Raw genomic sequence first — 57671 nt, forward strand, 5'->3', positions numbered from 1 at the left:
AACAAGGCTCCGCCAAAAAGTATTATGAGAGCAATGATGGGAATAATGATTTTTTTTCTATCCATATTTATTATTTATTTATAAATTAATTGGTAAATCAAGGCGTTACCTCTTTCCATTCACCTGCATCACATGGGGCGCATTGAATCGTTGGGCAAGGGTCTGATATGCAAAGAGCAGGCGCCGGCTCATTACAACTATCTAAGCAATGATAGGGTATGTCTTTGCCACAACGCAATTTAAGTGTGGCTGGATTGGTGCAGTAGGTCGAATCATTAGGCACGCAAGTCCGCGTACCATCTGGTTGGCATTGTCTTTCGGCTGTACAAGACTCATTATCCGCAGCATTCCACGGATTCTCGCACAGCCAAGTGGTTTTTGTATTAGGAGGAACGTGGGTAAGCACGGGAAAGCTGGGATTAGTCGGGTTGGGTACACCTGGAGCACAGAAGGTGGCTCCCCCTGGCCAATCAGACAAGCCCGGTGGGTAAGGGTAGAACGTGGCAGCTGTACCGCAAGCGTGACAGGCGCTGATGGAGAAAGGTGCGTTAGAAACGACGGAGGGATAGTCGATGGAATTATAGCAAGTTGCAGATGCGATGTGCGACGCTGAAATAAAATATGACTGCATAAGGGGGCCAAAAGAAGTCGGACCACTCGAAATCGCACTGAGATCTAATTGAGCATCGCATCTGACTGAATTAGTGGACGTAAGGGTGATACCGACACTGCCACCGCAAGCAACAGAATTAGGTACTGCGGTGATTGTTGCGACAGGACGAGGTTCAACAATAAAAGATGTCATAGCGGAAACCGATGCTCCAATAGCATTAAGGCAAGTGGCATCGACAAGGTGCATACCTGCTACGGTATAGGGACCGTAAATGAACGTGCGGTTGACCGGTCCGTTGGAAATCATGATTCCATCGACGCTGACCGTGCAGGACGATGCGTTGGTCGAGGAGAGGCTAAAAGTAGGACTACCGCCAAAGGGAATTGGACTAGTGGCAGTGATGTTCACAGTAGCCGCCGGGTAGGTTGTGACCGTGGCGCTGCAGGCTCCGCCCGCTAATGAGCGATTATAGGTCTGAACAGTGCAAGTTTCTGTTCCAATCTGTCCCGCATTGAAAGAAAATGTAGTAGCATAATTAACAGGGATCCAACCACCAGTCGAAATCAAGCCGGTACAATTCACATAAGCAATAGTTGCCGTGCCAGAAGAATTCACACTAAATGTAGAAGATCCAGCTAGTGTCAATTGAGTTGGACTGAAGGAAGCTGAGCAAGTTGGCAAAGTACAATCCCACGTGCCCGTACAAGACCCACATCCATTAGTACTAGGATATCTGTACGTTGTACAATAAAGATTGGCGTCCGAACAAAGCGGTGGCTTTGTGCCAGTGCAAGTTCCGCAAGTAACTGGGTAATCAACGCCGACGCAAACACCGCCACGACCAGAACAATCAGGTAACCTCGTGCCAGTACAGCTTCCGCATCTATTACTAGCATACACGATACCCGAGCAAACACCACTCGCCCCTGAGCAATCAGGAGGGGCTAATGTGCCAGAACACCAGCCACCACAGCCATTGGGAAATGATTCCCAAGTGCAGTAATTTTCTTGACCGGCGCAGCTTGGAACACAACATTCAGCATCCGAACTACAAGAATCAGCAAGACCCATCGTACTGCAAAGATCAGCCGTCCCAAGATATACCGGAAAACCCATAACGAGAACATAATCATGAGACACGGCATCATGATCACAAACCGGTCCAATTGCCAAGCATTGTCCACCAGCACACTGCTTTATTGCTGAAGAATTACAAGCCGAAGCAAATTTTGGCGTACCCATTGCGAGGACACTTTTTGAAGAAAAAATACTTTCTTGTATATCATTTTTAAATATCGCCAAATTCACATCTGCACTGGCCGGATCATTTCCAGGATATGCCAGTTTCCAATCATCGACCGTCAGCTCATCTGCCTTGTCCGAAGCTTTTTCTAAGATTTCCCGTGCCTTATCTTTTTCTCCTAGGCCGAGATAGGATACGCCAAGACCATTTAGAAGCCAAGCATTTTCTGGAAATAGCTCTACACCCTTTTCCGCCACCTCTCGCGCTTCGGCATATTGCTTGTTTTGATAATAGGCCCAAGCCAAATCATTATAGCCGGCCCATTCTTTAGGATAACTATCAACGAAGGCCTGAAAATCAGCTTGAGATCCAGCGTAGTCCTCCAAATAGCCTTTGGCTAGACCGCGCATATAATGAGTACGCTTTTGATCTGGATTTATGCGCAAGGCATTATCAAATTCCTGGATTGCATTGTCTAATTCACCCTCAACAAAATAAACCCGCCCAAGCTGGTAACGCGCAGTATCGAAGTTTGGCGCCAATCGCACGGCAATCCTATACCACTTCTCAGCCTTATCTAAATCGTAGACGTTTTGATTAAAATTTTGACTACCTCTTTGCATGGCAATATCAAATCCGTAAAATCTTACAACCCCTACTCCGCCGACCAATACCAAAATGAAAACCAAAGCAACTGCTATTATTATTTTTTTTTGCTTAATCCTTCTGGCAATTTTTTTTGTCATTTTTATGAATGTTTACTTATTTGACAAGTAACTTTGAGTTAACAAGATCAAGATGGGCTGAGGCATCCTTGTCCAGTGGCTTTATGCTCAAAGCTTTTTTATAACTCTGTTTAGCTAACTCAGGTTCGTTATTCTGAAAATAAGCATCGCCCAAGAGTCTATAAGCAGCACTGTCTTCTCCAATAACACCAACAGCATTACCATTCATCTCTATTCCTGGCCAATTTTTATATGGTTTATCTAAATCATGATCAAATTCGACAGCACTCAAGGCAAATTGCTTAGCCAAATCAATATCACCCCTCCTAAGATTGATACTAGTTAAAATCAGATATGTCCCCATCTTGTAAAATGGATGCAATTCATCCTGGAATCTTGGATCGTCCTTAACTTTTAAGGCATAATCCATTGCGGAAACAACATTTCCATTTGCCTCCATCGCTCTGCTAATAGCATAATTTGCAATCAGTCCTCCGAAATCATCCATAACCTCAGTTCGAATAGGATACGGCTCCGTCTTTCTGGAATTAATTTCTACCAATTTCTTCTTTAGCTCAACAGGCTGAATTATATAATAGGCATTTCTTTCATCGGATCGCATGCTTTCCCAACTTTTTTCAAAATCAGTAAATGATATCTCATAATTATTTCCCAGAAAAAAATCATGCAACACTAGCATCTGTTCAGATTCCTTTATGCCAATAAGCACCGTGAGCGGATGAAAAGTTATTTCAGCAGGCTGATCCTTGCTTAGTGGAAAAAAAAGTAGCAAGGGAGTTTTTACTTTTGGATTAATATATTGCTTAAGTTCATCAATGCTTAATTGCTCACGCTTAAAAACATATTTATCCTTATAAAATCCATCCAAAAGCCTTCGGATAGAATCACCATTTTTAACTTTCTCTGACTTAATAAAATAAGAAATCTCAACAAAATTATTTGCTCCTGGGTTCCAATATTCTAATACGGACGCGATAGAGGAAACTGTGTCACTAAGATTTAAGTTACTCAAATTGCCTTGGTGATTAAACACATTAACAGGGGTGACGCCTGGAATGACATAGTCATAGTTAGAGCCACTACCCGAAGATCCGCTCTTCCAAGCAAACCAGCCTACAATACTCAGAAATAATATGACAACGATTATTCCGATTATATAATACTTTGTTTTTGCTTGTGGATCCATTTGCGAATTAGAGTAATCCATATTTTTTATTTTTTTTTAATTACTTATATAGGCAATAGTAAAAGTAAATATCAATAGTCACCGCTACCGTCTCCACTGCCACCACCATCACCGCCACCACTGCCACCACCACCGGGAGGAGGTGGGGCATCCGCACTCACGACAGGGATAATATGTCCGCCAGAGTTTTTAGTATCATTAACAGCTGACTCCAGTTTGGTTAAATTAACTTCCGCACCACTGAAGAAAAGTTTTCCCAATAATGAAGAAATAAAACTAAAGCCCACGATTGCGGTCACTAAAAAAATAGTCCTGGTTGTAATTTTTTTTATAGTTGTCATATTTTTTATTTTTACCTTGACTTAACTTCCCTGATATAATATCATAATCTTGACATTGTTGCAAACAGGCCACCTGTGGATAACTCTTAATTCTACTCATCCAAAGCCATGCGATTACGACTTGCGATTTCCGCTACAGATCTCATCAAAAAAATTTCCAAAAAAGGAAACTCCCATAAATTTCTAAAAATTTCTTTAGCTTTCTTAGAAAACCACTTTGGTAGCCAAATATTGCTCGACGTTCCGAGTGGACTGCAAGATTTTCAGCCAGATTCGTTTTCGGCGCTTGGTGTAGCAAGTAAATTAAAATCTCTGGGATTTATCCAAAAAGTGATGCCTCAAGAAAAACTCCCAGACGAACCCTTTGCTTATCGATTCTACGTCGGGTCAATGGAAAATGCCCACGGAGAAGGAATTGATTTCTTTAGCGAAGAAAAAGCTATTTGGAAAGCACTGGCAGAAGCTATTGAAAGATTTCTTTGGTATACTTCTGAAGATTTTTATGTATCAACGCTGGTCAAAGCTCCTCTTAGTAAACTCAAGGGTAAAGCCCTTAACATAACATCTCTCATTGGATTTTCCCAAGAACAAAAAAAACAATTCCCCATCATATCTTATGATAAAAATTCCGTTTTTGGCTGGTTAAAAACTCACTCGCTAACTAACGAGGAGGTTTGGTGTCCTGCTCAATTGTTCAGTAGCCATTATACACGCCACCATGTAAAAACACTTCGAGAGTCCACAAAAGAGGAACCTATGCTACGATGGGCAATCACTACTGGCCTAGCTACGGGCAGATGCCTTGAAGAAGCTACGACAAAGGGAATTCTTGAAATAATTGAGCGCGATGCCTTTATGATCAGCTACCTCAATCAGATATCTCCACCAGTGATTGATCTTGAATATCTTTCTAAGCAAGACGAGGGCATTGCTAGTATACTTAAAAAATTTAGGCGGTATAATTTAGAGGTAAGTCTCATCCAACTACCCAGCGACTTTCCAGTTTTTATCATAGCAGCAACAATTATCGACAGAACTGGAATAGGCCCAGCATTTTCAATTGGGGCAAGCGCGGATTTCAATCTCAGGACATGTATCTTAGATGCTCTTTCTGAATCCCTTGCCACACGCTTAGCTACAAGAGACAAATATAGACACAGGCAAGAGATAAATATAGCTGAGATGAACCGTGAAGGCAGATTAATCTACTGGGCCAATCCTGCTAATCTACCTAAAATAGAATTTATTACCAACGGTCCTAAGCTTAATATTAATCTTGAAAAAAACTTTTTCCAAATCGAAGAGGACTTCGATTATAAAACATACTACGCTGCAAAGCTAGCTATACTGACCAACAAGTTGGGTGAATTGAAATACAAGGGATATGTTGCAGAACTAACCGCCAGGTCTATCGAAAAACTTGGATTAAGATCGGTCCAAGTGGTCATCCCGAAGCTTCAACCGATGCACTTGAATGAATCCATTCCCTATTTTAGCGGGCCAAGATTAAAAAATATTCCAAGACAATTCAATTATTCTCCAAAAGAACCAGTAAACCAAGAGCCACATCCCTTTCCATAAAAAAATTCATAATTAATTTATCTTTAAAAAAGATATGTTCGGAAAATTTTCCAAAGAATTTCACAAACAAACCGACTTTAGCTTTCCTTTAGGTTCCCCCCCATCCGATCCTCAATACTGGCCCAAAGAGTGGAGGGAGATTTATCACAAAGAATATCCGCGTCTAGCAAGAGTTTCTTTATCTCAAGATCTTCTTGACCTGGGAGATTTCGAGGGCAGTCTCATGAATAGATCTTCTCTGCGGGAATTTGACATCAGTAAATCATTGACGATGGATGAACTCTCAACTCTCCTTCTTTATTCAATAGGAGTGAAGCCATCTTTTGGAAAATGGGCCAGCATAAGACGCTTTTATCCTTCTGGCGGAGCACGCTACCCCCTGGAGGTCTATCTTCTTATTCAGCGTGTTGACGGCATTATCCCTGGAATCTATCATTACAATGTCAAGGATCATATCTTAGAAACACTCTCTACTGACAAGGAAGATTTGTCCTCCTTGAAAGATGGCCTTTATTATCCCTGGTCAAGAGACGCGGCTGTCGCCTGCTTTATCACAGCAGTTTGGGATCGTAATTTTATGAAATACAAGGATCGTGGCTATCGTATCGTGCTCATAGAATCAGGCCATATGGCTCAAAATATCGCGTTAACTGCTTCTGCCCTAAATATCGGATGCTGCAATTCTGTAGGATTTCACAACTCACATATCAATGAAACGCTAGATATTGAACACGAAGACGAAGATTCATTGTGCATGGCACTATTAGGCAAATAGGATATATATACCGCATGGAATACATGAAAGAAAAAATTGAAAAACTAAAAAACATCATACAAGCGGAAGGGATAATTTTCAGTAACCAGCAAAAAATAATCGGTCCTAGCGGCAATGAGGAGAGTTGGATATTCGACCTCAGGAACGTTTTTCTTAAGCCAGAAGCATTGGAACTTATTGCTGATGTATTCTGGAAAATATTCAAAGACAAATACCCTTTTCAAGTTGGAGGGCAAGAAATTTCTGCTATCCCCCTCATTTCTGCAATTATCCTAAAAAGTCAGCAAGAGAAAATGCCAATAAGCGGTTTTATAATCAGAAAATCCAGAAAACCACATGGACTACAGAAGATAATCGAAGGCCAGGTAACAGATGAAAAGATTATCCTAGTTGATGATCTTATCAATGGCGGACGGGCACTTGACAAACAGGCTAAGATTCTAGCAGACATAGGAAAGAAAGCAGACGCACTCTTTACTCTGATTAACTTCAGAGGAATGGAAAATATTGACAGGCTCAAGAAAAACCACATGGAGCTAACTTCTCTCTTTACTCTGGACGATTTTGACTTACTTCTAGAAAGATCTAACATCAAAATTTTTAAAAGACCTTTTCGCGAGATGTGGAGATTCAATGGGCCAGAACCTTGTTATTTTCATCGCGTTCCCAAGTCCACGCCGTGTCTAGATGGAGACAAGATATTTTTCGGAGCAGATGATGGTTTTTTTTACGCACTCCGACAAGCAGATGGAATGGAGTCTTGGAAATTTAAAGTTGGCTACAGCGCTAATGGGAAAAGCATTTTCTCTTCCCCTGCTATATATGAGGATACTGTTTATTTCGGATCTTATGATGGCAACGTCTATGCCCTCAATAAAGACTCCGGAAAGTTGAAATGGAAGTATATGGATGCTGATTACATTGGATCATCTCCAGCATTGGCACCGGATCTTGGGATGCTTTTTATCGGACTAGAATTTGGCTTATTTGCTAAGAAAGGAGGAATTGCTGCCCTAGATTTAAAAAACGGAAAAAAAATTTGGACTCATATAGTGCAAAATTATATACACTGCTCCCCTGCCTATTGTCCGGAAAGAAAGTTCGTTGCAATCAGTTGTAATGACTCTTTCACATATTTATTTGATGCAAAAAATGGAAAACTGAGATGGAAATTCCAAGCTGGCGGACCGACAAAAGCCAGTTTAGTTTTTGATTTGAAGCGGAATCTCCTGATTTTTGGATCTTTCGATAAGAATCTTTATGCATTAGATATATCTACTGGAAAGATCAGGGGCAAGTTTGAAGTCAGTGAAGCAATCAACTCCACGCCAAAAATTCAAGGAGATGATGTTTATTTCACATCATTGGACAAAAATATCTACAGCATCAATCTGGAAACAGGGAAACTTAATTGGCGCTTTCTCACTGGAGGAAGAGTCTTTTCCTCCCCGGAAATAATTGAGAACAGGCTGGTGGTCGGCTCAAACGACGGAGGAGTATATGAATTAAATATGCAATCCGGTCAACTCGAATCCTATTTTCAAACTACCGAAAGAATCACGAATAAAATAGTCTACAACCCAGAAACTAAAAGATATTTCGTCCTGACTTATGCCAATGAAATTTATTGTCTCACAAAAAATGCGGACGACAAAACTGACTAGTCGCCAGAGGTTCAATCTCTATCGTGGAGGCTGAACCTCAAATAGCTAACTCAAAACAACTCTTTTGTCGCGTCAACAGAACGGCTAATTGCGACACCCTCTATCTCAAAAAAGAAATTATCCCGACAAATTTCTACGAATAGTGGATTATAGGGAAAAGTCCATTCAATTTCTCGGTAAAGTTTTGCAAACTCCTGGTGCATTCTTTTATTCTTGAAATAAACATAAGCAGTGACAATATTGTTAAGCGACATCTTATTTTTCTCAAGCAGGTGCGCAAAGCAACTCATCACGTAGGCCACATTTTCCTTTGGACTGTCTAGTAGGATTGAGTTGCCATATCTATCCACACTAGAGGTGCCGGAAATATAAAGTTTTCCAGTCTTATCTTTTGGACAAGCCAAAAGCATCGCCCGAGAAAATTTCGGACCATACTCCTTCGCCTCGCATTGCATTTGAGATTTGATCCGACGCTTAATTATTCCTGACTTACTTTGGACGGCTTCAAATCCTACACTGATCTGCGCGCCATCTGCTAGTTGTGCGTCGATGCCTGTCGCAGCCGGATATTCCCTAATTTCATTTTTTTCAAAATAGGCATTTCGTGCATGATTAAACCCCTGATAATTGACAGGGATATCTTCCATATAATTCCAAAAGCGACAAACATCTTTGAGTTGAAAATCATTCGCTTTCAAGATTGATTCGAGGTGCTGGTAGTTTTTTCTCGCTTGACCCGCAAAGTTTAATTTTTTGTCAATCAACTTATCCACCCCGGTGACAGACAAAAATTTCACGTCGCCCGATTGATAGCTAACCCCCACCACTCTGCCGGATTTTTTGATATACTTGAAATTTTCAATCCCGCGCACAGCTTGAATCAACAAGCTCGACTCTTTTACTTTTTTTCCAGCCTCAATCAGTGGATTGTCCCCAATAAACAGAGTCGGGTATTTTGCCAAAATATCCGCATATTTTTCAGCATAACCGTATCCCCCAATAAAAGTTAGCTTCTGAATAATTAGACCTTTTTCTTTAATTTTTTGGATAATAATCCTCAAATTTAACTTATCACTTTCTCTGATTGTGATATAAAATTCTTCCGATCCACAAAAGTTATTTTTTTTGACTTGAATATTTTTCATAGAGTCTGATCAAAAAATTAGACGAAATAATCCACATGCGTCGTTCGCTTATAAAATCTCGACAAATCCAAATTTTCCCCGAAGGAATTATCCGAAAGATATTCGATTTTTTGGACAATCCTGCGCTCAGGAAAATTATATATATAAATAAATTTGCAACTTAAGAAAAATATGAACTTTCCATCATGGGATGCCTCGATGGTTTTTATGGTTATAGGCTCTAAGTTAGTATTGTTAATAATTTCTATCAATTCTGCTGGGTCAACACTGGAATCCTCTTCAATATCTTGATAATACATCATTTCCATTGTCTGTGCATCTATAAAAACCAACCGATTAGGTTGTCCGAATGAACACACGTAGGTCTTGCCGTCATAAGAAAACACTTTATGGCTGGTCATCCGGTATATCAAAGGATGCGTAAAGGTCGCTTTTTTTTCCATTATCCCATCTTCGCTCAAAGAAAATCTGTCAATTGCTGCCGGTCCGAGATAATATACACGATCCAAGAACTCTATAAAATTGTGCGATGACACGAACACATCACCAGAAATACGATCAACTTCAAAATGCGCGGGGCAACAATAGGTCGTTTCATAATATTTCACTTTTTTATCATTCAATCTCACTAACATAATCGTCCCAGTCCCTATTGTAAAGGCATACTTTTCATCTTGACAGATGTCAAGAATATTTTTTCCCTTTGTTTGGCAAAAAAAATTAAATCCGGGCTTGAGTATGATTTTTTTTGCTGACTCCAGATCATTGAACAGATCTGGTAAAAAAACCCTTTCTTTCTTCAAACAATATTCTCTATAAATGTCTTCGTAAACATGTAATGCATATTTTTTAGCATCGTCCCACATCTTGCCGGACTTATTACTTTTAATCTGATAGGTAAGAAAATCCGAGTTAAGTAAATATTGACCGACCTTACGAGTAACATGGGGTGATGAGCCCAGCAAGGTCGGCATCGCATAAATCTCTTCAACCTCTGAAAAATCCAATTTTGCCCTATAGAAACGAAGTTTACGCCTAAAATTTAACCCGGATTGGGTAATAACACTAAAGTAAAACTGATCAGGAACATCTTCATCCCTGCAAAAAGTAGCCCCGAAATCAACTACCTGTTCATCATGATCAAGTCCGATGTCTTCGCCAGTATAAACATTCATTGTATTATTTTCAAAATCTACCTGCGTGAAATAACGAGTTTTTTCATAAAAAGTCAGGAACGCATTTCTCGTTCCTACTCGAATCGAACAATGTGGATTTTGAGCAGAGCTCTGAAGTCCGAAAATATAATCATCCTTAAGATTGTTGATTAAGGAGATATTTTCTGGATAATAGCTGACGATGTACACAAATTCTTGGCGTAAAAAATCAAGAATAACATAAGTAAAAAAAAATGGGCGCCAGTCTTCCTTGTGTGCCAAATAGAATATCAGCGGATCCTTGAAACTTTCTCGTATAATAGGATCGATCGAGATAGGAACTTTGAAAGTGTTTATTTTTAGCTCTATCATATTGCGTGAAAAAAAATTTATTAAAAATTGGATGACTTAATATTATGACCAATTTCTGGATATATACAGCAACTTTTTGATAATTTTAAAAATGGTACTTTTTTCAAATTCTTCCATTTTTTGCTTATTCAACTCATTATTTTTAACATAGCCAATGCAAGGACCACTACATTCTTGTTTTTTAAAATAAGAGCATTTTCTGCAATCACTCCCAGAATAAATTACTGCGTGATCAGCTTGGTAATGAAATATTTTTTCTGAAAAATTCTTAACCTTTTTCAGATTAGTGAAAGATAAGATGTTTCTTGCCTTAAGATTATCAGTGGCAAAGCATGGAAATGCGCTCAAATCAGCAGAAATATCAAGAGTGCCTAATTTTCCCTGACAACCCCAACCCCTAATTTTTACCTTTTCATTTCTTAGTTGCTCCATCTGATATGGTTGGAACATGCACGGGGTAAAACCGCAATTCAAAGATATCTGAGAAGCGCCAGTTTGCTTTAATCTCATAATCAATCCCATCATTCCAGCGACAACCCTCTCATATTGGATCGCTACGGAGTTAAGCTTATTGGGAATCATATTATTTGCAATGCCCAACCTTATGAAATCAATCTCGTTATCCCTGACGAAATCTACCAAAGAGGTATCATCAAATCTCATACTGTCAATGGTTATATTGCCGTAGATAGTAGATGTTTTTTTTAAAAATTTCAAATTTTGTTCTGCCAACGTTCTTATTGTCTCAGAGGCAAAAATGGCCGCGGTAATATTAAATGCATACCTTATAGACGGGCCCTTACTAGCCATCCAGAAAGCCAGCTCCTCAGAAAAAATTCCATTCGTAAAAAGCATAACCCTCAAGTTACGCGATAGCACTAATTCTATAATTTCTTTGAACCGGGAATGTAGAGTTGGCTCGCCTCCCATCAATCGAACCTCTTTTTCATTATTATTTTCCAAAAAATTAAGAATTTTCTCAAAATCAACCAGATCCATCTCTTTTTTACTTGCAGCGGCCATCTCATTTTTAGCAAAACAATATGAGCAAGAAAGATTACATTTCTCCGTAAGTAAAATATTGGGATTTATTTTAATAAAATCTTTCATTTATTTACAATGATTAAAACCACTCCCGTCAAATAACGCACTTACTCCAAGATGGACGCCGACAGCACCGATGACAAACATAAAAAAAACCTCGCTCTCTTATCTCATTGAAAAAAATTCTTGCCTCATTACCATTCACGATCTCCCCTATTGTTTTATCAGCTATGTTGCCCCAAGAGAAAGGCATAAGCGCGCACACAGGATAAACATCTCCGTTCGCACCAACTCTGATCCAATCCCGGACTGACTGACAATTATCTATGGAATATATATTATTGGAACACCATAGACGAATTTCGGCAGACGATAAGTCGGGAAAAAAATTGATATAAAAAGGATGCTTATCCTGATGATTTCTCCTGATAAGTTCAAGTCTTGCAATCAATTGATCCGCTTCGCTTTCTTTAATATAAAAATTATGCTCCATGGCCTCAATCATCCTACTTAAGGGTGCTTTCCAGTTCAGTCTTTCCTCTAATTCACTAAGGGCTTTTTTGGTCAAATCTGGATCTGACCATTGGACAAGAGAGAAAGAAAGTCCCGCTATTTCCAATCCGTCACACATCTCGATAACTTTCTCCAAATGATCAATATTGAAATTATGCACTAAAGTATTGATAAAAATACTTGGTGACTTCCTGCCCATTTTCTTTTTCAAATTTCGAATCCTGTTTATCGCATCAAAAGTCTTCTTAAAATTGCCATCTCCTCTCAGCTTATCATGACTTTCCTGACAACCATCTACGGAAAACATCAAAGCTTCAAGAGATTGATCTATTATCTGGTTAGCGAGATCATCATCAATCAGCGTGCCATTAGTAAAAACCGTAACGCCGACATTCTTAAATTTAGCATATCTTAACATAGTCGAAATATCTGGGTGCAAAAAAGCTTCACCCCCAGTAAGAACCAGTGAGAACGGCATCTTCTTTTCTGTAAACACATCCTCTTTCGAAACTTCATCTATTATTTTTTTATATAGGTCAATGGGGAGAAATATATTAGGCTTCGCATCGCTGATACATTTCTTCTTGAACCCAGCCAAATAACACATTTTACATGAAAGATTGCATGAGTTTGTTATTTCAATAGTAATTCTTCGAGGATAATTTTCCATTCTTTTGTAACTTATTCTTCAAAATTTTTAGCATAGTATTTATAATACCAAGCTGACGGCATTATGTTTAAAAATTGATCACTGTGAGCCATTTTCAAATATTTCCATTGAAAGTATCCGGAGATAGCTATCATAGCTCCATTATCACAACAATATTCAGCTTTCAGCGGAACTTTGAAATTGATATTGCGCTCTCGGCAAAAGGAGGAGAGGCTGGAACGCAACATCACATTCATCGCCACTCCGCCAACCAAATGAACCTCTCTTGCACCCACTTCTTTTACTAATTGAGAAATAGCATCTATTAATAAATCAAACAGTCTGCTTAGCAAACTAGAGACAAAGTTATTTTGAAAAATCATCTTATCATCGCCCTCCATAGAGTAATAGCCAAGCTCCTTTAATTTTTGAGAGATGTAAGACTCTACTCCTTTAAAAATAAAGGTATCATTTTCTTTTAGCAAAATTAGTCCGCCTAAAACATCCAGGTATTTCGATTCACCAGAAAGAGCCAATTTCTCTAAATAAGCGCCCCCTTCACCCCTCCTTATATCCAAATTCATCAAATGGCATATAACATCAAACAACGCACCTAAGCCTCCAAATCTATCATTATCATCTCGCCAGATTATTTCCACCATTTTTTCAGCTCCACCAAGATAATCTATCAGATAAATATTGGAATGTGCACCAGACATATTCAAGCTAACTATAGGAAAAATAAATTCCTCAATATCCCTGTCCAGCCAATTGGCAAAAAGATGAGCGATTTGATGGTTCACTCCAATGATTTTTTTATTCAAGATACAGCTTACAGTATTAGCACAAATCGCTCCTACGGGCATAGCATGAAATGGACCTTCTTGGCACGAAGCACTTATTAAAAAAATGTCCTGGGAATACTTTTCCAGAATTGGCCCCACTAGCGAGAGAATATTTTCATTGTGAAAGTTGAAAAATTTGCGGGCACTCTCGACCGTAAAATCAATATCTCTTCTTTCATTAATCAGAACCCTTCCGCTTTCATCCACCAACCCCACAGCAGAAGCATGAAAAGTTGTATCAATACCCAGTATATATCTTGCCATTTCAATCTCGACTAAAAACTAAAAATTAATTCCTTTATTTTCTTATTGTCACATATCCCCATTGCGGGTTTCCATGAAATCAGCTTAGCATTTTCATCAAGCAAATTATCGATTTCGGCATTTAGATCAATTTTCAAAAAAGTAGCCGCACGAACCAGCTGAAGAATCAATTTCTTTATCTTTATCTTTCTTTTAGGATAATTATCACTACTAAATTCATACCCATCGCTAACGATTGATTGCAATAACCTCAAAACCTCACACATAATATGGATAGATGTCAAATCTCTATTTTTGCTTAATTTCAAGATATAATCATACAAAGGGAAGATATGATCACAATGAAACACATCTGGATAATTATTGACCGCCATGAGCACTCTTTCTATGCCAATAGCACACCCACCAAAGAAACCCTCCATCCTTTCAACGTCTTCAAGCTGACCATTTTTGTTTAATTTTGTTTTTAAGTTCAAAAATTCAAATGTCCCCACCTCAAGCAGCCCATTTTCCTCCGACTTAATAAATATCTCATTCCTATGCCCAGCATAAAATTCAAAAGGGAAAAAAGTTAGCACGAAAGTATGTGCGGTATCATCGGGAATTAGTTGCTGCTCTAAAAGCCCAAGCTTTCTAAGTATAGCGGGGGTTCTGTCATCTGGGGGCAATTTTTTATTTCCATATTTTTTATTGCCGCTTAAAGCCTCCAGAGTGTTGCCTGAAAAATAACTCACATATATCCTCCGAGGGTCAATCTTTAAAATTTCTGTAAGAAAAGCAAAAGCGCTCTCTATGCTTTTTTCTCTTATGCCATCTCCGTGCGAATTTGTCGTTATGTGAATTCCACCAATATCACTCATTTCGAAAACCATCAGATGCTTAAGAGATTTCTTCTTAACCTCTTTATGAAAATCAGAAATTCGAACACATGGCTGAGAAACGGAGCATGACCAATTTTTCTCAATCGGAAGATACTTGCCAAATTTTCTCATAATTGGCTCTTCGCCGATGCTATAGTTAAAATCACCAGCAAACGTATTATTAACAAAGTGAGAGCGACTAATCTCGGATATACCCTTACTCTTTGATAAAAACCGCGTCTTCTTTTTCAACTCTTTATAGGTAAGCATTTATTTTCAGTTATATTGAGTATTCTAGCTAGCAGTCATTATACCAATGATTGCTAGCTAAATCAAACAAGGGTGTTTTTTTGATCGCGATAAAGGCCATCGCTTAAAAAAAGTTTCTGTTTGGAAATATATCTCCAATAAACCTGTGGATTAGCCGCAATCTTTTGCATAATAAAATCGTTCATTTCATCAAAATATTTGCTATCCACCCCACTGGCCCTAATTACACAAGGAACATCAAATTCCATTTCGGACTGCTCAATTTCGATAGCATATTCTAATCGCCTCAATTGAAAAAGTGTGTTTGGATTTAGATAAAGTTGCTTCACTTGAAAGAAAAAAGGATCGAGGCTTAACGCATAACAAACTGTTTTCTTACACCATTCGACAGAATCCCCAGGGAGTCCAATAATGACATCCAGATACAACTCGATATCATATTTATACAACCACTCACGTATTTGGCTAAAATACCCGACATCAATTGTCCGCTTCATATAATGTTGTAATTTTGGATTGATAGTTTGTAGCCCAATCTGAATATATTTGACATTGAGCTTAGCCAGAATTTCCACCACCTCTTTATCAATCGTTTCCGGTCGAGCCATTATTGTAAGACATATCCTCTCCATGCTAGGGTTCACCATAAGGCGATTCTCAAATTCCTTCTCAAATTCCAACAAGCGCTGCTTAGAATAGAGAAAGGCATCATCCAAAACAAAGAATCGATACACACCGAATTGATCAAATAAATATTCCAGCTCATCATAAAAACGTTTTGGTGAAAAATAGCGCACTTTTTCAAATTTTACACTACGAGAGCAATAAAAACAGCCAAAACTACACCCGCGAGATGAAACCAGAAAAGCCCTAAAAGAATTCCCTAATCGTGCCTGGCAGTCTTGGATATGAGCATCAAAAACGTGTTCCAGGTAGGGTGATGGGATATCATCAAGATTATCCGCTAAACTGCACCGCTCCCTATCCGATTCTTCCCTGAAATTTTCCTGATAAGTTTTCATAGAATAGCACACACCCGGAACGCGCTTGCGCTCTAAAATATAACTAAGCTGGCAAAAAGCACGCTCGGGATCCCCGTTGATAATGCAGTCGGCATAGTTCTCATCCAATATATTGCGCATCTGATCAATCTGAATCTTATGACTCTGTAGGCCAATAAATAATCCTTGGTGACGCCGACGAAGCTCTTTCATGACAGATTTTGCGCGACCAAAGGCAAAGACTTTGCTCCACAGAACATTTTCTATGAATAAAAAAACTGCGTCCGGATTTTGGTGCCCTATGAGATCGACGTCTTTTTGGATTATTTTTTTTCGTATTTTTCCTCCCCCATCCTCCTCCCCTTTTGTAATTTCATAACTCAATTGAACAATTTCAAATTCGTACCCGGAAAGAAATTTTTGATTTAGAATAGCAATAACATACCCAATGTCTGTTGGCGTATAATCGATTTCTTTTGGCGCAAAATAACAAAACACTATTTTCTTTTTTTTCATATAGCTCGCATCACATCATCAATCCACTCGCGATAAATATACCTCCTTTGTGCATAGTTACATTTAAATATCCGAACTGGAAACTTCAAATTTAGTCCTATCATTAAATATTTATCCGCTTTACCCCATTCAATGCCAATCTTACCAGTAGCCACAAGTTAAATCAAGTTTTTGTAGCATCCCATTTGACATATGCGCTCGGGGTAAAAAGACTTGACAATTATCCAATTTAGTGTATACTCCTCAATAAGTAACACTGTTCTCTAACAACAATCAATAGCAGGTGTAAGGAGGTTTTATGCAAAAAGGGCGTATTTTCGCGATTTTTCTGGCTATGGTTATGGTATTTTCGGCTGCCATTTTGGCCGCAGGAGAATGTCCTGTTGTTTTTTCAGTCAATCCTCCCTCAGAATTAATTCCAGGTTTCATGCTACAGCCCGGATTCATCACGGGTCCGGCCGAAGAAATGGAGCTAGCGGTCGAAATACCGGGACTTCCCAGTATCGACAAGTTGCGTATTGTTTATGTCAAGTGCTTTGGTGGGGAAAATCCCCAGCACTGGCAAGGGACAAATGTCGTTTGGCACATGGCCGAAGACTATTGGCCCATTGGTGGGTTCGTAGCCGTAAAAGGGAACGACTCGGACTTCAATACAACTTCGGTTTATCATGAAGCCTATCAAGTCGCCTTTCTACGCGCACTGTGTGAGTCCGGCGTCAATCTGCCGAAAATCCTATTGAAAGAAAACGGCAGAGAAGGCCACTTCTGCATCGGAAAGGAAGTCTGGGCATTCACACAGGTGGATGCCGCCATTGCCACAGTCGGAACAATCCGCGGTGCCAAGGTTATCGGAAAGCCTGAACTGATCCAGAAACGCTTCAATAGTGTTCTGGGGATGACGGGGGAAGATGCCGTGCCATATGAGCTTGAGAGAGAGCTCATCCAAAAGGCCGGCAAAAATCCCGACAAGTATCTCGAACTCGTGAGAGCTTTGATGGGACAGCTCGTCAAAGATGCTCCGAAAACCACCTAGGGAGGTGTGTATGAAAAATAGTCTGTTCTTATTGGCAATCATCGCCATGATTTCCATTGTGGCAGCTGGGTGCGCAACCGCACCCAAAACCCCTATGACTCCTGAGACTATCAAGAAGATCACAATGGGCGGAACAGATTTCAGTTCGCCATATCCATGCGTAAACCTGATAGTGAACAAATCAACTGGCATTTATCGGGTGAAATGCAGGTCGAAGGACTCCTGGGAAAATTTCATAAAATTTAACTCTGAACAAGAGGCGATAAGTTTTATGGATAAGGCGCTTAGTTCTCCTGAGATCAAGGTAGACGAAGAGCAAGCAATAAGGATTTGCAATGATCTCTACAATAAATAACCCACACGATCCGCCCCGGGCACAACAATGTGTACCGGGGCAATTTTTATTTCCAAAAATTGGACAACCCTGCTTTTACTGATATAATTAAACCAAGCTTAAAAACAAACAAAAAAAACCTCCTTCGTCCCGCCCTGGCGGGGCTACGGTATCACGACGCCAAAGGCTACTGCCGACGGCGTGCGAGTCAAAAAAAATTATGCAAGAAATAAAAACCGAAAAGTTCAGCTGGATCGATTTCGCGGAGCCCAATGCCGATGATATCTTAAAGATCCAAAAAAGATTCAAGCTGCATCCGTTGGTCGTGGAAGAGTTTTCCACTCCAACACTCCGACCCAAAGCGGCGGAATATGACAACTGCGTCTATCTCGCCATCCACATTCCGCTCTACGACTCCGAAAACAAAACTACCTACCCGGGCGAACTGGACATTGTTATTTGCGAAAATACCCTCATCACTTCGCACGATGTGGAAATCTACCAACTGAGCGAATTTTTCAACGAGGTCAAAAAAAACAAGAAAAAACGCGAACTCTACATGAGTCAAAGCCCGGCAGCGCTTTTGCGCTATCTACTTGAAATGCTTTTGGAATCCTGCTTTCCGCGCTTGGATCATATCTCCAAAAAACTGGATTTCGTAGAAAAAGAAATTTTCGCCCAGCATGAAAAAGAAATGGTCTTTGAAATTTCCCTAGTCAAAAGAGACATCCTGAACTTTCGCCGCACCATGAAACCGCAAAAAAGCGTCTTTGAATCATTGACGCAAGAACACAAATTCATCGAACGTGAACTGCGCCCCTACTTCCAAGATCTCATCGGCACCAATATCCGTATTTGGAATATGTTGGAAAGCGCCAAGGAAACCATCGAGTCACTGGAAGCCACGAACAATTCCCTCCTTTCCAACCAGCTCGACATGACCATGAAAGTGCTCACGATTTTTTCCGCCGTAATGCTCCCAATGACCGTCTACTCCAACATCCTAGCCATGAGCGCGGACATTCCGTTCGGCAAAAACCCCAATGCGTTTTGGATCCATCTCAGCATCATGTTCGCCCTCTCCCTGGCAACGATCACTTTTTTTAAGGTCAGGAAGTGGCTGTAGCCTCTAAATTTCTAATTATTCTAATTAACCTAATTAGTCTAAGAAATTTTTGTTAATTAGTTTTTGGGATTTATTTAGATCAATTAGAATAATTAGGTCAATTAAAAAATACCAGCTTCCATAAAATACAGAATATGAAACTATACAACACCCTCGCCCGTACAAAGGAAGAATTCAAACCGATCCATGCCGGCAAGGTCGGTTTTTATACTTGCGGCCCGACCGTCTATGACTATATCCACATCGGCAACATCAAATCCTACATGACCGCCGACACCTTGCGCCGCTACCTTAGTTATCTCGGCTATGAAGTCCGCCACATCAAAAATATCACCGACGTCGGCCACCTGACTGATGACGACATCGCCCAGGGCGATAGCGGCGAGGACAAGATGGAAAAAAAAGCACTCGCCGAAAAAAAATCCCCTGCTGAAATCGCAGAATTTTATGAAAACTATTTCCGTGAAGTAGAAAAACAGATCAATATCCTGCCCGCGCATTTTTTCCCCCGCGCTACCGCCCACATTCCCCAAATGATCAAAACCATTACCGGCCTCATAGAAAAAGGTTTCGCTTATGAGAAAAACGGCAATGTTTTTTTCAGCGTCAAAAAATTTCCCGCCTATGGAAAACTTTCTGGCAATACTCTGGAAAATTTAAAAGTCGGCGCCCGGCTCGAAGAACATCCCGACAAGGAGGATTCTTGGGATTTTGCTCTCTGGCTCCGCGCGCCCAAAGAGCACCTGATGAAATTTGATTCCCCTTGGTCGGTCGGCTACCCAGGCTGGCACATCGAATGTACCGCCATGAGCTCGGAATATTTGGGTGACACCTTCGACATCCACACTGGTGGCGAGGACAATATTTTTCCCCACCACGAAGCGGAAATTGCCCAGAGCGAATGTTTTTCCGGTAAAAAATTCGTCAATTATTGGCTGCACACGAGACTGCTCATGGTCGACGGGAAAAAAATGTCCAAATCTAAAGGCAATTTCTACCGCTTGGACGATGTTTTGGAAAAAGGTTATTCCGCAATGGATCTGCGTATTCTAATCCTTTCCTCACATTACCGGAGCCAGATGAATTTCACTTGGGATTCGATGGAGCAAGCCAAAAGTAATTTTCAAAAAATCACCGCCTGGATCAATAATTTGCAAACCATCTCCGCCGACGCACCAGACGAAAAACCGGAAATCAGCTTCACGCACATCTACCAAAAACGTTTTGAAGAAGCGATGGATGATGATCTCAATACCCCGCTCGCACTGAGCGTGATCTATGAGCTGATCACAGAAACCAACAAACTACTAACGGATGATAAATTATCCCCCGCCACCGCCAAGGAAATTTTGAATTTTTGGCATCGGATCAATAAAGTGCTGGGATTGGTGATTGCAAGGGTTGTAGTAATTCCGGAAAACATAACAATCCTCGCCGAAAGAAGAAAACAAGCCAGAGAAGAAAAAGATTTTCAACTTTCCGATGATTTGCGCGAAGAAATTGAAGACCGAGGTTATGTCGTGGAAGATTTAAAAGATAATAATTATTCACTCAAGCTAAAATAATATGGATGATTTTTGCGATTGCTCGCAGTGCCCGCATCATTGCGGTGGAGATGAGGAAGAAATAGTCGAGGATGATTCAACTGCTACAGCGCCTGCTGACGACACTGCTAATTCCGAGGAAGATTCCGTAGAAGCTTCTATAGAAGCTTCTACCACAAAAAGCTCATCCGACGCCGAGGCTTTGGCGGGTAAAAAAGTGGACAGTCTCAAAAAGGACATTCTTGATTTAGGCTTTAAACTAGAAGAAACCGGAGACGGAATTCGAGTAACAATGTAATAATTATAATTTCACACCGCCATGTTCGAAGCAGAAACCCAATCCAGTCCATTGCCAGGTCCATCACAGGAATTATTATCAGAGGTACCACTAAAACAAAAAGATGCCGCAGCCTTTATCTGGGATGTCATAGCTGATCTCGACGGAAAAATAGATCCAAAAGACATTCGGGATTTTCGCGATCAAAAAGTTATGGCGGGATGGAGAGAATCTTTTGATAAACGTACGGTTGATGAAAGAACCAAGCTTATCAAGCTTTCAGCGTTCCCTGATGAAAGATTAAACGAATTAGTGAAAATTACCACCGACCCTAACTTTTCTGAAAAATCCATCCCTTCTAAACACGACTTATCAGCGATGCTCATGTTTTTATTCTATATCACTGGAAAAAAGGGATACGAAACTAACATTTAAAATTTAACCCGATAGAGCTATTGTGGCCATATATAGGACTTACGCATTTGCCTGGAAATAATTCTAAAAGCACGGTTTTTCGCTTATTGACTTTCCCTCTTTGGTTTACCAAGAGTCTGAGCATGCTAAAAATCATTACCATGCGAACTTTTCCCAGACAAACGCGTAAGTCCTGATATAATTAAAGATCAAATAAACTTCAAAAGGAACGGATATAGAAATCCGTTCCCATTTTATCTAATGCAAAAATTTTGGCTAAAACTACCCCGTCCCATCCTTGCTCTAGCACCCATGGCCGGCATCACGGACAGCGCTTTTAGGCAGATTTGCCGGGCGCATGGCGCCGATGTGACTTATTCGGAGATGGCAAGCGTCAGCGCGCTGTTTTTTAAGCCTGGGAAGACCCTGGAACTGGTTAGATTCAATAAACAGGAGCGTCCCTATGTCGTTCAACTGTTCGGCAACAATCCGGAACATTTCGCCGTAGCCACCAAAATTATTACCAAAGAAGTCAGACCAGATGGCATTGACATCAATTTCGGTTGTCCCGCCAAAAAAGTTTTCAAGCACGGTTCTGGCTGTGCCCTGATGCCTCAGATTGAACTCGCTCGCAAAATCATCTCGGCTGTTTGTAACAATACTAATTTGCCCGTATCGATCAAAATCCGCGCCGGCCTAAAAAATCTTGATGCCCTGGAGTTTATCGAAAAAACCAAAGACCTCCCCTACTCCACTGTAATGGTGCACGGCCGAACATACGAAGGCGGATTTTCCGGCTCAGTCGATTGGGAAATCATTTCCCAGATCAAAAAAATTATTCCTGAAAAAATTGTCCTAGGCAATGGCGGAATCACCACGCCCGAAAACGCTTTAGAAGTTTTGCAAAAATATCCAGAAATTGACGGCCTCGGAATTGCCAGAGGCGCCTGGGGCAAGCCGTATCTTTTTGAACAAATCAAAAAAATAACTGAGCACTGTCATCCTGAGCGAAGTGGAGCGAAGTCGAAGGATCTACTCACTGGAACCTCCAGTGAAACTACTTCTCGAGTTTCCATGCATTCAGTTTACCCCTTTTCCAAAATCAAAAAAATAATGCTCGAACACGCCAAACTGATTTATGCTGACAAGAACGAAATGGGCAAACTAGAAATCAGAAAGCATCTTGTCTGGTACATCAAAGGTTTTCCTGGTGCCGCCGAACTACGTCAAAAACTGGTTCGCGCCGAAAGTCTTGCAGAAATCAAGGAGATTTTGAAATAAAAATGTGCACAATCATTGCATAAACTGGGCAAAAGTGCAAGTTGCCCATTTAGCTTTCTCTTGATACAATAGGAAAGCTATGGACAAAAACGAATCCAAAGATCTCAAAATGCCCCCTCAAAACATCGACGCGGAAAAATCCGTACTCGGTGCTTTGATGCTGGACAAAGACGCCATTATCCGCGTAGCCAACCTCATCCGCCAAGGTGATTTCTATAAAGACATCCACAATATCATTTTCGAAACGATGCTCGACCTCTATGAAAAACGCGAGCCGATTGATGTTCTCTCTCTTTCTAATCGCTTGGAAGAAAAAGGCCAACTGGATGCTATCGGCGGATCAAGTTATCTTGCCACGCTCGTCAACACCGTTCCCTCCAGTTCCAACGTTTCGCACTATGCCAAAGTGGTGCAAAAAAAATCCACCTTGAGAAAATTAATCGAGACCGCCAGTGAAATTGTTGAGCTGGGTTATCACGAAGAAGAAGACGTCGACAAACTGCTCGACGAAGCGGAACAAAAATTGTTCGCCGTTTCGCAAAAATATATCAAACAAGATTTTGTGCCGATCCGCTCCATTTTGGAAGCGGCCTTCAACCGCATCGACGAACTGCATAAAGGTGATCATCAATTGCGTGGAATCCCGACTGGCTACCCGGATCTCAATAACATTCTCGCCGGTTTCCAAAAATCCGATCTCATCATTTTGGCTGCCAGGCCGAGTATCGGAAAAACTACCCTTGCTTTGGATTTTGCCCGCCTCATCGCGGTCAAAGAAAAAATTCCGATTGGTATTTTTTCTTTGGAAATGGGTTCCGACCAATTGATTGATAGGATGCTGGCCGCTCAATCCGGCGTAGATTTGTGGCGTTTGCGCACGGGACGCCTCAAAACGGCTGAAGGTGACAATGACTTTCAGCGGATCGGGGAAGCAATGGGCGTGCTCTCTGAAGCCCAGATTTTCATTGATGACGCTGGTTCCGCCAATATTATGGAAATCCGTACCATGGCGCGACGCCTCCAAATGGAGCACAACGTGGGCATGATTATCATTGATTATTTGCAACTAATGGAAGGCCGTTCTACTGGCGGAGACAACCGCGTCAATGAAATTTCGGAAATTTCCCGCTCCCTAAAACAACTGGCTCGCGAACTCAATATCCCTGTCATCGCCCTTTCCCAGTTGTCGCGTAACGTCGAATCACGTAGTCCACAAATCCCCAAACTGTCTGATCTTCGTGAATCCGGTTCGATTGAGCAAGACGCCGACATTGTGATGTTCCTTTACCGTGAAGACCGCGAAAAACCAGACACCCCCAACAAAAACATCGTCGAAGTCCACATCGCCAAACACAGAAATGGTCCCGTCGGAAAAATGTCCCTCTATTTCGACGAAGCCTCGACAACATTTAAGTCGTTGGAAAGAGTGCACACGGAGTAAATTTAAAATGCAAATCTCAAAAATCAAAATGACAATGCAAAATTAAAAATTGGTTTTTATAATTTTGCATTTTAAATTGTCATTTTCCATTTTGATTTTTTAATTTTTCATTTATTATGTATCCCAAAAGTTTCAAAAAACTAATCGATAACTTCGCAGCCCTGCCGTCGATCGGTCCTAAAATGGCCGAACGTTTAGTCTTGTTCCTCTTTAAAGAAGACAATCAAAAATTGTCCGATTTTGCCAAAAGCCTGGAAGATTTCAAAAAAAATCTCCGCCACTGCAAAAAATGCTGGAACATCAGTGAAGAAGAATACTGCTCAATCTGCCAGGATAGCTCCCGTGATCAAGGCACAATTTGTGTCGTCGAAGATGCGCTGGATGTTTTCGCCATTGAAAAAACCAAAAAATATACCGGACTCTACCATGTCCTGGGCGGAGTTTTGAGCCCCCAAAAAACCGTCGGCTCAGAAAATCTACATCTCAAAGATCTGGAAAACCGAGTAGAAAAAGAAAAAATCACTGAAGTAATCCTCGCCATGAACCCCACGACCGAGGGTGATGCTACTGCGCTCTATATCACCAGAACCCTAAAAGACAAGGGAATAAAAATCACCCGCCTAGCAAGAGGCCTTGCCACCGGAGCTGACATTGAACACGCTGATGAGTTGACGCTTAGCTCATCACTGGCTAATAGAAGAGAAGTTTAAAAAAACTCGGATTCAGTCCGAGTTTTTTAGTGTTATTTTTTGCCAATTTATTTTGTGAATTTGAATGATGAAATAATTCGCTTATCGTTTTCGGTCAAGCTATTTTTATCCTTATCCATAAAACTAATAGTGTAATCAAATCCATTTTTAACCACAGAAATATGATACGCTACACTAAAGTCACCGCTGTCACTCTTCGTAATACTTTCCATTGCAACTCCTCCTGCAAAATTTATTTTTGTGCCCTTAGGCAATATGCCATTGTCAGTATCATAACTAACGTAGACATACGCCGGCGATGATATGCGACTGACGCTTTGCTCTTTTGTTAAAATACTAATACTTCTTTCTTCATCTTTTTTAACAACAAACCCTGCGGGATATTTAAATTCAAACCCATGTTGTGCATCAGTATAGGTTTGCCAATCTGTAGACGACACCACAGCATCATCAGCATCATTTTGATCGGTGAATTTGAAAGTGGAAATAATTTGTCTAAATTTTCCAGCTTCCTTAGGATCATAAGAATACCCTACCGACATTGCATCGCTGATTACAATTTCTCCCTCAATAGAATCCTTCTTTTCACTTCCATCACTATCCATAAACTCCTTTGTTCCAATGTTGTAGGATTTTCCATCAATAACTACACTTTCCCCAGGAAGATCTTTTATTTCAGTGCCGATCCCAATTCCCGTTCTGATTGGAGGACAATCAGGGGAATTTAAAATAGAGATAAGAATAGTTCCAAGGGAAAAATGGATACAAACACCGTATGCACTCTTCAGTCCACCAACGCCTTGATCTTCGCTAACAATGCCTGCTGAAGGATACCTAAATTCTATTCCCTGTTTATCATTTTTATAATTTTTCCAATCAGCGGGTATGTTAGAAGGGATTACTTCCTCTGACTGAGCCACAACTGATTGCACCGGTGCTTTTTTAACCGGAGCCGGCATTACTGATTGAGTCGCATTGTCCGGCATATTTTTCTCATACTGCCACACAAACGCTCCAACAGTAATCGCGATAATCACAATCACAATTGTTCCCAGATGGGTGGGAATTTTTTTGTTGTCCATTTTTTTATTTTTTAATCTTATCACATCTTACTTATATCAAAAAAATATACATCTGTCCAATTTACAAAACAAAAAACTCGAGCCATTCTAGCCCGAGTCTTTTTTATATCCTAAAGAAAACCTAAGCAATCTTAGTAATCTCCACTTCTGTAAAGATTTGGCGGTGTCCAAATTTTACCTTGTATCTTTTCTTAGCTTTGAATTTGATGCCGGTCACCTTGTCGCCCTGCTCGGTGCGCAGGATCTTGCCTTCCACTTTCGCGCCTGTTAGAAAAGGTGTACCGACCTTGATCTCTTTTTCATCGCCCACAAAAAGCACCTCTGGGAAAACAATCACGCTGTCAATCGCGTCTTCCAGCTTTTCAACCTTAATTTTGTCTCCGACTTTGACTTTGTACTGCTTGCCGCCGGTTTTGATAATTGCCAACATAATAAAATATCGCTAATGGATTAAAGCTTTAACTTAGCTAATATAGCGCATTTATCGCCTCCTGTCAAATCTCATTCCTCAAATTTGAAAGTCGCCAAGATCTTGTTGGCATTTTCAACCGTTTCCTCTCCCAGCTCCACCCGCAGTACATTCTTCTTGTCCGTGCTGATGGCGAAATAGCCCGCCTTACCGCAAGCTATTGTGCCAGAATTTGGATTGACATATTTCATCTCATAACTCGCCACCTTCAAAGTTGAATCTGTCATCGTGCAATTCGTCCGCTCTTTTTCCGAAAATTCCGCATTATACCAGGCCTGCAAATCAGTCTTATCTTTATTATCAAAAACTCGAAACTTCCAAGTTTTATCGTTTTGAGAAACGCGGATCAAATCTCCACTCGGAACGACTTGAGCATCGGCAGGATATTTGAATTCAAAAATATTTTCTGCCTCCTCGTAGACTTTCCAATCCGCCATATCATCTGGTGTTTTTCGGGAAGTAGGATCGATTGGATCATCATTTTTTTTGACAGAAGGATCAGGAATTTCCGGAGTAGTATTTTGCATTTCGGACGGCATAGTCGTTTCACTACCGATTGGCGATGTAGCCGGGACAGGTGGAACGCCTGATGTAGCTGCCGTGGCCGGAGCAGTTGTGGCCGGGGTAGCTACAGTTGTTTTTTTTATTGGAACAATTTCTGCATTTTTTCGTATCTGATCAAAAGCTTCACTGTCTCCAGAGCCAAGAATATGCCAAAAAATAGCGCCAAAAAAAATGATGACCAGAAAAAACGTTCCAACTAATAAAATCTCTTTGTTGCGAATCATACAAGAATTATACCATCAACTGCCAGACTAGACAAAAACTGAAAATCCCGCTAATATCTAGCTATGGAAAGATTCAAACGTACCCTATTTTTTTGGTCATTGGTTCTCATTTTCTTCATAATTACCCCCATTATCGTCCTGCAGGCGCGCGGTTATCGCTTCGATTGGCACCGGGGTGTTTTTGTCTATAGCGGAACGATTTCCTTCAAATCCAATCCACAAAACATCGTCGCCACCCTGAATGGCAAAGTCAATGACACAGCGAGTCTCAACCGGATCAACAGCTCCTTTAATCTCTCTGGGCTGATCCCGGATGATTATGAACTGCAAATTTCCGCCCCGGACTACTATCCTTGGGACAAAAAAATCGACGTCCATAGTGGAGTTTCCAGTGAATTTTGGAATGTCGTGCTTACCAGAAAAAATTACACCCGCACTATTTTCGACCAAACGGATGGGATTGATAAGTTTTTTACCTCGCCCAAAAATCAATCCGTCGCCTTCACGACCAACTCTGCTCAAGGCCTGTCCGTAAAAGAACTAACTCTTGGCAACAAACTTGTAACTGCCAGCTTCGATCTGCTAGGCTGGAAACTTTTTTCCGAAGACAAAAAAGAAAATATCGAATGGTCACCCGACGAAAATTATCTCTCTGTTCCGGTGGAAAAAAATACGCCCGTCACTTCCAGTTCCAGCGACAGCGAACAGTCATCTGCATATCAAATTATCGATCTGACGAACAATACTGTCACGAATCTTAATACCTTTTTAGGAAAAAATAATCTCCGCTACGTCCGCTGGGATCCCAAGGAAAAAGGCTACCTCTTTTTTATCGAAGGTACATCACTCTTCCGCGCTAATATTACTGATGCGACAGATATTGTCCAAATTGCGAGCGATGTGAGCGCCTACGATTTGTCCTATAACGGCGTCTACTTCGTCCAAACACCGAATAATCTTGTTTTCAAAACCAGCCTGGACGGGAAAACAGAAAAAGTTCAAATCACCGAAAGCTTCCCCGATGCCAGCAACCCCATCATCACCAGAATTACCGTCTATGACGAATCACGCATCGCCTTCCTAGGCCAAAACAAAAAACTTTTTATCTATAACAAAGGTGACCGCGATGAATATTTCCGCTCTCTGGATGATCAAGTGGAAGAGATGCATTTCTCCAATGATGGAAAAAAATTGCTTTTCTATAGCACTAATGAAATTTCTGTCTACTACACACGCGACTGGACCGTCCAACCAATCCGCAATGAAAATGACCTGCAAAACATCACGCGCTATTCGGAAACACTCAAAAATGTCCAATGGTACAAAGACTATGAGCATATCATTTTTAGCGTCGGAAAATATACCAAGATTATCGAACTCGATGCTCGGGATCATCGTAATTGCCTAGACCTTATCAGCACCGAACTAGATTCACCCTTCGTCATCCACAACAATGGCCTGGAAAAACTCTTTTTCACGGACAACAAAGATGGCGCGACTTTCCTCAACTCCGTCACCTTCCCCGAAGCCACGCCAATCCTCGGCATCGGTGGAGCATAAAAAAATCCCCCTGAATATTTAGGGGGATTTTTAATATGTGTCATTCCCGCCCCCGTCTACACGAGGATAAACTCCGGCGGGAATCCAGGTTCCACCAGGTGTAAACTCTAGAAAATCGAACTGCAAGTCTGACAAACTCTCCATTTCAGTAAGTCTTGAATTTTAATAATTCGTTTTTTCTTTATTTTTAGCTCGAGGTGCCTGGATCCCCGCCTTCGCGGGGATGACACATTTCCTATTGATTCTCGCTCAACTTCCAATCTTTTGAAAGATCGATCTCGTACATCATCTTCTTTTGGCTTTTATAAATTATCGTCACCTGCCCAGTCACAGCGCCCGATCCGGATTGGCGTTGGATCAAAAGATCATAGTTCTCCGCCGTAACTTTTGGCAAGGTATAAGAAAACTCGACGGTCTTGGTCCGACCCAATGGAACGGTAAACATTGACCCAAAATATTTCTTACCCAGTTCGTCTCCAAACTTTTGCTCGCCCAAGTTTTGTGAATTCACAAGCCAGCTACTTTGCGGAACATAAGCCCGCAGATACGTCTGGTAATCTTTCGTCATCCAGTCTTTTTCTTTGGCTGTGTGATTATAGGTAATTTTCAGATCCGCTTTTGGCACATCACCCGTGAGATCAATCGTGTAGTTAAATGAGCGACGCAGATAATAATCACTTTTGAGCGATCCCATATTGGCATCGACCAACATCAGGTAATCGCCCGCCCAATTCTTGTCCACACCCCCATCCCACTGAGCACGCTGCGCCTGGCTTTCTAAATTTTCGTCTTTAAAATAAAGCTGGATATCCTTGCGATTCAAATCGTCTAAAATAATCTCCGCTAATTGCAGTTTTTGGCGCATATTCAAATCAAATACTTTCTTTTTAATTTCCGAAGCCAAAAGATTCATCACACCTTTGCGCTCACCAATCTTCAGGCCTTGCTGATAAAAACCTTTCTCTACCTGATACTCCAAATTCTTCACAGCGTTTTCACTGTCATACGTTCCTGGATAACCGGGAATTTCCACTGGTCCGGTCACCTTGAGAAAAGACAAGAGAACATTGCTATTGATGGCAATCACGCCAGCAAAATTTTCCTGCCCCTGTCCAAGATGATAAAATTCATCGGCCTTCTGGGCATTCGTCGGAAAATCCGGTGACCAGTTAGAATCACGAAGCTTCCAATCTTTCACATTCAACGCTTCTTTGATCGGATAAGGTGGCACGATACCATTGGGCACCCGACCGTCAAAATTAGAAAGGTCATGTGTCTGCAACTGTTTCACTTGCCCATCTTGCATTTTCAAAATTCCAAACGATCCGATGTATCCACCGCCCGGCCGCAGTTCCATATTATTTTGGAACATCAACATAAAGGTTTTTTCTTCACCATCCTTCTCAAACAGATACTCGGCGAAACTAGCCATCGTTTTGAACTTGGCTTTTTTCAGTTCGTCCATTGGAAGGAAGTTGATCACTGAGCTGATCGTTCCGAATTCCTTATTGCTCTTAACTTGCCAATAGGAATACCAGCCGGTGAGGAATATCACGGCAAAGATCCAAAAGATGATAAAATTGCGGTTTTTTCTTTGCATAAGGTCAATGTTTAAAGCTTTTTAATCCAAATTATATTAACTGTCCATCCTACACTAAAATCCCCCATTTGTCAAGCAACCCAATATGAGACGACTTGACTTTTGTCCATTAATATGCTACAATCTTAGGTTAAATAAATTTAGCCTGAAGGCGTATGAAAATCGCATTTATCGGACAAAAAGGTATTCCTGTGAGCTCTGGTGGGGTAGAAAGAAGAGTTCAGGAGCTAGCGACAAGAATGGCCAAACTTGGTCATGAGGTTTTTGTTTATGCGAGAAAAAATTATGCTTCAGAACTAATTTCTGAATATAAAGGCGTAAAGATAATCTATCTTCCTTGCGTTGAAACGAAAAATCTGGGAGCAATCACTCACACACTAATTGCCAGCCTTCACGCGATTTTCCAAAAATATGATATCGTCCATTACCAAGCACCTGGACCATCTTCTCTATGTTGGATAATGAAGCTTTTTAATCCAAGCACTGGACTGGTGGCAACTTTTAATTCCCGAGATGAAAAACACCAAAAATGGGGACGCATCGCCAGAGCCTATTTACGCTTTGGAGAATTTGTCATAAACAAAGTTCCCGACCGAACGATTTCTGTCAGTAAACTCATCAAAGAGCATTCAAGGGAAAAATATGGCAATGAGCATATCACAGTCATCCACAATGGATCCGCCATCATGCCGACCAATGAAACTGATGAGCTTGATAAATGGGACTTGGAGAAAAATCACTATTTCCTCACTGTCGCAAGATTGGTCCGTCACAAAGGTATCCATTACTTAATTGAGGCATTCAAAAGCGCCAAGAAAAAACACGCGCTTCCCGAAAATCTCAAATTAGCCATCGTCGGTGATAGCGCTTATACGGACGACTATGTCACTTATCTGAAAAAAATCGCCGAAGCGGATGCAGATATCATTTTCACTGGAAGCCAGTCTGGTGCATCCCTCGCGCAACTCTATGCTAATGCTTTTGCTTTCGTCCTGCCTTCAGAGGCAGAAGGGCTTTCTAATGTCCTGCTTGAAGCGATGGGTTATGGCCTCGCACCGATTATCAGCAGCATCCCGGAAAACACGATAGTCGTTGAAGACAATGGACTGACATTCGAAAATAGCAACGCCTCCGACTTAGAAAAAATGCTCATCCTGGCGGCAAGTAATCCCGAAAACACAAAAAGACTTGGCCTCTTAGCCAAGCAATCGGTGGAGAAAAATTACAGCTGGGATGAAAACGTTTCCCGGACCCTAAAGCTTTATTCGGCTTTGCTGCAAGAAAAAAATAGCCGTCGCTTTATTTTTCAACGCAAAAGACTTTCGTAAAGACTGATCATTTCCCAATAGAGCATTTCTTCGTCATTGATTTTCAAAATATTCTCGTAGCCATATTGTCCCATGGAAAAACGCTCTGCTTTCGAAAGGCGGAGTGTTTTTTTGATCTTCCCAGCTAGATCATCGACGTTCCCTGCTTCAAAAACGAAACCTGTTTCATGAGCGATGATTGACTCGCTAGTTCCACCTAGATCAGATACAATGACCGGCCTGCGGGCAATTTGAGCCTCAGTGACAACCATAGGAGAATTGTCATACCAAATAGAAGGTACCACGATAAACTTAGCCTGACTGACCAAATCAATCAGTTCCTTGCCTGACTTAAAACCGATAAATCTTACCTTTCCTTCCAATTCTAAATCCTTGACTAGTTTTTTGAGTGCTTGCTCTTGGGAACCTTTGCCGACAATACGCAATTCATTTTCTCCCAGTGCTCCCTCTTTCTCCAATTTCGCCACAGCCCGAATCAGATCAGCAATCCCCTTCTCCTCAGAAATTCTGCCATAATAGAGAAAAAAGTTTTTCTCTGCAAGACTATTATCCATTTCTTTTTTGATCTGTCCAATTTCGATCGGATTCCGAATGACAACAATCTTTTCTGCCGGGACACCAAACTCGACATACTTTTTTTTCACAAACTCACTGGGTGAAATGAACCTATCCACCTTCGCATAGCTCCCCAAAAATTTATGCAGATAAGCTTCCAGCATCGCCAAAAAACTGCCCGAAAAAGAATCCTTGAGGCACCTATTGGCCAGACAATGATAATATTTCCCTCCTTTGCATCTTTCGCAAAGTTTACCTTTGACAAATAACTTGTAATTCGGACAGATTTCCTTGTAAGCATGCAACGTCATGACGATCGGAATATTGTGCTTTTTCAACGTATCAATAATCGCTGGACTGAGATAGTGATAGATATTGTGCAAGTGAGCGATCTCGGGCTTTTCCGCGATGATCAATTCTTCCAATTTTCGCTTCGCTTCAAAATTATAGAGAAATTTCGAGGCTCGTTTCAATTTTTCTCCTAGTCCCGTTTTTTCATTCAAGTCAAAATGCTCAGTAAAATATTTCGCATATGGCGACGGCTCATTGTCTCGGTCTTGCATTGAAAACACAATTACTTCATGGCTTCTTTGGGAAAACATTTTTAGCAGCTCAAAAAAAGCCGTCACCGATCCGCCGCCTCTTTTTCGGGTAAAATATTTGTGAACCTGGAGGATTCTCATAATTTACAAACTTTCATTTGTATTATAGACTAAACTAAAGGATAATCAAAATCAGGACTTACGCGTTTGCCAAAGAGTTGTTCGCACGAGCATCCCTCTTTAACGGAAAAAGTCCCTCAGTAAACCAGCAGAAGACTAGCCTAAAAGAGGAAACGTCGCTTTTAGAATAACTTTTTGGTAAATGCGTAAGTCCTAAAAATTATGGAGCTAGTTTCCAAAAGGATAGCCGGAGCGATTTTTATGGGCGGATTGGTCGCCATTTTGTTTTTGGGCTTTTTTTCTTCCGAGCCACTCATCACCGATTCCGTCCTCACTCTCGGACTTATGCTTTTCACGGCCTTTCTTCATCGCCCAAAATGGGGCATTTTTTTGATCCTGTTTATCCGACCGGCGATTGATAAATTTAGCGACACTTTCAGCATATCTTTCCGAAATATCAACATCAATTCTTCCGCTATTTTTGGCTCACTTGTCGTTCTTCTTCTATCTCTCTTTATCCTCAAAAATATTGCTCAACTAAAATTTGTGCCACTGAAAAAATATTGGCTCATTTTTCTTGCTCTCATTACCCTAAGCATACTTTTCTCAATTGACATTCCAGCTAGTCTCTATGAAATAATCAGAATCATGAGCATTTTCCTCATTTTCGTTTCCATCTTCATTGTTGTGAAGATAGAAAAAGACTATAACAACCTCGCCTACAGTATAATCTATTCCGCCATCATTCCGTTTCTGTTTGCCACTTATCAACTGGTCACCGGAACAGGACTGGGGGGAACAGAAGGGATTGAGAGTCGATTGTTTGGCACATTCAGCCATCCCAATCCTTTTGCTTCTTTTGTCTTCATCGTCCTTGTCGTAGCCATTTTTTTCTTCACCCAAGAAAAACTGCCCCGCCAAAAATTATTCCTCGGTACAATGATCGTTTGGGGCATTTTTCTATTGATCCAGACCTATTGTCGCGGAGCTTGGTTGGCTTTTCTGATCTTCCTATTCATCCTCACAGCCATCAAATATCCCAAAGCGCTTTTAGGTTTAATCTTCACAATGCTCTTCATCTTTTCCGTCTCTGAAACGATCCAAAACCGCGTGGAGGATATCTATAACCCCCCGGCTGACAGCTCAGTTCGTTGGAGATTCGCTCAATGGGAAAGAATGTCCGGACTGTTCCTCAAAAAGCCCCTGACTGGCTATGGCATCGGAACAGAAACAGTTGCCTTTGAAAACGAATTCGGCTACAACGCCGGCAATCCCTACACGCACAACGACTTCCTCCGCGTTGCTCTGGAAACTGGCATCCTCGGCGCCATCGCCTATTTCTTCCTAATTATGGTCACGCTGTTTAAATTAGTTGTAAATTATAGAAAAGAAAAAAATCCTTGGAACAAGGATTTCGAATTATTCGTCTTAGCATTATTCATCGCTATTTTAAGTTTTTCTCTGACCAATAACACACTGCGTGAAACGGTCACGCAATGGACGATGTGGAGCCTAGTTGCCGTCGCCCTGGCACTTCATGCGCAGAAAAAGTTGGCCAAATAAATTACAAATATTCCCTCCTCGCCCTTAGGGAGAGGATGTCACGTACTCGTGACAGGTGAGGGAAAAGGGCTTTATGCCACACGCAATCTAAAAATAATAGTTCAGCTATATCATTAAGTCCCCTCCCTCATCCGGCCTTCGGCCACCTTCTCCCTAATGGAGAAGGGGTATATCCGTAAAAATAATGAGAGCCCGCTTTGGATATAGATCCTAGCGGGCTCTGTTTTCGATACTTCGGTGGTTGGCTGTTAATTTTTAAAAAAACGTGCTTCGGGCGGTGACTCGTTTTTATAAATGGTGCCATCCCGAAGGATAACTACCTCGTAACACGAATCGCCATCCTTAATTATCGGCGTTCCTCGCTTGAGAGCAGTAATCTTCTCAAGATAAGCAAGGATACACCCAGCGTTTACATCAATCAACTGGATTGGGTTTTCCATCGTAACATTCCGAAGAACGATGGTCGGGCCCCAATCTTTACCATAAGTCCATCCGTCAATATTTTTAATGTGCCCTTCAACCTTAAAGCTGACGGAATTCTCAGGGTATTTGTGATTCCCCGTATTACTCACGAGACGCACTCCATTGTACGGAACGAGGGTTTGGTAGTCTCCAATGAGAACCTTGCCGTTATAGCAACCGCCTTTCTGATCACAAATCGATTTGCTCTCGACTGCTCTCATAGGCTCGTGAGTCGTCCGCATCGGCCCAATAACTGTTGACAGTTGGCGCGCCTGGGTTGGGCAGATATTCATATCCATCAGCCCCGCTCCCGCCCGTGGATTATCAGAAAGCTTTTCCAGTTTTACCACCAACTTCGGCGAAAAATGAACCCGCTCTGATCCTCCTACTCCGGTGACAATCACATATTCACCTTGATTAGGATCAATGATTGTGGACACTTGGGAATTGGGTGAATAGTCATTAATGATCCTGAAAACCAGGGAGACACGGACTGAATCACCCTTGACTGTTACATTACGAGTTCTAATTTCTGAGCCCGTGGTTTCCACCCAGTTCTGCTTTGCAACTGGTGAGCCTGTGGTTTCCACCCAGTTGGGCTCCATTGTTATCCCGTTCCCTGCTGCCTGCGCAAACGAAGCGCCGACTACCGTTGCCAATACTGCCAACACTACGATGATCTGTTTTCTCATGATACTGCCTCCTTATGGGTTTTGAGTGTTTTTTATTGTAAACTTTTCCAACCACCAACCCCGAAACCAGCTGATTTGGCTAACTTTGGTGTTGGTGGCTAGAATTTTGTCAAAGAGCACTATTTCAAAATATACTACAACTTCTAACCATTTTTTGCAAATCATTCCTCAACTGGAACTTACCTACTATTTGCACTACCTTATCTCATGATAATGATCCAACGCGCGATATTCTGGCTCTTCTTTTCCGAAAAAATAGAGATAACCGACTGTTCCGATTAGTCCCATTACAAATCCGATGAGAATATTCAAGGGGATATTCGGCGTGGCAGGATTTTGCGTCGTAACCGGTCCGTCAATGACACTAATCACAATCTTATCTCCACCTCCATGATACTTCTGATTGTTGGTAGCCAGATTGCTCGCAATCGCTTGTGCCACTTTTTCCGCTTCTTTTCTCGAAGGATCGAAAACGGAAATTTCAATAATTCCAGTATTGTTCACTTTTTTGACACTGACTTCTTTTTCCCATTCCTTTTTACGATCTTCCTTATTGGTCGAATAAACATTCTTCACTCCGACCGGAGACTGCAATACATCATCAATAAAAGAATCAGTAAAGATGATTTTGGAAAAAATATCACTAAGATATTCTGCCGACTTGGCAGCTGAGAAAGCGTCCACCTTATCTTCTGGTTGTTTTTGGACGACCAAGACACTGATGTCAGAGCGATATTTAGGTTTGATAATCGTGGAAATTGTAAACACACAAGCCGCCACGACAAAGGAAACCACGAAGATAACTTTCAGTTTTTGCTTGATGATTTTCCAAAAATTCTCTTGATTCATAATATTTTCCTCGAATTATTACCTTAAATTCATAACCTAATATATTAGCAGAAATTCGTCCACTTGTCAATGGAAATCTACCGCTAGCCCACTTTTAGCCTAAATAAGGCCTATTTTGCCAATATTTTTAGGACTTTTATTCTTCCCAGGAACCAGACGACTACCTAGGAAAAAATCCCAGATAAACGCCTAAGTCCTATGTGGCACAGACCCAAAAATGATTAGAGCCCCGAAGAATAGATATTCCCGGGGCCCATATAATCCAAGAGGACGTTTCAAGTTTCGTCCAATCATTTCAGCAATTCATTCAATGCTAATTGTCGTAAGCACTGTGAACGCTAGGTCACCTAATCGGCAACGAAATAATCAATGAAACTTAAAAGTTCTCTATTTGTTATCGTAAAAACTACCTACCACCGCTTTGGCTGCCAAGGCTAGCCAGCACGATGTCCATCCGATCGTCAGGAGTGAACGGGTTGTTGTCAGACTGAGTTTCAACGATCACAGTTGCGGGAGTATTCCCCTGATCCTGTTGACTGCCGAGACTAGCCATTACCTGATCCATTCTGTCATCAGGAGAATACGATTTTTTACTCAACGTCTCCTGGGACTGGATTTGATCAGTGGTGGTGGATGCGGTTATCGCAACACCATCTTCAACCACCGGATTAAATCCACTGGCCAAATGATTTCCATACAAGGCATTGATAGGTTCCTTGCTGGATAACCCAATGCCAACGCCGACACGCCCATCTGTGCTAGCATGGACTTCGGCAATAAGCGTTCCAATTGGAGTCCGCTGGCGAAGTTCTGACTTCGCCGCACCGGCGCCCATATTACTATGGACCCCTGCTCCAATAAGATTTCTCCATCGGAGATTTTCTGTTAATTGTTTTTCCAAGCCGATCCAAACATCCAAGGACGTTTGGTCGATCGGAGCGGATCCATTATTGGTAGATTGACCGATTCCTGTCCAGAAATCAGCAATCCCAATTGCCACTAGGTCAGGTTGGAGCTTATATTGAACTTCACCATAGGCACCAACACCTGCGCCATTTTGGCGAGTTATTGATTCAACCTTCTTGGTTCGTTGACTTTTTCCGGTCTCCTGGTAGCCAGCTCGGATTTTGAGCTGTTCATACCAAGGCCCCTCTGCATACGTAATACCTGCTTCCGGTGCGATTTTAGCATCGTAACCATCGGAAGGCGAATGACTCATGTTCCAGGTGGAAAAATTACCGAGAATTCCAAGCCCCAATGAAGTTGGGCTTGCCTGCTCTTTCTGCCAATACATAAACTCGCCAGTAATTCCCGAGCTTACAACTTGATTTTGCGAACCTGGCTTTTTCAAGTTGAACGTCGCCTTGCCAAGTGCCTCAAGCGCTGAAATACTATTACCAGAAGCAACCGCATTGTCACTGCTTTTGACGGTCGTTCTTTCTTTTTCATCAGTCTCAGTTGATACAGATGATGAAAGTCCATCCGTAATCAGATTAGAAGACGTTGCCGTTACGTTTTTTGTATCAGTTGCAGAAACTTCAGCATTACTCGGCTGAGTACTGCCCTGGTAACTATTGACTTCAACGACCACGTTTTTTTGACGACGCACGGGAATCATAAGTTTTTGACCCGGGTAAATTGTATTGGATTTAAGTCCGTTGACTTTCTTGATTTCCTGCCAACGAACACCCTTTTCTCTGCCAACCACTGAAAGGCAGTCCCCTTTTTTTACCACAATATATTCTTTAACATATTCTTCGGCGCTACAAATTGCTGCGCTAAAGATAATTGTGGCAGAAAGGATTAACGCTGCGAATTTTTTCATGTCATCCTCCTTGCTGTAACTGATTTATGATAATCATCCTCTCGATTTCCGAGAGATATTTATTGACGAATAACATATCCTGTCTATTGATGCTCCCGCCCATGCTCCAGGCGATGGGTTTTTTTTCGCTTGCTCGATATAAATCAAAGAAAGCGGAAATACCCATTGAATATAAGTCGGGGGAAATATAAAACTCCCCCTCCTTTATCCATCGTTGAAAGAAGGTGTCTCCAGGGTTTATTCTGGCCACTTCTTTCATATCAGCAGTTGAGAGTGGACTAAAAAACTTCCAGCCCTCGGGAGTTGTGTATGGCCTCCACTTTTTCACACTCGCGTAAAAATGTTCCGCCACGGGAAGTTTGGACAACTCAGTCCCATGCTTTGCAATAATTTCTTTTCGGAACTGAAAATCCTTTTTAAACCTTTCCCAGTCAAGCGGAAAGCCATTCTTTTCTCTCCCAAGCAGATTGAAGCCAAACTCCTGCATCGTGGAAAAAGCAATTGCCATTCCTTCTTCGATGCTTTTGCTATAGACAAGCGTCGAATACATTGCGACCTCGGTTTTTCCATCTGATCTTCTGATTAATTCACCCCAAGGGGTGAATATAATTTGAAGTTCATGCTCTCCGCCTTTTTTGTCGATTATCCAGCCAAACCAAGTGGTACGGCCCGGAGACATTTCGGCTTTCAAGCCTTCTGGAAAAATTCCGGTCTTAGCCACGAAAGCTTCTCCTTCGATATCGACTCCGTCGACATTGTACACGCCAATGAAATATGGTGGCGACCTTTTTATCTCAATCTCACTTTGCCCCTGACCAGTCACCTCATCTATTGGGGAATTAATTTTAATTCTGTTCTGCGAACAACTCGCAAGAGTCGCAATCGCTACCATAACCAACAAAACCTGAATAAAACTCTTACTTTTTATCATGATCAATCCTCCTCCGAAATATTGTTTTTGGATCAGAATTGATCCTATTTTTTTCTAACTATTTGGTTGTCAATGGACAATCCATAACAACCTCATGCCAATCCCGAAGTGTTCTGGACTGAATAAAAGATTGCTATTTGGACTTTTAAGATTAACATAGAACTCTAACAGAAAATTAGGCTTTTGTCAATCGTAATTGCCACGAAACCCATTTTATGCCTAAACAAGCCTTAATTAGCTAAAGCTTACCAGACTTTTTTAAAAATAGCCAAAATCTTCGCCAGGCCGGAAAAATGCCCAAAAAAGAAAAGCGCCCGCTCGGAAATGATATCCGAACGGGTGTTGATTGTTTAAATTCTACACAAAACTTGAAAACATTTAGGAAGTAACAAAATGTTCCGCGTATTTATATGGATTGAAAATATAAGTATTTTCTTCCACTATTCCGCTTATAAGCTTTGCTCCGTGAAAAAAACTAAACACTCTGTCACTTTTTAACTGCAAGTGGGGAAATCCCGCCATAACCAATAGAGCGTTTAATCTTTTTTGCAGATCGGTACAAAAACGTATATGCGCAATATAGGCCATATGCACAACCTCTTGGATAGTATGCTTATGTTTCTTCGCCATCCCACAAGGAAAGTGAGTCGCAAGACAAAGCGTTTTTGTTTCCTTAGCTTCAAACAAGTTGGCAATGCTATAGAGAGCACTGTCCTCATGAAACTGCTCAAATCCACCAAAAAGTCCCGGGCAAAAATTGAGAGGTCCTCCCGGAGGTCCAGCTCCATGAATCCGCTCATTAAACTTCCTCAGATAGTCCAGAAGCTCAATATCCCCATCGGGACAGTGATTCCAGACTCCACCATTGTTGGTAAAACCCAGCAATTCTTCTATGGAAAAAGCTTGTAGAACTTGAAACGCTTTCAACTGTTGAGTGTAAGCGTTATCCTCCTCGGACATATAACTTTTCTTCTTAGTCAAGCTTGTCATAGCACTCCTTCTTCCCAATCATTAAAAGAACCAAAAGCCCGCCCATTGCAGGCTCCTCGAAGAACAACTAACCTTTATATACCTAAAATATGAAATAGTCAAGACTAAAAAAATCTCCATCACTTCCTAAAGATCATTTCCTGAATAGGACAGATTGAAACTCTTGTTGATGAGAGGAAAATCCGGCACAATATTGCCTTTTCCGGCGTGACCTACGACCGTCCAGTTAATAAAAGATGGATCGCGCACATCCACGCGCGTAATTTGACCATCTGAGTCCGTCACGACAAAATAGACAATCTCGCCCCTCCAGCCTTCACTGATCCCGAGGGCAAAACTGTTTTTTCGCAAAATCGCCGTTTTGGGATTTACCAGCTCCCCTGGCGCTTCGGCCAATTTTTCCAAAGCTTGTTTTAGAATTTCAAATGAAACGAAAACTTCCTTTATCCGCACATGAAGCCGTGCAAAAACATCGCCCTCTTTTTCCAGCGCAATGCCAAAATTCAATTCCGGATAAGCGGCATGGGGATATTCGATCCTGGCATCATGGGCAATGCCCAGTGCTCTGCCGGCTACGCCGACAACTCCATGATCAAGCGCTAATTGGCGATCGAGCCGACCAGTACTTTGCAAACGGTTGAGGAGCGTACTACTGTCATCGGAAATCTCAATCACTTCCGCAAAATCTTTTTTTATTTTCAAAAGTTTTTCTTGTAATTGTTTTCCCGCTTCCGCAGAAATATCTTTCGTTACCCCGCCAATCACATTCACTCCGCGCAAAAATCGACTGCCGGTCAAACTTTCATTCAGTTGCATGATCATTTCGCGCAGACGACCACCATTGCTTCCGCCAAAACTGAATCCGGTATCGAGCATAATAAACCCGATGTCATTAAAATGATTTGCCAGCCGTTCCAATTCAGAAAAAATCACTCGCAGATATTTTGCTCGCGCGGAGACTTTAGTTTCGGCCAGATTTTCAATCGCCTGGCAAAAAGCCAAACTGTGCGTGAAAGAAGTGTCTCCGGAAACTCTTTCTGACAGGCGCACTTTTTCCGCCAAGGGCAATGTTTCAAAAAGTTTTTCAATTCCCTTATGCTTATAGCCCAGTTTCGGCTCCAAAAGAACCACTTCCTCTCCCACCACGCTAAAACGAAAATGTCCCGGTTCGATAATTCCGGCATGCACCGGACCGACGGGAATTTCATAGATTCCCTCCCCCTTTACTTTCAAAAATTCATAAGTTCCAGTCGCTTGGGCAGGACGTTCTTGCCAATTAAAATCTTTCCGTAAAGGAAAAACTCCCGCCGGCCAATTTTCATGCAAAAGCATCCCTCGCGCATTAGGATGGCCGAGTGGTTCAAGACCAAAAAAACTTTTTATCCGCCGTTCATAGCCGGACGCTTCATGAATTGCTTTGGTGATCGAAGGAAAGCCTTTGCCGTCTTGGATGGTAATGTAGGGCGTCAAAAAAACATTTTCCCCTGGCACGCCAAAAACATAGAAGATGCGAAAACCGATTCCCGCTTTTCTCTCATCCGTCGCCGTGATAGTTTTCAGTTGCAACTTGTGGTCAAAATACAACTCATTACAAACAGTCAAAAGTTCCGCGGTCGGGACAGCATAAGTCAAAACATTGCCATCCTGCTTGACGGAAAAACTTTTGGGAATATATTTTTCTTGGATTTCGCTTTGATTCATATTAGTTAGGAGTTACACGTTTCCCCTCACAGCCGTATTTTCTAAAAAAATAACTCGAACGCCCTTTTTTTCTTTTCAAATTTTTCCCTCTATCAACGGCAACCAGTGGAAAATTTTGAAGAAAAAAGGCATTCTCAGGCACGTTTTTTTAGAAAATACGGCTGACTCGGGCAAACACGTAAGTCATATTAGTAGACTAAACTGGCACTAGTTATTAGGGAATTTATTGTTGCAGGGATAAAAATACTCAAATAAACTAGAAGAACCACCAAGATGAGCACCGGAAAAATTGTCCAAACGCCAGACTCGCCAACCGGAACATTCTCTTCATTTTCCCCAAAAATCATCGCGACCACATGGCGGAGGAAACCGACAAAGATCAATGCCAGCGCCAAGAGCGCAATAATTGTGACGGCAGGATGACTGCTGATCCCAGCGGACAGAATCGAAAATTCGGTGACAAAAATTCCAAACGGTGGCATACCAGTGATGGCCAAAAAGCCAATAAGAAACAAAATGCTCGTAACCGGCAAGACTTTGAGGACGCCTTTCACTTTAGCAATTTTAGTGGAGCTATATTTCAAAAAGATATTGCCCGCTGACAAAAACAAAATTGATTTGGCCAAGGAGTGATAGATCATATGCAAGATTGCCGCGAAAATTCCCACACCACCAAATCCAAACCCTAGTGCCATCACGCCCATATGTTCGATGCTGGAATAGGCCAAGAGTCGTTTGTAATTTTTTTGGATGAAAATGATCGCAGCCGCGACAATAATTGAAATGATACCGAAAAAAATGAGCATCTGGGAAGAAAAATTTGCTCCCACAGCAAGATCCACAATCACTTTGAACCGCAAGATTGCCAGAAATGCCACATTGAGGAGCACGCCAGAAAGCAAACTGCTAATTGGCACCGGTGCCTTGCTGTGGGCATCGGGTAGCCAAGTATGCATCGGCACAAACCCGACCTTCGTTCCATAGCCAATCAGGATAAAGATAAAAGCAATCTTGGCAACAAACGGATCAAGACCAGAGGCGTTGACTAGTAGCGCATGCCAATTGACCAGGCCGTGATTTCCCGCCGCGAAAGAAGGGTAGAGAAAAATCAAAGTGCCAAAAAAAGCTAGTAAAAGTCCGACCGAGTTAACAATCAAATATTTCCAAGCCGCTTCCATCGCCGATGGCTTGTTATAAAAACTGATCAAAAATGCCGTGGAAAGAGTAGTCGCTTCGATCATTACCCACATCAGGATCGGATTGGTCGTGCTGATGGCAAAAAACATCGCAAGCAGAAATAGGTGCAAAAGGATGAAATATTCTCGCACCCGATGAAATCCGATAATGCCTTTTTTCACCTCCACTTGCAAATAGCCCGTAGAATACCAAGAAGCTACAAATCCGATGATCGCCACCAAAAGAAGCAGGATTGCTCCTAATGGATCGATGGAAAGATAGGGTGTCCAAGCATAACTACCCTTTTGCGCCACGACCGACACCACAATCAGCGCTGAAATAAGCTCAATGGAAGAAGCCAAAATTGCAATCGTATTTAGCGGTTGAATCTTTTTCCTGACCAAAAAAGACAAGCCGGAAGCAATGAAAGGAATAAAGATGATAAGAAATAGAGCCATAAAATTAATCTTCTTTTAGGTGAGACATCTTAGTTACATCAAGCGTCTCCATCTGCTTATAAATCATCGAGGTGAAGGTTGCCGAAATCATTATCCAAACTGCGATATCAAAAATTATGCCCAATTCCAATCCAGGTGTCTGTTCCAGTCCGGACATTATGGCAAAAGAAACAATGCCATTTTCCAAGGACAGCACTCCAATCGCCTGAGACAGGGCACCTTTGCGATTAATCAAAAGGAAAATTGATCCCAGAATTGTCGCGATGGAAAGTAGCATCGCATTAGAATTCTCTGGAGCGATTACAGTCAAGGGAGCAAAAAAACGCGAATAAGTCACTGCTGTTATCACCGCTAGAATAATCAAAGTCAAAGGACCATTGAGATAGGTGCTAGCGGAAAATTTTATATGATTTTTCTTGATCAGCTTTCTGAAAAAATGAGGAGCAATGATTACTTTAACAACAAACATGAGAATCGCCACCAAAAAAATCAGCCAAGAGAAATCAGCCAGCGCGGCGCTAATGAAAAAAACAAAAATAACTAAAGACTGAACGAGGTATAGCGCCACGACAGAAGTACTTTTCTTGGCCAGATGCATAAAAATGACTGAGGCAAAAATCAGAATTTCTAAGAAAAATAGAATTTGTGGTGTAAGAGGAAACATAAGTTTAAGCGATTAAAATAATAGCGATTACTCCCAGGATGAATGAGGTGAACAGGAGATCAGGCAGGCGGAAAAATCTAAACTTAGCGATACTTGATTCCAGCGTTGCCACAAAAAGACAAAGCAGCAGGGTCTTGATCAAAAACAACATTAGTGCGATAAAAAGAGCTGCTCCAGAAAAAGACGTCGCCAATCCCCAAGGGAAAAATAGATTAGCACCAAGGGAAAGAAAAATCAGAAATTTATTCGCCGCTGCCCACTCAATAAGCGCCAAACGTTTGCCGGAATATTCCAAAATCATCGCCTCATGGATCATGGTCAGTTCCAGATGCGTCGAGGGATTGTCGAAAGGAAAACGCGCCGTCTCGGCGAGCATCGCAATGACATAGGCCAAAAAAGCCAGCGCCACAGGTGCAAAAAGACCCAGTGGTAGCTGCGAAACAGCGCTCGTGATTGAAAATAGATTGGTCGAATGAGCCACCAATGCCAGTGCCAACAGTGAAAAAATCAACCCGCCTTCGGTGAGCGCCGCTACGGTCATTTCCCGACTTGATCCAAAACCACCAAATGCTCCACCCGTATCCATCCCGGCCAGGGCGAGAAAAAAAGTGCTCAGCGCGATCAAATACACGATCGTCAGAAAATCACCAATGATGTTTCCTGGGAACAGTCCGGTAAAAAATGGGATACTCGCCCCGACCACGAGCGTCACAGCAAAAATCAGATAAGGCGCAAAACGAAAGATCCAAGAAGCATCCTCGCTGATGATTTCATCTTTGTGGAATAACTTCCAGAGATCTTGATAGGGCTGGAAAACACTTGCGCCGAGCCTGTTTTGAAAACGCGCTTTTATCTTTCTGGTCACGCCGATAAAAAGCGGCGAGAGCGCTGGAACTAAGATTAATTGAATTGCAATAAATAGCACTGACATAAATTTCTAAATTGCTAAGAATAATAACAAAGCGATAAGGGTTAAAAATATATACAATATATAGGCATTCACATTTCCACTTTGGATCTTTTTTATGCTTTCTGCAATTTTGATAATTCCTCTTTGCGCCGGCTGGTAAAAATGTAGCTTCCAAAAATCCTCAATTTCTAATCTGACCACATTGGTCTTGGGAAAATAACGGATATCTGCATCTCGATACTCCACTGTCGTTTGCTTGGTCGGCTTGAGAATTCCCTTGAAAATGACCACGATAGACCTGGCAAACCCGGTGGCGGTAATTTCCATGCGCGGAGCCAGCGTTGTTCCACAATCCCACGTGCGCCCACAACTGACTTTCCGTCCTCGGCTCAAAGTGCGAACGACATAAAATGCCAGCAGAAGAGCAACGAGAAGGCTTATGAAAATAAATGGAGTTGAGACAGAAGCAAAACCACTCTGCAAACTAAAATTCAGTCCGGTAATTTGCGAAAAAGGCGAACTTGTTGCATCAAAAATTGTTAAGCTTTGAGAAACATGCACCAGCATCCGCGAAACCATTCCAGATAGGAGGCCTACGACAAGTGTCAATGTGGCAAGCACGGCCATGCTCATGCGAAGTGTCAATCCGACTTCACTCGCCTGCTTAACATGCTCGCTCCGTGGTCTGGCGAGAAAAGTTGCCCCAAAGGCTTTTACGAAACATGCCGCCGCCAACCCACCGGTAAACGCCAACGCGCCTGCTGCTAGGATAAAAACCCACTGTACAGAAACATCCAGTCCTCCAATTCCACTAAAGAGCGCCTGGAAGGTCAGCCACTCACTAAAAAATCCATTGAACGGCGGCAGAGCGGAGATTGCCAGAGATCCGATCAGAAAAAAGAAAGCTGTCTGCGGCATATATTTAATAAGACCCCCATAATCTTCCATATTCCGCGTGTGGGTTTTTGAAATTACTGAACCAGCACCGAGGAATAATAATGATTTGAAAATAGCATGGTTGAGCGTATGAAAAAGGGCAGCGACCAAAGCCAGTACTGCCAAGGTTTTCAAGTCGAGCGCCAAAAAGACCAATGAACTTCCCAATCCCAAAAGAATAATCCCGATATTTTCGATACTATGATAGGCTAAAAGCCTTTTTATGTCATGCTCAGTCAGCGCATAGAGCACACCCACCAAGGAGGATACAGCGCCGATGACCAACACCAACATCCCACACCAAATCGGAAGATTTGGCATAAGGTCGATAAAAATTCTAATCAGCATATAGATTCCCGTCTTAATCATAACACCCGACATTAGCGCACTAACATGAGTTGGCGCGGCTGGATGAGCGCTTGGCAACCAGATATGCAAAGGAATAATTCCTGCTTTTGTGCCAAATCCGATCAACATCAAAATGAAAATAAAACCACTCATCATAGGAGTCAGCATAGACGCATTATCTTTGATCACGCTAAAATCAAATGATCCGGTAGCGCGATAGAGCAATAGGAACGCCAACGTGATAAAAGCAGTTCCTACGTGAGTCATAATGAAATACAGAGAACCCGCTCGCACATTTTCTTTTTCCTTATTTTCAAAAATAACCAGGAAATAGGATGCAAGAGACATTAGTTCCCACACAATGAGAAAAAACAGTCCGTTGTGCGCACTCGCAACCAAAAGCATCCCGGCAATAAACAGATTATAGAAAAATCCCAAAGAACCGATATCATATTTTCCGTAAAAATGTTTCACGTAGCCCAGGCCATACAAAGAAGCGAACAGAGCGATGAGTGAAATGACAAAAATGAAAAAAGCCGCTAGTTGATCGACTTGGAAAGAAATGTCCAGCATCGGCAAAGTTGAAGCGATAGAATACGCAAATGTTTTTCCCTGCGTCATAACTAAGACTGAGCAGATGAGTCCGGAAATAGAAGCCAGGATTGCCATGCCATTACCCCAGACATTCACCAGCGCGTCGCTTTTGCGAAAAACCAAAGAGCCGATCGCTCCCAATGCCAAAAAAACTAGCGTTACAAAAAAAATTGTTTGTGCGGAGATTGAACCAAGCATGTTAATTGACTTTTTTCTGATTATGACTTAGACGTTTGTCAAATGTCTAAGTTCTACTTTTTATTAGCTTCCATTATTTCCAAAATCTTAAATAGATGACAAATTATCGTTTTGGGACTTGGCGGATCGCCGGGAATTTGAAAATCGACTGGAATCACCTTGTCTACTCCATCCAAGACCGCATAGGAACCCTTGAAAATTCCTCCGGAAATCGCGTCATCCCCCACCGCCACAACTATTTTTGGATCAGGCGTGGCCTCATATGTTTTCACCAGCGCTTCTCGCATATTACGCGACACTGCTCCCGTTACCATCAGCATATCAGCGTGCCGAGGAGAGGCCACAAAGTGAATTCCAAATCTTTCTACATCATAGTAGCAATTACTCAGCGCGGTAAGTTCCTGCTCGCAAGCGTTAGTTGATCCGGCGTCCACCTCGCGAATCGCCAGCGAACCGCCAAATATTTTCTTGATCTTTTTTTCCAATCTTTTTCCCACAATTTCCAACTCTTCATTGCAACCCAAAGCTTCGGTGGAATGCACCGTTTTGGGAGTAGCAAAAATTTTAGAATAAAACTTGATCATTTTTTTTACAAAGAGGACTTACGTGTTTGCCAAAAGCAAGCTTTTCTTGTCGCCAAGGATCAGTCGAGGAAAACTCTCGTGGTCTCAGGAGCTTAATTAGTCAAAAACGAGCTCAGGCAACCACGCGCCTTAAAGATTGTTTTTGGTGAACGCGTAAGTCCTCTATAAATAGAGCCCGCAACATTCTGACAAAACCAAAAAAATCAAATCTATGGTTTGAGTCAAGATAAAATAACTACCTAACTAGCATAAGAGCAGTTCTCTTTTTTGTCAACTAACTGCAAAATTATTCCCCCAATATCCCCCGCTTCGTGCGATGCTTTCTGGCCACGCGAATTCGCGCGGATTCTTTTTGGATCGCGGCCGCCACACGGGCATACTCTTCGTCGTCTTTTGAAATCGCTTGGTTTTTGAGTTCTTCCGCTCGCACCCTCGCCTCTTCGGCACGCTTAAGATCAATCTCTTCTGCTCGCTCCGCCGTATCTGCGAGCACTATCAAAGTATTATCATGAAACTCAATAAACCCACCAGAGATAGAGAGATATGTTTCCTCGTCTTTCTTCTTCACCATCGCCTCACCTGATTTAAGGCTTGTGATATAGGATCGGTGATTGGGCAAAATAGTTATCTGCCCATCAGTCGTTTCGAAAGTCGCCTGATCAACCTCGTCTTCATAGACGGTTTTTTCAGAAGTGACAATCTTAAATTTGATCTTTGATTCAGACATAATTTTTATTTAGCTGGTCGAACTTCAGCAATACTCCCTTTCATATAGAAATCTTGTTCTGCGACATCATCCAATTCTCCGTCAATGATCATCTTGAAGCCTTTGATTGTGTCTTCCAATTTGACATATGCACCAGGAGTTCCGGTAAATTGTTCCGCCACAAAAAATGGTTGGGAAAGGAATTTCTGGATTTTTCGCGCGCGAGAAACTGTCACTTTGTCATCATCCGACAACTCTTCCATCCCGAGAATTGCAATGATATCTTGCAAGTCTTTGTATCTTTGCAAAACCACTTGCACACGCCTAGCTACAGTATAGTGTTCTTCACCAACAATTTTTGGGTCAAGAATTGTCGAAGACGAATCCAAGGGATCAATGGCTGGATAGATTCCGAGTTCAGTGAGAGCTCTAGAAAGCACCACGGTTGAGTCGATGTGCCCGAAAGTTGTGGCTGGCGCCGGGTCAGTCAGGTCGTCCGCCGGCACATAGATGGCTTGCACGGAAGTAATCGAACCTTTTTTGGTTGAGGTAATTCTTTCTTGTAATTTTCCCATTTCTTCCGCCAAGGTCGGTTGATACCCCACCGCTGATGGAATGCGTCCCAAAAGCGCGGACACTTCTGATCCCGCTTGGGTGAAGCGAAAAATATTGTCGATAAACAAAAGCACGTCCTTACCTTCATCGTCCCGGAAATATTCGGCCATGGTGAGACCGGAAAGTGCCACGCGTTGTCGTGCTCCCGGTGGTTCGTTCATTTGACCAAACACCAAGGCGGTTTTATTCAAAACGCCCGAGTCTTTCATTTCATTGTAAAGATCATTACCTTCGCGCGTCCGTTCTCCCACTCCGGCAAAAACCGAATACCCGCCATGCACCGCCGCGATATTACGAATCAATTCTTGCATTGTCACAGTCTTCCCCACGCCCGCACCACCAAACAGTCCCACTTTTCCACCTTTCACAAACGGACAAATAAGGTCGATCACTTTGATTCCGGTTTCAAAAACTTCTGCCTTGGTCGATTGCTCAGAAAATTTTGGCGCTTCACGATGGATGGGATATTTTTTCGTCGTTTCCACTTTTTCCGGAAGTCCATCGATCGTTTCACCAAGCAAATTAAACATCCGCCCTAAAACTTCTTTCCCCACCGGCACAGAAATTGGCGCACCCGTATCGAACACTTCCATTCCCCGACTGATACCATCGGTCGAACCCATCGCCACCGTCCGCACACGTCCTCCGCCAATATGCTGATTAGTTTCCAAAATCAATTTGCTTTGGCCCGCCGTAGCCTTGGCGGAGGAGGCTCCCTGTCCTAAATCGACTTCCAATGCGTGATAGATCTCCGGCAAATTACCTTCAAATTCAACATCGACGACCGGCCCGATGACCTGGATGATTTTTCCTGTGTTTTTCATACTATTAGTTTTAAATTGTTTAATTGGTTAAATTGTCTTAAATACTAATCCCCAAATACTAGCTTATTTAGGCAAATATTGGAAGATTGGGGCTTAAGGACTTGCCCCGTGATAACGAAGTTATTTTACGGGGTTGACTTTTTAGTTGATTTGGAGTATAATGGTAGGTTATGAAATACAACGATTATTTTTAACATTTACCTTAACAAAAGGAGCTTTATATTATGAAAAGTGAACTTGAAAAATTAGTAGCGGGAGCTACGGCAGGAGCTCTAATAGGATCAGGACTTTTTCTTCTTTTTTCTTACGAACCAAGAAATGCTGGAATTTTTTTATTTTTAGCAGGAACGTTTCACTTCTCTGGAGTGTTGCTAGAAAAAAAACGCAACCCCTAGCGTTCCCTATCACATTGTCAGTTCAAGTCTCTGACTTGAACCATCCAGTTCTTAACCCTCATCGAAAGTCGCCGATTTCTAATGAATGAAGCGACTTTTTTTATTTTCAAAAGAACTTTTTTTAATAATTGTCATCCTGAGCGAAGCGGAGCGGAGTCGAAGGATCTACTAATGATTATCGTTAGCTTTGCTATAAATCACAAAGCTAGTGGTAATGGAAAGCAGATCCTTCGACTTCATAAATTTTCTAACGAAAATTTATTCCGCTCAGGATGACATAAATTTTCAAAAATCAGTGAAATCAGTGCCTTCAGTGCTAACCCGCCTGCCGGCGAGGCAGGTCAGTGGTTCGGATTACCCTTCCAACGTCGCCTTCCCCGCTGAAATCTCCGCAATCTCTTGAGTAATCTTCGCTTGTCTGAGTTGATTGTAGGCCAGTGTCAGACCTTCTGCCATCTCCCCGGCTGCGTCTGTGGCGTTTCGCATTGCGAGCATTCGGGAAGATTCCTTGGAGGCGTTCGATTCGAGAATGGCATGATAGATCTGCATTTCAATCAGGCGCGGGAAAATATAATCCAAGAGTTCTTTCGGGCTTGGTTCAATCTTATATTCAATCTCCGGTTCTTTCAGTCCATATTCCTTAGCGGCGCTATCCATCTCCGCAATTTGTTTTTCTATGTCAACTTTGGAAACCGGCAAAATCTGTCTGATTTTAGTCTGCTGATTGATGGCTGAAACGAAGTCAGTATAAATCACCGCCACTTTGTCATATTTTTTGGCTAGATAATCCGCAATCGCAATTTTTGCGACCGCTCTGACGTCTTCAATCTTCGGCAGATAGGTCAACTCGGGAAAAGTGGCCACAATTTCTTTGTCCAACCGGCGCACCATCGCTTCGCCTTTCTTACCAATCGTAATAAAATCAATTTTAAGCTCGGCGTTTGGCACAGTAGACTCAATTTTTTTATCCCCGATCCGGTTAACCTTCAATTTTTCCGGATTCATTATTTCTTCTTTGATCTTCTTCGCCACTTGCGCATTGAACGATCCGCACAGTCCCCGATTCGAGGCAATCGCAATCACCAACACACTTTTCACTTCCCGCACTTCCAAAAGCCCGGTTTGATGGTCTTTGAACGCGCGCGCCAAATTAGTGAGCACGCTCCATGCAGAGTGCGCATAGGGTCGAATGCCCACCACGCTCGCCACGCTCCGGCGCATTTTGGCAGCCGAAACCATCTCCATCGCGCGGGTAATTTTTTTGGTATTATTGATAGACTTTATACGTCTTTTGATGTCTCTAGCTGAGTTCATATTTTTTAATGACCGTTTTGATAGACTTCCTTAAATTCCTTGATCGCTCCAACCAATCTCTCAACTACTTCATCCGTCAACTCTTTTTTGTCAGCAATCAGTTCCATAACCGGCTTGGCTGATGAGTCGAGATATTTGTGAAAATCACTTTCCCACTTGGATACTTGTTCCACGGCCACATCGTCCAAAAATCCATTAATCACGGCATAGATGATGGCTACTTGATGCTCCACAAGCATCGGTTCATATTGACCTTGTTTCAGGATTTCTACTGTTCGGCGCCCTCGTTCAATTCTCTGGCGCGTATTCTCATCAAGATCTGATCCAAATTGCGCAAAGGCTTCTAGTTCTCGAAACTGCGCAATGTCGAGGCGCAATTTTCCCGCCACTTTTTTCATCGCTTTGATTTGCGCGGAAGAACCTACACGCGAAACAGAAATACCCACATTGAGCGCCGGACGAATTCCTTTGTAAAATAAATCGGCTTCCAGATAGATTTGTCCGTCCGTGATCGAAATCACATTGGTCGGAATGTAGGCACTCACATCGCCTGATTGCGTTTCAATGATTGGAAGCGCCGTAATGGATCCGCCGCCAAAGTTTTCATTCAGTTTCGCACTGCGCTCGAGAAGTCTCGAGTGAATATAGAACACATCGCCAGGATAGGCTTCGCGTCCTGGTGGACGACGAAGAATCAGAGAGATCTGGCGATAGGCCCAAGCGTGACGAGACAAATCATCATAAATGATCAACACATCCTCACCCTTATCCATAAAAAATTCTCCCAAAGTACAACCGGCATATGGCGCGATGTAGGATAGTGGCGCTGGATCAGATGCACCAGCTACAACAACAGTCGTATATTCCATCGCTCCACGCGCTTCCAGTTCCGCCACGATTCTCGCAATCTTAGATTCCTTCTGCCCGATCGCCACATAGATACATTTTACGTTTTGACCTTTTTGATTGATGATGGTGTCCACAGCAATGGCTGTTTTTCCCGTTTGGCGGTCACCAATAATCAGTTCGCGTTGTCCGCGCCCGATCGGAATCATCGCATCAATCGCTTTGATCCCAGTTTGCAACGGTTGATGCACAGATTTTCGCGTAATCACGCCCGGCGCAATTTTTTCAATCGGCATAAATTTTTCAGATGCAATCGTTCCCTTGCCATCGATCGGAACTCCCAATGGATTGATCACCCGTCCGATAAAATTTTCGGAAACCGGCACAGACAAAACGCGTCCGGTCGAACGCACTGTATCGCCTTCCTTGATGCCTTCATAAGCCCCCAAAATCATCGCCCCAATGCGGTCTTCTTCCAAGTTGAGCACCATGCCATAGATCGGTTCAGCGCCCTCTTTCACTTGCCCGTCAGCAGGGAGAAATTCGAGCATTTCACTGGAAAGCGCATTTTCAAGACCGATGATCCGCGCCACACCGTCGCCGATCTCGACAACAGTGCCGACTTTTTCCGTCGTCGCAACACTTTCAAATTCTCCGATCTGCTTTTTCAGTTGTTCGATGATGTAGTCTTTGTTCATAACTTTGAATTTCTAATTTTTAATTTCTAATTTCTAAACAATTTCTAATTTCTCAATGACCAAATTTTAAATTGGTAATTAAATCATTGAAAATTGTTTGAAAATTGTAAATTGTAAATTGAAAATTAATGTTTAAATTCTAATCCCCTAATACTAGCCTATTTAGGCAAATATTGGAAGATTAGGACTTAAGTATTGACTTTTTGGTTGATTTGGAGTATAATAATAGGTTGACAATAGTTTCAACAAACAAACTTCTTTTAAAAGGAGAACGAAAAATGATTTTTCATGCATTTAAAGACGAAGATGGGAAATACTGGGCGCAGTATGTAGTGGGAAGCAGTCACCTAATAGCTAAACTCAACTGCCTTAATCCTGTTCTTAGGCTGGAAAGCAACCCCGAGGAAGCTACGGAAGATTTCATAAAAAGAGTCTATCGAGAATGCCAAGAACGCAAGATCGAAGCAAGGAATCTTATCGACCCTAGCTCACGCAAAACTTAGACTATCCTGTCGGTTCAAGTCTCCGACTTGAATCATCCAGTTCTTAACCCTCTTTCATAAATCGCCGACTCCAATTGGATAGGCGATTTATTATTTTCAAAAGAACTTTTCCTTATATCCCCCTCGTCGGTTCAGGACTCTGTCCTGAATCACCCAGTTCTTAACTCTCTTTCGAAAGTCGTTTTCTCCTAACGGATTAAACGGCTTTTTTATTTTCAAAAGAACTTTCCACTTTTGTCTGAACCACTGATTAGCACATGAGTCCACATGATTTCACTGATTAAGAATTCCCAATCACGTGTAATCAGGAAAATCACGTGAGAATCAGTGGTTCAGAACGTTTCGCATCTTCTTCAACTGCCCCTTCACGCTCGCATCAAAAATCTCATCCCCCACTTTCACAATCACTCCACCCTTGATTTTATCATCAACCGTATTTTCGATCTCCACTTTCTCTGCTTGATATTTTTCCTTAATAAACCTAGTTAGCTTTTCAAGCATTTCTGAACTCAACTTTTCCTGAGAAATAACCTGCGCCACAACAATCCCATTTTTCATATTCGACACCGTTTCAAATTTTCGCAAAATTTCCCGCGTCAGTCGCATCTGTCCATTTTTCGCCAGAATTTTCACAAAATTAGAAACCAAAACATCAACCTCGCTGTGAGATTTGTCCAGAGTCGCTTCGTATAATGATTTTGCGTATTGCGCTGATGTTACTCGCATAAAATTTCTTTCTTGTCATTCCCGCGAAGGCGGGAATCCAGGTTCCACTTGCCCTAAACCCTGGAAAATCGAATTATAAATCCCCTAACTTCTTATTATCAACCAACAAATCCCGTTTTTCTTTTCTTATCACCTGAGGTGCCTGGATTCCCGCCGGAGTTTATCCTCGTGTAGACGGGGGCGGGAATGACACAGGAGCTTACCTAATTGCTTTTTCGATTAACTCTTTATCTTTTTCCTTATCCAATTTCTCCCCAATAATCTTCTCCGTCGCTAAAACTACCAAATTTGCAATCTCACCTTTCACTTCCGAGAGCATCTTATTTTTTTCTTGCTCGATCTGACTCTTGGCGCCAACTAGCAGTTTCTCGCCCTGGTTTCTCGCTTCAAGCACGATACTCATCGAATTAGCCTTAGCCTGATCTTCGGCAGTTTTAATAATTTCTTGCGCTTCTTTTTTTGCCTTAGCCATGACTGCTTTTTCTTTTTCAACAATCTCTTCCAGCTTCTTTCCGGCAGCATCAGCGTCTTCGAGACCTTTTTCAATCTTGTTCGTCCGACTGTTGAGCGTCTTCAAAACCGGCTTGTAGGCGAATTTGTAAAGCACCCAAAGGACGATGGCAAAATTGACCATCTGCGCCACCAAGAGGTTGACCTCGATATGAAATGTTTTGATGAGTTCATCCATAATTATATTGCTTCATTGTTAAATTGTTAAATTGTTTTTTTAAACAATGAAGCAATTTAACAATTTAACCATTTCTTAATTTAGCGTTCTTATCTCGATTTCCCTCTACTAAAAAAGAGAAACCGAATAAATTCGCTAGAATTATTTGATCGAAAAAGCGATAACCAAGGCATAAATCGCCACCGCTTCAGCAAACGCAGCTGCGAGAAGCATCGGCACGAGAATTTTTTCTGTGCACTCCGGGTTTCGCCCGATTGATTCCATCGCCTTTGCGCCGATCTTTCCAATCGCCAGCGCTGGAGCAATTGATCCCAATCCGATAGCCAAAGCTTTAGCTAACATTACTGTATCCATTCTATTGTATCTCTACTCTGACGGTCGACTATTTTTATTATCTTTAAAGTCGCCGTGAGAATAAATTAAAAAAATTAATTAACCCTGCTAATGCTCATGCTGTTCTACTGCGATTGTCATATATACCAGTGCTAGTATCGCAAAAATGAGCGCCTGAATGATACCCACAATCATTTCTAAAAACATAAACGGCAAAGGCAAGGCATAGGCAAACAGCGCCATCATCGAAGCCAACAGCACCTCTCCGGCAAAAATATTGCCAAAAAGCCGGAATGTGAGCGAAGCCACTTTAGCAAATTCACTAATCACCTCGACCAGCCCCACAAAAACCTTGATCGGATTAACGAGCACAACCGTATAATCCTTGCGGATTTTTCCGGGGATTTCCAAAAGCAATTTCACATTCACAAATTTATTGAAATAATTCCAAGCTCCTACAACCAGCACCCCCATCACGTGAGACGCGATGACTGCAATCAGCGCCAGTGCTAATGTTGTGTTGATGTCTGCAGTGCCTCCGCGGAGAAGCGGGATAAATAAATGATGTCCACCCTCTGTTTCATTAAAACCGATCGTCCCCATTCCAGGAATCAGTCCCAGCCAGTTGTTCACAAAAATGAATAAAAAAAGCGCCAAAGAGATGGGCAAAAACTTTTCTGATTTTTTGCGTGATCCAGTCACGCTATCTGCCATTTCCAAGGCCTTTTCCAAAAGCAATTCAAAAATATTTTGCACGCCTCTAGGTACTTTTTTAAGTTTTCTACCGACGGACACAAGAAAAATGACTAAAATAAAAACTGCCACCCAGCTGGCAAGCAGCGAATTAGTGACAGTGAGATGGCCGATATGCCCCAACGGTTCAGCAAACAGCGTCGCTTCATGACTCGCATCAGCATTTGGCGTTTGAGCAATTTCCTGGCTATTCGTTGTGACTGTTTGTTCTGCCATAATTATTCATTACTTATATCCCCTTCTCCATTAGGGAGAAGGTGCCCGAAGGGCGGATGAGGGAGAAGTCTTTCAATAACCACCCTCAATACTCATAGCACTTTTTTTATATCAACACCCTTTTCCCTCACCTGTCACGAGTACGTGACATCCTCTCCCTAAGGGCGAGGAGGATTTTCTGAATTATTTTTTAATTGTTTCTTTTCATCAGCTTCCTTGTCGATCTGTTTCATTGCCTCCAATGAGTCCTTGACTATTCCGTAAGTTGAAACAACAAGAGCCACTCCCACACACAGCAGAAACAATTTCGGCTCAGTGGAATATCTTTTGTCCAGCCACTTTCCCAGAAATAATGCGATAATGACTGGCCCGCCGATCCAACCACTCAGTCGTCCGAACAAAACCAAACTTGGCTGCCACCACAGCATCTTTGTTTCCTTTTTCTTACTATTCATATTTTAGCTTATACTACCCTTCTATTCTCCCGCAAAATGGGGAAAAAGTCAATAACTAGCAAAATTCAACCAAATTTACCGCATCACAACAACTTCAAATAATCTAACCCCAAGTATCCTACCTCAACGTCGGTCATCTTACCACTTCTCAGGAGCTGACGAAAGTCATCCAGTGACAACAGTACAATTTCTGCGAATTCACTATCGTCTAGTTTTTGATTCGCAACTTTTTCGCAGTTTGTTGCGACCATGCAGCATCTATTCATAGTTGAATAAGCACAGTCATATGCCATAGTTACCAATTGCATTTTACCTTCATAACCAGTTTCTTCAAGTAACTCTCTTTCTGCGGCCTGTTTTGGAGATTCACCACTATCCACATATCCGCCAGGAAGCTCATCGAGAATTTTACCAGGACCGGGTCTATACTGCTTAACTAAAATCACTTGCTCATCTTTTGTTATGGCAAGTATTCCTACTGCAGGACCCTCTTTCTTAATATAGAAGTCCTTTTCTTTTCCATTCGTTAATCGAAATATAACCTTTTCAATTTTCCGGCTATATTTTTGAAAAACGATTTCGCGAGACAGCTCTTCCCATTCTTCAATCTTATTAATCATAAAATTAAATTAAACTATTATTCCGATACTATAAATCAAAAAACCGCTCCGCCGTTTCTGATGTAATTTTTGCCACTTCCTCAAAATCAATATTTTTCACCTCCGCAATTTT

General features: G+C 41.9%; 54 protein-coding genes (1 of these 54 running past the window's edge). 17 read left to right on the forward strand and 37 right to left on the reverse strand.

Translation table 11 applies throughout. From position 1 onward, the window contains the following. Positions 1-97: 97 nt before the first annotated feature. The 3 genes from WC848_00005 to WC848_00015 are packed head-to-tail and all read right to left on the reverse strand — an operon-like array spanning position 98 to position 4129. On the reverse strand, positions 98-2602 hold the full coding sequence (locus WC848_00005; GenBank protein ID MFA5961054.1) for a tetratricopeptide repeat protein: 2505 nt from the start codon (positions 2600-2602) through the stop codon (positions 98-100). Between the two features lie 16 nt (positions 2603-2618). Beyond that, positions 2619-3809 (reverse strand): tetratricopeptide repeat protein, encoded by a 1191-nt coding sequence (locus WC848_00010; protein MFA5961055.1) that lies wholly within the window; start codon positions 3807-3809, stop codon positions 2619-2621. A 50-nt stretch (positions 3810-3859) separates the two neighbouring features. Continuing rightward, a complete protein-coding gene (locus tag WC848_00015; GenBank protein MFA5961056.1) occupies positions 3860-4129 on the reverse strand; it encodes a hypothetical protein in 270 nt (89 codons plus the stop codon). A 108-nt stretch (positions 4130-4237) separates the two neighbouring features. Here WC848_00015 and WC848_00020 point away from each other — a divergent pair, with 108 nt between their 5' ends. From WC848_00020 to WC848_00030, 3 genes are read left to right on the forward strand one after another with little or no spacing between them, the layout of a single operon-like run. Then, a complete protein-coding gene (locus WC848_00020) occupies positions 4238-5710 on the forward strand; it encodes a YcaO-like family protein (protein ID MFA5961057.1) in 1473 nt (490 codons plus the stop codon). Between the two features lie 34 nt (positions 5711-5744). Beyond that, on the forward strand, positions 5745-6485 hold the full coding sequence (locus WC848_00025) for a SagB/ThcOx family dehydrogenase (protein MFA5961058.1): 741 nt from the start codon (positions 5745-5747) through the stop codon (positions 6483-6485). 23 nt (positions 6486-6508) lie between these two features. Next, the gene (locus WC848_00030; GenBank protein MFA5961059.1) at positions 6509-8149 is read left to right on the forward strand and encodes a PQQ-binding-like beta-propeller repeat protein; all 1641 of its coding nucleotides are present in this window, start codon (positions 6509-6511) and stop codon (positions 8147-8149) included. 50 nt (positions 8150-8199) lie between these two features. Here the strand turns inward: WC848_00030 and WC848_00035 are convergent, their stop codons facing one another. From WC848_00035 to WC848_00065, 7 genes are all read right to left on the reverse strand, one after another. Then, positions 8200-9294 carry a hypothetical protein gene (locus tag WC848_00035; GenBank protein ID MFA5961060.1) on the reverse strand — a complete coding sequence of 365 codons (1095 nt, stop codon included), beginning with the start codon at positions 9292-9294 and terminating at the stop codon, positions 8200-8202. A gap of 17 nt (positions 9295-9311) precedes the next feature. Continuing rightward, positions 9312-10820, reverse strand: coding sequence for a hypothetical protein (locus WC848_00040; protein MFA5961061.1), 1509 nt, complete (start codon positions 10818-10820; stop codon positions 9312-9314). Between the two features lie 42 nt (positions 10821-10862). Beyond that, entirely contained in the window at positions 10863-11930 is a 1068-nt protein-coding gene (locus tag WC848_00045; protein ID MFA5961062.1) for a radical SAM protein, read from the reverse strand. A gap of 28 nt (positions 11931-11958) precedes the next feature. Further along, positions 11959-13047 (reverse strand): radical SAM protein, encoded by a 1089-nt coding sequence (locus tag WC848_00050; GenBank protein ID MFA5961063.1) that lies wholly within the window; start codon positions 13045-13047, stop codon positions 11959-11961. Between the two features lie 11 nt (positions 13048-13058). Continuing rightward, positions 13059-14135 (reverse strand): hypothetical protein, encoded by a 1077-nt coding sequence (locus WC848_00055; protein ID MFA5961064.1) that lies wholly within the window; start codon positions 14133-14135, stop codon positions 13059-13061. Between the two features lie 11 nt (positions 14136-14146). Beyond that, on the reverse strand, positions 14147-15265 hold the full coding sequence (locus WC848_00060) for a hypothetical protein (GenBank protein MFA5961065.1): 1119 nt from the start codon (positions 15263-15265) through the stop codon (positions 14147-14149). A 62-nt stretch (positions 15266-15327) separates the two neighbouring features. Continuing rightward, positions 15328-16782, reverse strand: coding sequence for a radical SAM protein (locus tag WC848_00065; GenBank protein MFA5961066.1), 1455 nt, complete (start codon positions 16780-16782; stop codon positions 15328-15330). Between the two features lie 298 nt (positions 16783-17080). On the opposite strand from WC848_00065, the gene WC848_00070 reads away from it, so the two are divergent. The 9 genes from WC848_00070 to recR all read left to right on the forward strand — a co-directional run bounded on the left by WC848_00070 (position 17081) and on the right by recR (position 24942). After that, positions 17081-17815 carry a hypothetical protein gene (locus tag WC848_00070; protein ID MFA5961067.1) on the forward strand — a complete coding sequence of 245 codons (735 nt, stop codon included), beginning with the start codon at positions 17081-17083 and terminating at the stop codon, positions 17813-17815. A gap of 10 nt (positions 17816-17825) precedes the next feature. Next, positions 17826-18170 (forward strand): hypothetical protein, encoded by a 345-nt coding sequence (locus tag WC848_00075; protein ID MFA5961068.1) that lies wholly within the window; start codon positions 17826-17828, stop codon positions 18168-18170. Between the two features lie 199 nt (positions 18171-18369). After that, on the forward strand, positions 18370-19275 hold the full coding sequence (locus WC848_00080; GenBank protein ID MFA5961069.1) for a magnesium transporter CorA family protein: 906 nt from the start codon (positions 18370-18372) through the stop codon (positions 19273-19275). A gap of 134 nt (positions 19276-19409) precedes the next feature. After that, complete coding sequence (gene cysS, locus WC848_00085; GenBank protein ID MFA5961070.1) at positions 19410-20840, forward strand: cysteine--tRNA ligase; 1431 nt, start codon at positions 19410-19412, stop codon at positions 20838-20840. Position 20841: 1 nt separating this feature from the next. Continuing rightward, a complete protein-coding gene (locus WC848_00090; GenBank protein MFA5961071.1) occupies positions 20842-21117 on the forward strand; it encodes a hypothetical protein in 276 nt (91 codons plus the stop codon). Between the two features lie 21 nt (positions 21118-21138). Beyond that, entirely contained in the window at positions 21139-21531 is a 393-nt protein-coding gene (locus WC848_00095; GenBank protein MFA5961072.1) for a hypothetical protein, read from the forward strand. Positions 21532-21771: 240 nt separating this feature from the next. Continuing rightward, on the forward strand, positions 21772-22791 hold the full coding sequence (locus WC848_00100) for a tRNA-dihydrouridine synthase (protein ID MFA5961073.1): 1020 nt from the start codon (positions 21772-21774) through the stop codon (positions 22789-22791). Between the two features lie 79 nt (positions 22792-22870). Beyond that, positions 22871-24232 (forward strand): replicative DNA helicase, encoded by a 1362-nt coding sequence (gene dnaB, locus WC848_00105; GenBank protein MFA5961074.1) that lies wholly within the window; start codon positions 22871-22873, stop codon positions 24230-24232. 113 nt (positions 24233-24345) lie between these two features. Continuing rightward, entirely contained in the window at positions 24346-24942 is a 597-nt protein-coding gene (gene recR / locus WC848_00110; GenBank protein ID MFA5961075.1) for a recombination mediator RecR, read from the forward strand. Positions 24943-24989: 47 nt separating this feature from the next. On the opposite strand, the gene WC848_00115 is transcribed toward recR, so the two are convergent. From WC848_00115 to WC848_00125, 3 genes are all read right to left on the reverse strand, one after another. Further along, on the reverse strand, positions 24990-26024 hold the full coding sequence (locus tag WC848_00115; GenBank protein MFA5961076.1) for a hypothetical protein: 1035 nt from the start codon (positions 26022-26024) through the stop codon (positions 24990-24992). A 121-nt stretch (positions 26025-26145) separates the two neighbouring features. Beyond that, positions 26146-26454 (reverse strand): 50S ribosomal protein L21, encoded by a 309-nt coding sequence (gene rplU, locus WC848_00120; protein ID MFA5961077.1) that lies wholly within the window; start codon positions 26452-26454, stop codon positions 26146-26148. 71 nt (positions 26455-26525) lie between these two features. Then, positions 26526-27281, reverse strand: coding sequence for a hypothetical protein (locus WC848_00125; protein ID MFA5961078.1), 756 nt, complete (start codon positions 27279-27281; stop codon positions 26526-26528). A gap of 63 nt (positions 27282-27344) precedes the next feature. Between WC848_00125 and WC848_00130 the strand changes: the two genes are divergently transcribed. Continuing rightward, complete coding sequence (locus WC848_00130; protein ID MFA5961079.1) at positions 27345-28841, forward strand: hypothetical protein; 1497 nt, start codon at positions 27345-27347, stop codon at positions 28839-28841. A gap of 235 nt (positions 28842-29076) precedes the next feature. Here WC848_00130 and WC848_00135 read toward each other — a convergent pair whose 3' ends face one another. Further along, positions 29077-30441, reverse strand: a complete 1365-nt coding sequence (locus WC848_00135) for a DUF4012 domain-containing protein (protein MFA5961080.1) — start codon at positions 30439-30441, stop codon at positions 29077-29079. A gap of 155 nt (positions 30442-30596) precedes the next feature. On the opposite strand from WC848_00135, the gene WC848_00140 reads away from it, so the two are divergent. Next, positions 30597-31769 (forward strand): glycosyltransferase family 4 protein, encoded by a 1173-nt coding sequence (locus tag WC848_00140; GenBank protein MFA5961081.1) that lies wholly within the window; start codon positions 30597-30599, stop codon positions 31767-31769. Here the strand turns inward: WC848_00140 and WC848_00145 are convergent. Further along, complete coding sequence (locus WC848_00145) at positions 31748-33007, reverse strand: glycosyltransferase (protein MFA5961082.1); 1260 nt, start codon at positions 33005-33007, stop codon at positions 31748-31750. The two genes, WC848_00140 and WC848_00145, sit on opposite strands and share 22 nt — an antisense overlap. Before the next feature lie 201 nt (positions 33008-33208). Here WC848_00145 and WC848_00150 point away from each other — a divergent pair, with 201 nt between their 5' ends. After that, complete coding sequence (locus WC848_00150) at positions 33209-34549, forward strand: O-antigen ligase family protein (protein MFA5961083.1); 1341 nt, start codon at positions 33209-33211, stop codon at positions 34547-34549. Positions 34550-34797: 248 nt separating this feature from the next. Here WC848_00150 and WC848_00155 read toward each other — a convergent pair whose 3' ends face one another. The 13 genes from WC848_00155 to atpD form a co-directional block, all read right to left on the reverse strand. After that, positions 34798-35703 (reverse strand): hypothetical protein, encoded by a 906-nt coding sequence (locus tag WC848_00155; protein MFA5961084.1) that lies wholly within the window; start codon positions 35701-35703, stop codon positions 34798-34800. A gap of 195 nt (positions 35704-35898) precedes the next feature. Continuing rightward, positions 35899-36552 (reverse strand): Wzz/FepE/Etk N-terminal domain-containing protein, encoded by a 654-nt coding sequence (locus WC848_00160; GenBank protein MFA5961085.1) that lies wholly within the window; start codon positions 36550-36552, stop codon positions 35899-35901. 406 nt (positions 36553-36958) lie between these two features. Then, entirely contained in the window at positions 36959-38377 is a 1419-nt protein-coding gene (locus tag WC848_00165) for a LysM peptidoglycan-binding domain-containing protein (protein ID MFA5961086.1), read from the reverse strand. Between the two features lies 1 nt (position 38378). Beyond that, positions 38379-39308: a hypothetical protein gene (locus tag WC848_00170; protein ID MFA5961087.1), complete on the reverse strand. Its 930-nt coding sequence runs from the start codon at positions 39306-39308 to the stop codon at positions 38379-38381. 378 nt (positions 39309-39686) lie between these two features. Continuing rightward, positions 39687-40298, reverse strand: a complete 612-nt coding sequence (locus WC848_00175; GenBank protein MFA5961088.1) for a hypothetical protein — start codon at positions 40296-40298, stop codon at positions 39687-39689. A 126-nt stretch (positions 40299-40424) separates the two neighbouring features. Further along, entirely contained in the window at positions 40425-41999 is a 1575-nt protein-coding gene (locus WC848_00180; protein ID MFA5961089.1) for an NADH-quinone oxidoreductase subunit C, read from the reverse strand. A 188-nt stretch (positions 42000-42187) separates the two neighbouring features. Further along, positions 42188-43633: a proton-conducting transporter membrane subunit gene (locus WC848_00185; GenBank protein MFA5961090.1), complete on the reverse strand. Its 1446-nt coding sequence runs from the start codon at positions 43631-43633 to the stop codon at positions 42188-42190. 4 nt (positions 43634-43637) lie between these two features. Further along, a complete protein-coding gene (locus WC848_00190; protein MFA5961091.1) occupies positions 43638-44297 on the reverse strand; it encodes a hypothetical protein in 660 nt (219 codons plus the stop codon). Positions 44298-44301: 4 nt separating this feature from the next. After that, positions 44302-45228, reverse strand: coding sequence for an NADH-quinone oxidoreductase subunit H (locus tag WC848_00195; GenBank protein MFA5961092.1), 927 nt, complete (start codon positions 45226-45228; stop codon positions 44302-44304). Positions 45229-45234: 6 nt separating this feature from the next. Then, positions 45235-47283, reverse strand: coding sequence for a hydrogenase 4 subunit B (gene hyfB, locus WC848_00200; protein MFA5961093.1), 2049 nt, complete (start codon positions 47281-47283; stop codon positions 45235-45237). Between the two features lie 53 nt (positions 47284-47336). Continuing rightward, positions 47337-47867, reverse strand: a complete 531-nt coding sequence (locus tag WC848_00205) for an NADH-quinone oxidoreductase subunit B family protein (protein ID MFA5961094.1) — start codon at positions 47865-47867, stop codon at positions 47337-47339. A gap of 286 nt (positions 47868-48153) precedes the next feature. Beyond that, positions 48154-48594, reverse strand: a complete 441-nt coding sequence (gene atpC, locus WC848_00210; protein ID MFA5961095.1) for an ATP synthase F1 subunit epsilon — start codon at positions 48592-48594, stop codon at positions 48154-48156. Positions 48595-48599: 5 nt separating this feature from the next. Next, positions 48600-50012 (reverse strand): F0F1 ATP synthase subunit beta, encoded by a 1413-nt coding sequence (gene atpD, locus WC848_00215; protein MFA5961096.1) that lies wholly within the window; start codon positions 50010-50012, stop codon positions 48600-48602. A 224-nt stretch (positions 50013-50236) separates the two neighbouring features. Here atpD and WC848_00220 point away from each other — a divergent pair, with 224 nt between their 5' ends. Further along, positions 50237-50407: a hypothetical protein gene (locus WC848_00220; GenBank protein ID MFA5961097.1), complete on the forward strand. Its 171-nt coding sequence runs from the start codon at positions 50237-50239 to the stop codon at positions 50405-50407. 354 nt (positions 50408-50761) lie between these two features. Here WC848_00220 and WC848_00225 read toward each other — a convergent pair whose 3' ends face one another. Both WC848_00225 and atpA read right to left on the reverse strand, forming a co-directional pair. Continuing rightward, complete coding sequence (locus WC848_00225; protein MFA5961098.1) at positions 50762-51721, reverse strand: FoF1 ATP synthase subunit gamma; 960 nt, start codon at positions 51719-51721, stop codon at positions 50762-50764. 5 nt (positions 51722-51726) lie between these two features. Continuing rightward, a complete protein-coding gene (gene atpA, locus WC848_00230; protein ID MFA5961099.1) occupies positions 51727-53265 on the reverse strand; it encodes a F0F1 ATP synthase subunit alpha in 1539 nt (512 codons plus the stop codon). A 278-nt stretch (positions 53266-53543) separates the two neighbouring features. Between atpA and WC848_00235 the strand changes: the two genes are divergently transcribed. Beyond that, positions 53544-53768 (forward strand): hypothetical protein, encoded by a 225-nt coding sequence (locus WC848_00235; GenBank protein ID MFA5961100.1) that lies wholly within the window; start codon positions 53544-53546, stop codon positions 53766-53768. Between the two features lie 324 nt (positions 53769-54092). Here WC848_00235 and atpH read toward each other — a convergent pair whose 3' ends face one another. From atpH to WC848_00270, 7 genes are all read right to left on the reverse strand, one after another. Further along, a complete protein-coding gene (gene atpH / locus WC848_00240; GenBank protein MFA5961101.1) occupies positions 54093-54494 on the reverse strand; it encodes an ATP synthase F1 subunit delta in 402 nt (133 codons plus the stop codon). A gap of 199 nt (positions 54495-54693) precedes the next feature. Beyond that, positions 54694-55182, reverse strand: coding sequence for a F0F1 ATP synthase subunit B (gene atpF / locus WC848_00245; protein ID MFA5961102.1), 489 nt, complete (start codon positions 55180-55182; stop codon positions 54694-54696). 141 nt (positions 55183-55323) lie between these two features. Next, a complete protein-coding gene (locus WC848_00250; protein ID MFA5961103.1) occupies positions 55324-55536 on the reverse strand; it encodes an ATP synthase F0 subunit C in 213 nt (70 codons plus the stop codon). 87 nt (positions 55537-55623) lie between these two features. After that, a complete protein-coding gene (locus tag WC848_00255; protein ID MFA5961104.1) occupies positions 55624-56484 on the reverse strand; it encodes a FoF1 ATP synthase subunit a in 861 nt (286 codons plus the stop codon). Positions 56485-56642: 158 nt separating this feature from the next. Next, positions 56643-56939: an AtpZ/AtpI family protein gene (locus WC848_00260; protein MFA5961105.1), complete on the reverse strand. Its 297-nt coding sequence runs from the start codon at positions 56937-56939 to the stop codon at positions 56643-56645. 83 nt (positions 56940-57022) lie between these two features. After that, positions 57023-57559, reverse strand: a complete 537-nt coding sequence (locus tag WC848_00265) for an NUDIX hydrolase (protein ID MFA5961106.1) — start codon at positions 57557-57559, stop codon at positions 57023-57025. A 28-nt stretch (positions 57560-57587) separates the two neighbouring features. After that, a protein-coding gene (locus WC848_00270) for a TatD family hydrolase (protein MFA5961107.1) crosses the window boundary here: on the reverse strand, positions 57588-57671 show its 3' end. The gene runs 750 nt beyond the window's last position; the window shows 84 of its 834 coding nt (coding positions 751-834); its start codon lies off the right edge, out of view; its stop codon occupies positions 57588-57590.

The sequence above is a fragment of the Parcubacteria group bacterium genome (assembly GCA_041659505.1).
GTDB lineage: Bacteria > Patescibacteriota > Minisyncoccia > Moranbacterales > UBA2206 > UBA9630.

Coding starts and splice junctions, on each gene's coding strand:
- WC848_00005 (MFA5961054.1), bottom strand. CDS start 2,602: ATGACAAAAAAAATTGCCAGAAGGATTAAGCAAAAAAAAATAATAATA.
- WC848_00010 (MFA5961055.1), bottom strand. CDS start 3,809: ATGGATTACTCTAATTCGCAAATGGATCCACAAGCAAAAACAAAGTAT.
- WC848_00015 (MFA5961056.1), bottom strand. CDS start 4,129: ATGACAACTATAAAAAAAATTACAACCAGGACTATTTTTTTAGTGACC.
- WC848_00020 (MFA5961057.1), top strand. CDS start 4,238: ATGCGATTACGACTTGCGATTTCCGCTACAGATCTCATCAAAAAAATT.
- WC848_00025 (MFA5961058.1), top strand. CDS start 5,745: ATGTTCGGAAAATTTTCCAAAGAATTTCACAAACAAACCGACTTTAGC.
- WC848_00030 (MFA5961059.1), top strand. CDS start 6,509: ATGAAAGAAAAAATTGAAAAACTAAAAAACATCATACAAGCGGAAGGG.
- WC848_00035 (MFA5961060.1), bottom strand. CDS start 9,294: ATGAAAAATATTCAAGTCAAAAAAAATAACTTTTGTGGATCGGAAGAA.
- WC848_00040 (MFA5961061.1), bottom strand. CDS start 10,820: ATGATAGAGCTAAAAATAAACACTTTCAAAGTTCCTATCTCGATCGAT.
- WC848_00045 (MFA5961062.1), bottom strand. CDS start 11,930: ATGAAAGATTTTATTAAAATAAATCCCAATATTTTACTTACGGAGAAA.
- WC848_00050 (MFA5961063.1), bottom strand. CDS start 13,047: ATGGAAAATTATCCTCGAAGAATTACTATTGAAATAACAAACTCATGC.
- WC848_00055 (MFA5961064.1), bottom strand. CDS start 14,135: ATGGCAAGATATATACTGGGTATTGATACAACTTTTCATGCTTCTGCT.
- WC848_00060 (MFA5961065.1), bottom strand. CDS start 15,265: ATGCTTACCTATAAAGAGTTGAAAAAGAAGACGCGGTTTTTATCAAAG.
- WC848_00065 (MFA5961066.1), bottom strand. CDS start 16,782: ATGAAAAAAAAGAAAATAGTGTTTTGTTATTTTGCGCCAAAAGAAATC.
- WC848_00070 (MFA5961067.1), top strand. CDS start 17,081: ATGCAAAAAGGGCGTATTTTCGCGATTTTTCTGGCTATGGTTATGGTA.
- WC848_00075 (MFA5961068.1), top strand. CDS start 17,826: ATGAAAAATAGTCTGTTCTTATTGGCAATCATCGCCATGATTTCCATT.
- WC848_00080 (MFA5961069.1), top strand. CDS start 18,370: ATGCAAGAAATAAAAACCGAAAAGTTCAGCTGGATCGATTTCGCGGAG.
- cysS (MFA5961070.1), top strand. CDS start 19,410: ATGAAACTATACAACACCCTCGCCCGTACAAAGGAAGAATTCAAACCG.
- WC848_00090 (MFA5961071.1), top strand. CDS start 20,842: ATGGATGATTTTTGCGATTGCTCGCAGTGCCCGCATCATTGCGGTGGA.
- WC848_00095 (MFA5961072.1), top strand. CDS start 21,139: ATGTTCGAAGCAGAAACCCAATCCAGTCCATTGCCAGGTCCATCACAG.
- WC848_00100 (MFA5961073.1), top strand. CDS start 21,772: ATGCAAAAATTTTGGCTAAAACTACCCCGTCCCATCCTTGCTCTAGCA.
- dnaB (MFA5961074.1), top strand. CDS start 22,871: ATGGACAAAAACGAATCCAAAGATCTCAAAATGCCCCCTCAAAACATC.
- WC848_00115 (MFA5961076.1), bottom strand. CDS start 26,024: ATGGACAACAAAAAAATTCCCACCCATCTGGGAACAATTGTGATTGTG.
- rplU (MFA5961077.1), bottom strand. CDS start 26,454: ATGTTGGCAATTATCAAAACCGGCGGCAAGCAGTACAAAGTCAAAGTC.
- WC848_00125 (MFA5961078.1), bottom strand. CDS start 27,281: ATGATTCGCAACAAAGAGATTTTATTAGTTGGAACGTTTTTTCTGGTC.
- WC848_00130 (MFA5961079.1), top strand. CDS start 27,345: ATGGAAAGATTCAAACGTACCCTATTTTTTTGGTCATTGGTTCTCATT.
- WC848_00135 (MFA5961080.1), bottom strand. CDS start 30,441: ATGCAAAGAAAAAACCGCAATTTTATCATCTTTTGGATCTTTGCCGTG.
- WC848_00140 (MFA5961081.1), top strand. CDS start 30,597: ATGAAAATCGCATTTATCGGACAAAAAGGTATTCCTGTGAGCTCTGGT.
- WC848_00145 (MFA5961082.1), bottom strand. CDS start 33,007: ATGAGAATCCTCCAGGTTCACAAATATTTTACCCGAAAAAGAGGCGGC.
- WC848_00150 (MFA5961083.1), top strand. CDS start 33,209: ATGGAGCTAGTTTCCAAAAGGATAGCCGGAGCGATTTTTATGGGCGGA.
- WC848_00155 (MFA5961084.1), bottom strand. CDS start 35,703: ATGAGAAAACAGATCATCGTAGTGTTGGCAGTATTGGCAACGGTAGTC.
- WC848_00160 (MFA5961085.1), bottom strand. CDS start 36,552: ATGAATCAAGAGAATTTTTGGAAAATCATCAAGCAAAAACTGAAAGTT.
- WC848_00165 (MFA5961086.1), bottom strand. CDS start 38,377: ATGAAAAAATTCGCAGCGTTAATCCTTTCTGCCACAATTATCTTTAGC.
- WC848_00170 (MFA5961087.1), bottom strand. CDS start 39,308: ATGATAAAAAGTAAGAGTTTTATTCAGGTTTTGTTGGTTATGGTAGCG.
- WC848_00175 (MFA5961088.1), bottom strand. CDS start 40,298: ATGACAAGCTTGACTAAGAAGAAAAGTTATATGTCCGAGGAGGATAAC.
- WC848_00180 (MFA5961089.1), bottom strand. CDS start 41,999: ATGAATCAAAGCGAAATCCAAGAAAAATATATTCCCAAAAGTTTTTCC.
- WC848_00185 (MFA5961090.1), bottom strand. CDS start 43,633: ATGGCTCTATTTCTTATCATCTTTATTCCTTTCATTGCTTCCGGCTTG.
- WC848_00190 (MFA5961091.1), bottom strand. CDS start 44,297: ATGTTTCCTCTTACACCACAAATTCTATTTTTCTTAGAAATTCTGATT.
- WC848_00195 (MFA5961092.1), bottom strand. CDS start 45,228: ATGTCAGTGCTATTTATTGCAATTCAATTAATCTTAGTTCCAGCGCTC.
- hyfB (MFA5961093.1), bottom strand. CDS start 47,283: ATGCTTGGTTCAATCTCCGCACAAACAATTTTTTTTGTAACGCTAGTT.
- WC848_00205 (MFA5961094.1), bottom strand. CDS start 47,867: ATGATCAAGTTTTATTCTAAAATTTTTGCTACTCCCAAAACGGTGCAT.
- atpC (MFA5961095.1), bottom strand. CDS start 48,594: ATGTCTGAATCAAAGATCAAATTTAAGATTGTCACTTCTGAAAAAACC.
- atpD (MFA5961096.1), bottom strand. CDS start 50,012: ATGAAAAACACAGGAAAAATCATCCAGGTCATCGGGCCGGTCGTCGAT.
- WC848_00220 (MFA5961097.1), top strand. CDS start 50,237: ATGAAAAGTGAACTTGAAAAATTAGTAGCGGGAGCTACGGCAGGAGCT.
- WC848_00225 (MFA5961098.1), bottom strand. CDS start 51,721: ATGAACTCAGCTAGAGACATCAAAAGACGTATAAAGTCTATCAATAAT.
- atpA (MFA5961099.1), bottom strand. CDS start 53,265: ATGAACAAAGACTACATCATCGAACAACTGAAAAAGCAGATCGGAGAA.
- WC848_00235 (MFA5961100.1), top strand. CDS start 53,544: ATGATTTTTCATGCATTTAAAGACGAAGATGGGAAATACTGGGCGCAG.
- atpH (MFA5961101.1), bottom strand. CDS start 54,494: ATGCGAGTAACATCAGCGCAATACGCAAAATCATTATACGAAGCGACT.
- atpF (MFA5961102.1), bottom strand. CDS start 55,182: ATGGATGAACTCATCAAAACATTTCATATCGAGGTCAACCTCTTGGTG.
- WC848_00250 (MFA5961103.1), bottom strand. CDS start 55,536: ATGGATACAGTAATGTTAGCTAAAGCTTTGGCTATCGGATTGGGATCA.
- WC848_00255 (MFA5961104.1), bottom strand. CDS start 56,484: ATGGCAGAACAAACAGTCACAACGAATAGCCAGGAAATTGCTCAAACG.
- WC848_00260 (MFA5961105.1), bottom strand. CDS start 56,939: ATGAATAGTAAGAAAAAGGAAACAAAGATGCTGTGGTGGCAGCCAAGT.
- WC848_00265 (MFA5961106.1), bottom strand. CDS start 57,559: ATGATTAATAAGATTGAAGAATGGGAAGAGCTGTCTCGCGAAATCGTT.